The organism is Nocardia sp. CA-290969, assembly GCF_050936135.1.
Taxonomy (GTDB): Bacteria; Actinomycetota; Actinomycetes; order Mycobacteriales; family Mycobacteriaceae; genus Nocardia.
In genome coordinates, this window is the sequence record NZ_JBNJNJ010000001.1 from 3,377,883 (window position 1) to 3,435,553 (window position 57,671).

53 protein-coding genes and 2 pseudogenes (2 of these 55 cut by a window edge) are annotated in these 57,671 nt (G+C 64.0%); 27 read left to right on the forward strand and 28 right to left on the reverse strand.

Features of this window, described 5'->3' with window-relative positions; genetic code table 11:
* From ACQEVO_RS15250 to ACQEVO_RS15260, 3 genes are all read left to right on the forward strand, one after another.
* Nucleotides 1-523, forward strand: the 3' portion of a protein-coding gene (locus tag ACQEVO_RS15250; protein ID WP_432913462.1) for an HpcH/HpaI aldolase family protein. The gene continues 278 nt to the left of window position 1, outside the view; only the last 523 of its 801 coding nucleotides appear in the window; the start codon falls outside the window, past its left edge; the stop codon is at nt 521-523.
* Nucleotides 524-620: 97 nt separating this feature from the next.
* Entirely contained in the window at nt 621-2,084 is a 1,464-nt protein-coding gene (locus tag ACQEVO_RS15255) for an NAD-dependent succinate-semialdehyde dehydrogenase (protein WP_432913464.1), read from the forward strand.
* 256 nt (nt 2,085-2,340) lie between these two features.
* A complete protein-coding gene (locus ACQEVO_RS15260) occupies nt 2,341-3,723 on the forward strand; it encodes an alpha/beta hydrolase (RefSeq protein WP_432913466.1) in 1,383 nt (460 codons plus the stop codon).
* A gap of 594 nt (nt 3,724-4,317) precedes the next feature.
* Here the strand turns inward: ACQEVO_RS15260 and ACQEVO_RS15265 are convergent.
* The 8 genes from ACQEVO_RS15265 to ACQEVO_RS15300 all read right to left on the reverse strand — a co-directional run bounded on the left by ACQEVO_RS15265 (nt 4,318) and on the right by ACQEVO_RS15300 (nt 12,919).
* Nucleotides 4,318-5,565 (reverse strand): ABC transporter substrate-binding protein, encoded by a 1,248-nt coding sequence (locus ACQEVO_RS15265; protein WP_432913468.1) that lies wholly within the window; start codon nt 5,563-5,565, stop codon nt 4,318-4,320.
* On the reverse strand, nt 5,566-6,570 hold the full coding sequence (locus tag ACQEVO_RS15270) for a branched-chain amino acid ABC transporter permease (protein ID WP_432913470.1): 1,005 nt from the start codon (nt 6,568-6,570) through the stop codon (nt 5,566-5,568).
* 104 nt (nt 6,571-6,674) lie between these two features.
* On the reverse strand, nt 6,675-7,568 hold the full coding sequence (locus ACQEVO_RS15275) for a branched-chain amino acid ABC transporter permease (RefSeq protein WP_432913472.1): 894 nt from the start codon (nt 7,566-7,568) through the stop codon (nt 6,675-6,677).
* A 10-nt stretch (nt 7,569-7,578) separates the two neighbouring features.
* Nucleotides 7,579-8,295, reverse strand: coding sequence for an ABC transporter ATP-binding protein (locus tag ACQEVO_RS15280; RefSeq protein WP_432913474.1), 717 nt, complete (start codon nt 8,293-8,295; stop codon nt 7,579-7,581).
* Entirely contained in the window at nt 8,292-9,074 is a 783-nt protein-coding gene (locus ACQEVO_RS15285; protein ID WP_432913476.1) for an ABC transporter ATP-binding protein, read from the reverse strand. Before ACQEVO_RS15285 ends, ACQEVO_RS15280 begins: the two co-directional genes overlap by 4 nt.
* Before the next feature lie 70 nt (nt 9,075-9,144).
* Nucleotides 9,145-9,909, reverse strand: coding sequence for an enoyl-CoA hydratase/isomerase family protein (locus tag ACQEVO_RS15290; RefSeq protein WP_432913478.1), 765 nt, complete (start codon nt 9,907-9,909; stop codon nt 9,145-9,147).
* Between the two features lie 49 nt (nt 9,910-9,958).
* On the reverse strand, nt 9,959-10,831 hold the full coding sequence (locus ACQEVO_RS15295; protein ID WP_432913479.1) for an SMP-30/gluconolactonase/LRE family protein: 873 nt from the start codon (nt 10,829-10,831) through the stop codon (nt 9,959-9,961).
* A 582-nt stretch (nt 10,832-11,413) separates the two neighbouring features.
* The gene (locus ACQEVO_RS15300) at nt 11,414-12,919 is read right to left on the reverse strand and encodes an MFS transporter (protein ID WP_432913481.1); all 1,506 of its coding nucleotides are present in this window, start codon (nt 12,917-12,919) and stop codon (nt 11,414-11,416) included.
* Between the two features lie 1,201 nt (nt 12,920-14,120).
* Between ACQEVO_RS15300 and ACQEVO_RS15305 the strand changes: the two genes are divergently transcribed.
* The 3 genes and pseudogenes from ACQEVO_RS15305 to ACQEVO_RS15315 form a co-directional block, all read left to right on the forward strand.
* Nucleotides 14,121-15,971: a flavin-containing monooxygenase gene (locus ACQEVO_RS15305; RefSeq protein ID WP_432913483.1), complete on the forward strand. Its 1,851-nt coding sequence runs from the start codon at nt 14,121-14,123 to the stop codon at nt 15,969-15,971.
* Between the two features lie 51 nt (nt 15,972-16,022).
* Nucleotides 16,023-17,006, forward strand: a complete 984-nt coding sequence (locus ACQEVO_RS15310; protein WP_432913484.1) for an NAD(P)H-dependent flavin oxidoreductase — start codon at nt 16,023-16,025, stop codon at nt 17,004-17,006.
* A 3-nt stretch (nt 17,007-17,009) separates the two neighbouring features.
* Nucleotides 17,010-17,205, forward strand: a pseudogene (locus ACQEVO_RS15315) (acyl-CoA dehydrogenase family protein); the annotation flags it as partial.
* Between the two features lie 26 nt (nt 17,206-17,231).
* Here the strand turns inward: ACQEVO_RS15315 and ACQEVO_RS15320 are convergent.
* Nucleotides 17,232-17,351: pseudogene (locus ACQEVO_RS15320) on the reverse strand (IS21-like element helper ATPase IstB); the annotation flags it as partial.
* 47 nt (nt 17,352-17,398) lie between these two features.
* Here ACQEVO_RS15320 and ACQEVO_RS15325 point away from each other — a divergent pair.
* Together ACQEVO_RS15325 and ACQEVO_RS15330 are read left to right on the forward strand one after the other, a co-directional pair.
* Nucleotides 17,399-17,986: a nuclear transport factor 2 family protein gene (locus ACQEVO_RS15325; RefSeq protein WP_432913486.1), complete on the forward strand. Its 588-nt coding sequence runs from the start codon at nt 17,399-17,401 to the stop codon at nt 17,984-17,986.
* Between the two features lie 576 nt (nt 17,987-18,562).
* On the forward strand, nt 18,563-18,940 hold the full coding sequence (locus ACQEVO_RS15330; protein ID WP_432913488.1) for a DUF202 domain-containing protein: 378 nt from the start codon (nt 18,563-18,565) through the stop codon (nt 18,938-18,940).
* A gap of 217 nt (nt 18,941-19,157) precedes the next feature.
* Here the strand turns inward: ACQEVO_RS15330 and ACQEVO_RS15335 are convergent, their stop codons facing one another.
* The 11 genes from ACQEVO_RS15335 to ACQEVO_RS15385 form a co-directional block, all read right to left on the reverse strand.
* A complete protein-coding gene (locus tag ACQEVO_RS15335) occupies nt 19,158-19,850 on the reverse strand; it encodes an acetoacetate decarboxylase family protein (protein WP_432913490.1) in 693 nt (230 codons plus the stop codon).
* A 35-nt stretch (nt 19,851-19,885) separates the two neighbouring features.
* Nucleotides 19,886-21,250, reverse strand: coding sequence for an LLM class flavin-dependent oxidoreductase (locus ACQEVO_RS15340; RefSeq protein ID WP_432913492.1), 1,365 nt, complete (start codon nt 21,248-21,250; stop codon nt 19,886-19,888).
* Between the two features lie 72 nt (nt 21,251-21,322).
* The gene (locus ACQEVO_RS15345) at nt 21,323-22,327 is read right to left on the reverse strand and encodes an NADP-dependent oxidoreductase (protein WP_432913494.1); all 1,005 of its coding nucleotides are present in this window, start codon (nt 22,325-22,327) and stop codon (nt 21,323-21,325) included.
* Nucleotides 22,328-22,332: 5 nt separating this feature from the next.
* On the reverse strand, nt 22,333-23,964 hold the full coding sequence (locus ACQEVO_RS15350) for a long-chain fatty acid--CoA ligase (RefSeq protein ID WP_432913495.1): 1,632 nt from the start codon (nt 23,962-23,964) through the stop codon (nt 22,333-22,335).
* On the reverse strand, nt 23,964-24,524 hold the full coding sequence (locus ACQEVO_RS15355) for a flavin reductase family protein (protein WP_432913497.1): 561 nt from the start codon (nt 24,522-24,524) through the stop codon (nt 23,964-23,966). Before ACQEVO_RS15355 ends, ACQEVO_RS15350 begins: the two co-directional genes overlap by 1 nt.
* A 5-nt stretch (nt 24,525-24,529) precedes the next feature.
* Nucleotides 24,530-25,285 carry a 3-oxoacyl-ACP reductase FabG gene (fabG, locus tag ACQEVO_RS15360; protein WP_432913499.1) on the reverse strand — a complete coding sequence of 252 codons (756 nt, stop codon included), beginning with the start codon at nt 25,283-25,285 and terminating at the stop codon, nt 24,530-24,532.
* Nucleotides 25,286-25,494: 209 nt separating this feature from the next.
* Nucleotides 25,495-27,183: a class I adenylate-forming enzyme family protein gene (locus tag ACQEVO_RS15365; RefSeq protein ID WP_432913501.1), complete on the reverse strand. Its 1,689-nt coding sequence runs from the start codon at nt 27,181-27,183 to the stop codon at nt 25,495-25,497.
* Nucleotides 27,184-27,294: 111 nt separating this feature from the next.
* The gene (locus tag ACQEVO_RS15370; protein WP_432913503.1) at nt 27,295-28,473 is read right to left on the reverse strand and encodes a CaiB/BaiF CoA transferase family protein; all 1,179 of its coding nucleotides are present in this window, start codon (nt 28,471-28,473) and stop codon (nt 27,295-27,297) included.
* Nucleotides 28,470-29,708, reverse strand: a complete 1,239-nt coding sequence (locus tag ACQEVO_RS15375; RefSeq protein WP_432913505.1) for a CaiB/BaiF CoA transferase family protein — start codon at nt 29,706-29,708, stop codon at nt 28,470-28,472. Before ACQEVO_RS15375 ends, ACQEVO_RS15370 begins: the two co-directional genes overlap by 4 nt.
* 23 nt (nt 29,709-29,731) lie before the next feature.
* On the reverse strand, nt 29,732-30,643 hold the full coding sequence (locus tag ACQEVO_RS15380; protein WP_432913507.1) for an alpha/beta hydrolase: 912 nt from the start codon (nt 30,641-30,643) through the stop codon (nt 29,732-29,734).
* Nucleotides 30,644-30,823: 180 nt separating this feature from the next.
* On the reverse strand, nt 30,824-31,429 hold the full coding sequence (locus ACQEVO_RS15385; RefSeq protein ID WP_432913509.1) for a TetR/AcrR family transcriptional regulator: 606 nt from the start codon (nt 31,427-31,429) through the stop codon (nt 30,824-30,826).
* A 285-nt stretch (nt 31,430-31,714) separates the two neighbouring features.
* Here ACQEVO_RS15385 and ACQEVO_RS15390 point away from each other — a divergent pair, with 285 nt between their 5' ends.
* Nucleotides 31,715-32,128: a PaaI family thioesterase gene (locus ACQEVO_RS15390; RefSeq protein ID WP_432913511.1), complete on the forward strand. Its 414-nt coding sequence runs from the start codon at nt 31,715-31,717 to the stop codon at nt 32,126-32,128.
* Nucleotides 32,129-32,187: 59 nt separating this feature from the next.
* Here ACQEVO_RS15390 and ACQEVO_RS15395 read toward each other — a convergent pair whose 3' ends face one another.
* From ACQEVO_RS15395 to ACQEVO_RS15415, 5 genes are all read right to left on the reverse strand, one after another.
* Nucleotides 32,188-33,006 carry a mycofactocin-coupled SDR family oxidoreductase gene (locus ACQEVO_RS15395; protein ID WP_432913512.1) on the reverse strand — a complete coding sequence of 273 codons (819 nt, stop codon included), beginning with the start codon at nt 33,004-33,006 and terminating at the stop codon, nt 32,188-32,190.
* 88 nt (nt 33,007-33,094) lie between these two features.
* Nucleotides 33,095-33,844, reverse strand: a complete 750-nt coding sequence (locus tag ACQEVO_RS15400; RefSeq protein ID WP_432913514.1) for an SDR family NAD(P)-dependent oxidoreductase — start codon at nt 33,842-33,844, stop codon at nt 33,095-33,097.
* Complete coding sequence (locus tag ACQEVO_RS15405) at nt 33,841-34,179, reverse strand: NIPSNAP family protein (protein WP_432913516.1); 339 nt, start codon at nt 34,177-34,179, stop codon at nt 33,841-33,843. The genes ACQEVO_RS15400 and ACQEVO_RS15405 overlap by 4 nt, the downstream gene beginning before the upstream one ends.
* A gap of 49 nt (nt 34,180-34,228) precedes the next feature.
* Nucleotides 34,229-34,957: an SDR family NAD(P)-dependent oxidoreductase gene (locus tag ACQEVO_RS15410; protein ID WP_432922708.1), complete on the reverse strand. Its 729-nt coding sequence runs from the start codon at nt 34,955-34,957 to the stop codon at nt 34,229-34,231.
* A 56-nt stretch (nt 34,958-35,013) separates the two neighbouring features.
* Nucleotides 35,014-36,645, reverse strand: a complete 1,632-nt coding sequence (locus tag ACQEVO_RS15415) for a flavin-containing monooxygenase (RefSeq protein WP_432913518.1) — start codon at nt 36,643-36,645, stop codon at nt 35,014-35,016.
* A gap of 345 nt (nt 36,646-36,990) precedes the next feature.
* On the opposite strand from ACQEVO_RS15415, the gene ACQEVO_RS15420 reads away from it, so the two are divergent.
* The 6 genes from ACQEVO_RS15420 to ACQEVO_RS15445 all read left to right on the forward strand — a co-directional run bounded on the left by ACQEVO_RS15420 (nt 36,991) and on the right by ACQEVO_RS15445 (nt 41,921).
* Nucleotides 36,991-38,175: a thiolase C-terminal domain-containing protein gene (locus ACQEVO_RS15420; protein ID WP_432913520.1), complete on the forward strand. Its 1,185-nt coding sequence runs from the start codon at nt 36,991-36,993 to the stop codon at nt 38,173-38,175.
* Nucleotides 38,175-38,585 (forward strand): Zn-ribbon domain-containing OB-fold protein, encoded by a 411-nt coding sequence (locus ACQEVO_RS15425; protein ID WP_432913521.1) that lies wholly within the window; start codon nt 38,175-38,177, stop codon nt 38,583-38,585. The genes ACQEVO_RS15420 and ACQEVO_RS15425 overlap by 1 nt, the downstream gene beginning before the upstream one ends.
* A complete protein-coding gene (locus tag ACQEVO_RS15430) occupies nt 38,582-39,361 on the forward strand; it encodes an enoyl-CoA hydratase/isomerase family protein (protein WP_432913523.1) in 780 nt (259 codons plus the stop codon). The genes ACQEVO_RS15425 and ACQEVO_RS15430 overlap by 4 nt, the downstream gene beginning before the upstream one ends.
* A 63-nt stretch (nt 39,362-39,424) precedes the next feature.
* Entirely contained in the window at nt 39,425-39,874 is a 450-nt protein-coding gene (locus ACQEVO_RS15435; RefSeq protein WP_432913525.1) for a MaoC family dehydratase, read from the forward strand.
* A gap of 63 nt (nt 39,875-39,937) precedes the next feature.
* Nucleotides 39,938-40,738, forward strand: a complete 801-nt coding sequence (locus tag ACQEVO_RS15440) for a 3,4-dihydroxy-2-butanone-4-phosphate synthase (RefSeq protein ID WP_432913527.1) — start codon at nt 39,938-39,940, stop codon at nt 40,736-40,738.
* Between the two features lie 37 nt (nt 40,739-40,775).
* Nucleotides 40,776-41,921, forward strand: a complete 1,146-nt coding sequence (locus ACQEVO_RS15445) for an acyl-CoA dehydrogenase family protein (protein ID WP_432913529.1) — start codon at nt 40,776-40,778, stop codon at nt 41,919-41,921.
* 109 nt (nt 41,922-42,030) lie between these two features.
* Here the strand turns inward: ACQEVO_RS15445 and ACQEVO_RS15450 are convergent, their stop codons facing one another.
* Entirely contained in the window at nt 42,031-42,852 is an 822-nt protein-coding gene (locus tag ACQEVO_RS15450) for an SDR family NAD(P)-dependent oxidoreductase (protein WP_432913531.1), read from the reverse strand.
* A gap of 98 nt (nt 42,853-42,950) precedes the next feature.
* Between ACQEVO_RS15450 and ACQEVO_RS15455 the strand changes: the two genes are divergently transcribed.
* The 7 genes from ACQEVO_RS15455 to ACQEVO_RS15485 all read left to right on the forward strand — a co-directional run bounded on the left by ACQEVO_RS15455 (nt 42,951) and on the right by ACQEVO_RS15485 (nt 50,683).
* Complete coding sequence (locus ACQEVO_RS15455) at nt 42,951-43,565, forward strand: TetR family transcriptional regulator (protein ID WP_432913533.1); 615 nt, start codon at nt 42,951-42,953, stop codon at nt 43,563-43,565.
* Between the two features lie 406 nt (nt 43,566-43,971).
* Nucleotides 43,972-44,565, forward strand: a complete 594-nt coding sequence (locus ACQEVO_RS15460; protein ID WP_432913535.1) for a TetR/AcrR family transcriptional regulator — start codon at nt 43,972-43,974, stop codon at nt 44,563-44,565.
* Nucleotides 44,566-44,637: 72 nt separating this feature from the next.
* Nucleotides 44,638-45,546, forward strand: coding sequence for an SMP-30/gluconolactonase/LRE family protein (locus ACQEVO_RS15465; protein WP_432913537.1), 909 nt, complete (start codon nt 44,638-44,640; stop codon nt 45,544-45,546).
* Nucleotides 45,547-46,010: 464 nt separating this feature from the next.
* Nucleotides 46,011-47,351, forward strand: a complete 1,341-nt coding sequence (locus tag ACQEVO_RS15470; protein WP_432913539.1) for an NtaA/DmoA family FMN-dependent monooxygenase — start codon at nt 46,011-46,013, stop codon at nt 47,349-47,351.
* A 160-nt stretch (nt 47,352-47,511) separates the two neighbouring features.
* Nucleotides 47,512-49,128 carry an MFS transporter gene (locus ACQEVO_RS15475; RefSeq protein WP_432913541.1) on the forward strand — a complete coding sequence of 539 codons (1,617 nt, stop codon included), beginning with the start codon at nt 47,512-47,514 and terminating at the stop codon, nt 49,126-49,128.
* Between the two features lie 39 nt (nt 49,129-49,167).
* A complete protein-coding gene (locus tag ACQEVO_RS15480; protein WP_432911051.1) occupies nt 49,168-49,914 on the forward strand; it encodes an NADPH-dependent F420 reductase in 747 nt (248 codons plus the stop codon).
* A gap of 34 nt (nt 49,915-49,948) precedes the next feature.
* On the forward strand, nt 49,949-50,683 hold the full coding sequence (locus ACQEVO_RS15485; RefSeq protein WP_432913543.1) for an NADPH-dependent F420 reductase: 735 nt from the start codon (nt 49,949-49,951) through the stop codon (nt 50,681-50,683).
* 79 nt (nt 50,684-50,762) lie between these two features.
* Here ACQEVO_RS15485 and ACQEVO_RS15490 read toward each other — a convergent pair whose 3' ends face one another.
* Nucleotides 50,763-51,137, reverse strand: a complete 375-nt coding sequence (locus tag ACQEVO_RS15490) for a hypothetical protein (RefSeq protein WP_432913545.1) — start codon at nt 51,135-51,137, stop codon at nt 50,763-50,765.
* 521 nt (nt 51,138-51,658) lie between these two features.
* Here ACQEVO_RS15490 and ACQEVO_RS15495 point away from each other — a divergent pair.
* The 5 genes from ACQEVO_RS15495 (at nt 51,659) to ACQEVO_RS15515 (ending at nt 56,847) form a co-directional block, all read left to right on the forward strand.
* Nucleotides 51,659-52,717 (forward strand): IS110 family transposase, encoded by a 1,059-nt coding sequence (locus tag ACQEVO_RS15495; protein WP_432910213.1) that lies wholly within the window; start codon nt 51,659-51,661, stop codon nt 52,715-52,717.
* A gap of 893 nt (nt 52,718-53,610) precedes the next feature.
* Nucleotides 53,611-54,888 carry an IS256 family transposase gene (locus tag ACQEVO_RS15500; protein WP_432913547.1) on the forward strand — a complete coding sequence of 426 codons (1,278 nt, stop codon included), beginning with the start codon at nt 53,611-53,613 and terminating at the stop codon, nt 54,886-54,888.
* Nucleotides 54,885-55,316 (forward strand): HEAT repeat domain-containing protein, encoded by a 432-nt coding sequence (locus ACQEVO_RS15505; protein WP_432913549.1) that lies wholly within the window; start codon nt 54,885-54,887, stop codon nt 55,314-55,316. Before ACQEVO_RS15500 ends, ACQEVO_RS15505 begins: the two co-directional genes overlap by 4 nt.
* A gap of 317 nt (nt 55,317-55,633) precedes the next feature.
* Nucleotides 55,634-56,278 carry an RNA polymerase sigma factor gene (locus tag ACQEVO_RS15510; RefSeq protein WP_432913551.1) on the forward strand — a complete coding sequence of 215 codons (645 nt, stop codon included), beginning with the start codon at nt 55,634-55,636 and terminating at the stop codon, nt 56,276-56,278.
* The gene (locus ACQEVO_RS15515; protein WP_432913553.1) at nt 56,275-56,847 is read left to right on the forward strand and encodes a hypothetical protein; all 573 of its coding nucleotides are present in this window, start codon (nt 56,275-56,277) and stop codon (nt 56,845-56,847) included. The genes ACQEVO_RS15510 and ACQEVO_RS15515 overlap by 4 nt, the downstream gene beginning before the upstream one ends.
* Nucleotides 56,848-57,328: 481 nt before the next feature.
* On the opposite strand, the gene ACQEVO_RS15520 is transcribed toward ACQEVO_RS15515, so the two are convergent.
* Nucleotides 57,329-57,671, reverse strand: the end of a protein-coding gene (locus tag ACQEVO_RS15520) for a hypothetical protein (RefSeq protein WP_432913554.1). The gene runs 920 nt beyond the window's last position; the window shows 343 of its 1,263 coding nt (coding positions 921-1,263); its start codon lies off the right edge, out of view; its stop codon occupies nt 57,329-57,331.

Genomic DNA, 57,671 nt, shown 5'->3' on the forward strand with positions numbered 1-57,671 from the left:
GAACATCCTCGTGCCGATGATCTCTACGCCTGAGGAGGCGAAGGCAATCACCGCGATGACCCGGTACCCACCTGCGGGGGTGCGCGGTGTGGGCAGCGCACTCGCCCGATCGGCACGGTGGAATCGTGTCGAGGGATACTTGCGCGACGACGACGCTCACGTTTCCGTGTTCGTGCAGATCGAGACCGCCGAGGGTGTCGAGAACGCCCGCGCGATCGCCGAAACCGGCGTAGACGGTGTTTTCGTCGGACCGAGCGACCTCGCCGCCTCGATGGGACTGATCGGGCAGCAAACCCACCCGGAGGTCGTCGCCGCGGTGAAGCGTGCCTTCGCGGGCATTGCCGAGGCCGGAAAACCCTTCGGGGTCAATGCTTTCGACCCGGTCGCCGCGCGCGATTACGCCGCAGCCGGAGCCCGGTTCGTCCTCGTCGGAGCCGATGTGGCGCTGCTCGCGCGCGCCTCCGAGGAGCTGGCCGGAACCTACCTCGCGAGCACGGCTCAGGCTCCCCGTACTTCTTACTGAAAGGACCCGGACGGTGCGCCGTCCGCAGGCGGCAGCGTCCGCGCGCAGCGGCGCCCCGCGAGCCGTGTCCTAGACAACCGCTTCAGGAGTGAATGTCGTGACCGAACGTGAGACCACACTGCTTTCCGCCGCCCCCCACCAGTTGTTCATAGGTGGCGAGTGGATCGATGCCACCGGCGGCGGCACCTTCCCGGTGCGCGACCCGGCCACCGGCCGGACCGTGCGCGAAGTGGCCGACGCCACCGCCGACGACGCGGTCCGCGCGCTCGACGCCGCCGTCGCGGCACAGGAGCCGTGGGCGGCCACGTCGCCCCGCACGCGCAGCGACATCCTGCGCGCCGCCTGGGAACTCGTGCAACAGCACAGCGAAGATCTGGCCCTGCTGATGACGGTGGAAATGGGCAAGCCCGTCGCCGAGGCGCGCGGCGAAGTCGCCTACGGCGGCGAGTTCCTGCGCTGGTTCAGCGAAGAAGCCGTGCGCATCCACGGCAGATACGGGCTCAATCCCGAAGGGACTGGGCAGATGATCGTTTCTCAGAAGCCGGTGGGACCGTCGTTCTTCATCACGCCGTGGAACTTCCCGTTCGCGATGGCAACGCGCAAAATCGCTCCCGCACTCGCCGCCGGGTGCACGGTGGTGATCAAGCCCCCGCAGCTGACGCCGCTGACCACGCTCTACTTCACCCAGTTACTCGTGCAGGCAGGCCTGCCCAGCGGTGTCGTCAACGTCGTCACCTCCGCGTCGTCGCGCCGTGTCTCGGCGCCGATCATCGCCGATCCCCGGCTGCGCAAGCTGTCGTTCACCGGCTCCACCGAGGTCGGCCGCCAACTGATCGCCCAAGCCGCCGAGAACGTCCTGCGTGTATCGATGGAACTCGGTGGCAACGCGCCCTTTGTGGTGTTCGGGGACGCCGACCTGGACAAGGCCGTGAACGGAGCGCTCACGGCGAAGTTCCGCAATATCGGCCAGGCGTGCACAGCCGCGAACCGGTTCATCGTGCACGAGGACGTGGCCGACGAATTCGCGAAACGGATCACCGAGCGCGTCGAGGAGATGAAGCTGGGCCGCGGCACCGAGGAAGGCGTGACGATCGGCCCCCTCATCGACGACGACGCGGTGAACAAGACCGCCGAACTCGTCGCCGACGCGACGGCCCGCGGCGCGGTGCTACTGACCGGCGGCGCGAAGGTCGACGGCCCCGGTAGCTTCTATCAGCCGACGGTCCTCACCGGTATCGCCGACGGCAGCGCCGTCCTCCAGGAGGAGATCTTCGGCCCGGTCCTCGCGATCGCCACTTTCGCCACCGAGGAGGAAGCGATCCGCCTCGCCAACAACACCGAATACGGCCTCGTGTCCTATGTCTACACAAAGGATCTTGCACGCGGGCACCGCATGATCGACAAGCTGGAGACCGGCATGATGGGCCTGAATGCCGGCGTCGTCTCCAACGCCGCAGCACCGTTCGGTGGCGTAAAACAGTCGGGCCTGGGCCGGGAAGGCGGCTTCGAAGGCATTCACGAATTCCTCTCCACCAAATACACCCTGGTTCCGAACGAGTGATCACCTGTCGCGACTGCCCAGGCCGCCCCTCGGCGGCAACCTCGGGACCGACGCAGGCCACGGCCCTGAACGCCGCCTCCGACTCCTCCGCCCCGTGACGTAGCACCAACCTGGTCGTCGTCTCACTAGTTGGCCCGGCAGTGGTAACCCGCGACGTATGCATGCGTGTCCCGGCAGCGGAAACCGAAACCCCCTGCCGCCGGCACCACCGGCAACCCAAATCCCTCATAGTTCAGAGAAGGCAAGGTCTTTCCCGATGCGAGCCAAGAACAAGCTCCTCATCACAGCTGCGGCCGCCATCACAGCAGTCGCACTCGCCGGCAGTAGCGTCGGATGCGCTGAGACGGCGGATGATGCTGTCCGCAAGATCACCGGCACGCTGCCCGACGGATCCACCTATCTGTTCGAAGTGCCCGCCAACTGGAACGGCACCGTGCTGCTCTACTCCCATGGCTACAACCCCGGACCGTCCAACCCGGCCCGGGACGCCGGCTCGGCCGAGGTGGGCAGCGAACTGCTCGCGGACGGGTACGCCCTCGCCGGTGGGTCCTACCCCGGCGTCGGGTGGCAGACGCCCAACGCGCTGGGCGACCAGATCGCCACGCTCGACGAGTTCGCCGCACAGGTCACCTCGCCTCGACGCGTCATCGCCTGGGGCGAATCCATGGGCGGGGAGATCACCTCCTTGCTGGCCGAGCGATACCCGGACAAGATCAACGGTGCGATCGCGATGTGCCCCGGCGTCGCCGGCACAGTGCCGTGGTTCAACAGCTACCTCGACGGTGCGTTCACCCTGCGGACCCTGCTCGACCCCGCCGGAACCGTCCCGCTCATCGGCATCACCGATGTGGCCTCGGCCCAGAGCTACTGGAAACAGCTCGTCGAGAAGGCACAGCAGACGGCGGAAGGCCGGGCAAGGCTCGCGCTCGCGGCATCCTTCACCACCCTGCCGACATGGTCGCAGCCCGAAACGTCCGAGCCCGCAAGCACCGACCACGCGGCCCAGGAGCTCAACCAGTACTACAGTCTCAGCACCACGTTCACCTTGTTCCAGGCGGCGGTGCGCGCCGATATGGAATCCAAGGTGGGCGGGGCGTTCTCCTGGAACACCGGAGTGGACTACCGCGAGCTGTTCAGCGGTCTCGGCCACGGGGCCAAAGCCCAGGTCGACGCGCTCTACAAGCAGGCCGGGCTGAGTATCGAGGACGACCTGGACGCGCTCCGGACCGCCCCCAGGGTCGAACCCAGTGACCCGCAGGCGATCGCCAAGATGAACGAATACGCCCCGACCGGCTCCCCGCAGGTACCGATCCTGACCGTGCACACCACCGGGGACGACGCAGTGTTCACCAGCCTGGAATCAGGCTACGCGGAAAAGGTCCGCACCAACGGCGATACCGCGCTACTCAGGCAGACCTATGTGTCCGCCCCGGGACACTGCAGCTTCACCACGGACGAGGTGGTGGCATCGATCAAGACGATGGACCAGCGCCTGAGCACCGGCGCCTGGCCGAGCACGAGTCCTCAGGAGATGAATAAACGCGCGGCCGACAACGGCACCGACTCCTCGCACTTCGTGGCGTTCCAGCCGGACCCGCTGCCCCGGCCGGAGCTCAATCCGCCGTCCCGGACGCGGTAGGCCCCCGCGATCCGCGGATCGATCCGATCACCAGCTGCTCACCTACGCGGCGAAGGCTGAACTCGTTGCTGCGGTTGACAATGGGATGCACCGGCACAACACTCGACGCCGTCATTCGACGATCTGAATGAACAGCCCGATCGCTTACGAACGGGGCTGCTGCACGGATAGGTCAATAGAACGGCCCGGCTTTCGAAGCTGCACACCCCGAGCGACTTGCCAACGTGATCGTGCGCGACTGAAAGCTGCTACTCACCGAGTTCGGCGAGGCGTGCTTCCAGAGATCCGAGACGTTCGGCCGCGATCGGCGGGATGCCAGGAGGAACGCCACCTTGCCGTCCATGCGTCCCACGTCGCTCCTACCCCATCCCTGGTGCTCAGCTGAATTAGTAACGTACTTGTTTAGTACGATATACGTCAATGGATCCTCCCATCCTGAATCGTTGACACGGGGCACGGGACAGTACGGCCTCGACCCGTGTGTTACTCGCCCGGCCGAACGCTGACCACGTTTCTGCTCGGCCGATGAACGGCACGCCCGCGAGCACCGCCTCCATCGATCGACTCCTGCAAGCCGGACTCGCAGGGCCGTGATCAGCTCACCGGTATCGGCTCGGTGAGGTTGTTCGCGAAGGACGACGTGGACAGATCCCACTGCCCGACGGCATACGCCTCGAGCGCCGCGCCCGACGCTTTGGTGTGGAGCCGAACATAGGGCAGGTATCCGATCCCGTCGGGCGGATCGACCGGGAGGTTGTTCGCGCTCTCCGCAATGCCCACTCGGCTCAATTCGGCGGCGTTGGTGAACGTCGCCTCCGCCATCATCGCCGCGTTGTAGCCCAGCAGCGACGTGGTACTGACCTCCAGGCCATTTTCTGTCATGAGGTCGCGGTAGGCCTGCATGGCGGGAGTATCCGCATGTGGGTTCTCCAGGTACTGGCTCCGATAGACGGTCAGGCCCTTCGCCGCATCGGGTGCCGCCAAGAGGCTCACCTCGTTGCACAGCGAGTTGAAGTAGACCGTGGGCCGCCAACTGCTCTGCATCACGCCGTTCATCGCCTGAGTGCAGACGTTCGCCACCGACAGGTTCAGAAAGACCGTCGCGCCCGAGGCAGCCAGCGTCGTCATCTGAGATTTGACACTCGTATCCGTCGCCTCGTACGTCTCTTCGGCCACTACCTCGATGCCGAGCTCTTCGGCCTGCTCCTTGAACCCTTCGAGGGACTCGATTCCGGGATCGTCGTTCAACACCAGGACCGCAACCTGGGCATCCGGTTCCCGCTCCGCGAGGAACTTCGCCAGCACCTGCCCCTCGTCGGAATACGTCGACAGTGTCGCCGCGAAGGGATACTCGTGCGCGATAGCCTCGAGCGCTGTCAGATGCCAGGCCTGTGCGACGCAGTTCTTCTCCAAGTACGGTGCGACAACCATATTGGCCGCGCCGCCGAACAACCCGACCGTGGCATCGATATGATCCTGCTCCACCGCCTCCTGGATCGCACTCTGCGTCTTACTGGGGACAGCCTGGTCGTCATAGACCTTGACGTCGACCTTTTTCGGGCCGTCCACCGTCTGGACACCGCCCGCATCGTTGCGCATATCGAAATATGCCTTGATCGCGAGCGCGGACTGGCCGATGATCGCGTACGAGCCCGAGAGCGGGCCGGACGTCGCGACTTCGATCGTGTCCCCGGTTATCGGCTGCTTCGCTTCTGGTGGGCAGATGCTCGCGTTGATCTCGGCGGCGGCGCCAACACCATCGACCCGGCCCGTGGTGCAGCCCGCCACGAGCGTCAGCATCACTGCCCCCACGATGGGGGCCAACCTGGTTGCTTCGAACACTCAACTGCTCCTTGCTTTGTCACCATCCGAGTCGAATTCCTCGGTTTCTGCCGGCTCCTGCTCGGCGACGGCCGCGGAGTTCTCCGAAGTGCCCGTGCCGCTTCGAGTTCGGGGTCCCGATGCTGCGAACTGTGCAACGACCAGGTTCGTCGCCCGATCGATCAGGGCTCGGCATGCGCCGCTCGCCCCGCCGGGCAGGAAGATCACGACGAGCCACAGAATGACGGCATACAGAAGCGGCGACAGGACCGGCGCCAAACCGGCGTCGCTGATCCACCGCGGGGCGAATTCCAGGAACCCGCCACCGAACACCGCACCCAGGATCGAGGCGGAGCCGCCGAGCGCCATCCCGACGAAGTAGTCGATCGCGCGTACCAGGGTGAAGTCGCCCGGACTCACGAACTGCCGCTGCATTGCGAAGAGGCAGCCGGAAACCCCCGCCAGCGCCGAACTGATGGCAATAGTGGTCAACTTGATCGTGGCGGGGCGAATTCCGAATGCCTGCCCAACGGTCTCGTGGTCTCGAGAAGCCTGCAACGCTCGGCCCATTCGGCTGTTCTTCAGGTTCCGCACGAGCACGCAGCAGATCACCGTGACAACGAAGGACACCGAATACACCCATTGTGTGTCGTCGAAGCCCGTCCACGCCGGCGCGGTCACCGGCGTCGCCAACGCCATCCCCGCCGTGCCCCCGGTGTGTTCCCGGGCAGCCTGGATGATCACCGGGAAGATGATGGCCAGACCCAGCGAAGTCAATGTCACGTACAGGCCGCGCAGCCGGAGCGAGGGGAGCCCGACGATCAGGCCGACCACTCCGGTGACCACGATTGCGACGACGCTTGCCGAGAGCACGGTGAGCGAGTAGGTGCTGTTGAGGATCACCACGGTATACGCACCCAGCCCGACAAAGGCCGCCTGCCCCAGATTGATTTGCCCGGCCAGCCCGGTGAGGAGGTTCAAACTCAATACCGCCAGTGTCAATTGGAGCACATAGCTGAACTGCATGAGAGTGAACGATTCCGCCGTGAAGGGAAGCGCCGCACCTACAATTACCAAGGCGATTGCGAATGCTCGAATTACAGGGAAACTACCCATCAGTTTTCGAAACATCACAACCTCACTATTTCGGCGCGACCGAACAATCCGGTGGGGCGGATCAGGAGAATCGCAATCATGAGAGCGAATACCGGCAGCAAGGACAACTGGTTGTCGATGAACGGTATATAGCCGGGGCCGAGAGTCTCGATGAGGCCCATGATCATACCTCCTGCCATGGCACCGAACGGGCTGGTGAATCCGCCGAGGGCTGCGGCGGCGAAACCGAGGAACAGGGCGTTGTTCAGCATGGTGGTGCTCACCAAAGTGGTCGGCGCGATCAGCAGGCCGGCTATCGCCGCGAGGGCACCGGCCAAGGCCCAACCCAGCATGAGCATGTGGTTGCGTCGAACGCCGGACAGTCTTGCCGAGTCCGGGTTGTCCACCGACGCCCGCATACCCAGGCCGACCCGGGTGTGCTCGAACAGGAGATACATGAGGACCGCGACCACGGCCGCCACACAGGCCAAGGTCAGTGAGTCGTAGTCCAACCGGGCACCGCCGACCTGCACATATCCCCGGGGAAGGAACGAAGGCAATCGGACGACATCCACTGTGAAGAGGTACCCGGCGGCCGATTCGAGCGCCAGGAGCAACGCCAGGGTGACGATGACCACCCGCAGATGATCCCGATCCTTCTCCACCGGCCGAACGAAAACTCGCTCGAGGAATGCGCCGCCGAAGAATCCCAGGAAGGCCGCCACCACAAATGCCCCCCACAGGGGCAGTCCCGCATGGTCGGGGCTCCACAACCACCACGCGGTCATGGCACAGAACATCCCCATACTGCCGAGGGCAATATTCAGCGTCCCTGTACTGATGAAGACGAGAACAATGGCCAGTGCCATCATCGAGTAGATGGCACCGTTGGCAGCGCCGTCCAAAAGTCGTTGTACGAAAATATCCACAGCGCTGGCCCTAAACCTGTAAGTAGGCGTTTTCGACGGCCTTGTCGGCGAGCAATTCCTCCGAGGAACCTTCGGCGACAATCCGCCCGTTTTCCATCACATATCCGTTCGTGGCGATTCCGAGGGCAAGATTCGCATTCTGCTCGACCACGAGGATGGCGACACCCTCCTCCCGATTTATCTGCGCGAGTTGCTCGAAGACCATCGCGGTGATATTCGGTGCGAGGCCCATCGACGGTTCGTCCAGCAGGAGGAGCGCGGGTTGCGACATCATCGCGCGGGCGATCGCGAGCATCTGCTGCTCGCCGCCGCTCAAGCTCCCGGCCCGTTGGCTCTTGCGTTCCCGCAACCGGGGAAATACAGTCAGCCACTTCTCCATGCCGATGTTGCCCTTCGACCGGTGCACACTCATCGCGCCTACACGGAGGTTCTCCTCGACCGTCAGGTTCGGGAATGTTCCGCGCCCCTCGGGAACCTGGACGACACCACGACGGACGATGGATTCCGGGCTCTTCCCGTTGAGGCGCACACCACCCAGCGTGATCTCGCCGTGGGCCGGGATGAGCCCGGAAATCGCACGAAGCAGAGTCGACTTTCCGGCACCGTTGGCCCCTAGGAGCGTAGTGATTCCGCCGGGCTCCACCTCGAGCGATACCCCTCGTAGCACCTGCAGCGGACCGTACCCGGCGTCGACGTTGTCGAGGACGAGTCCTGACACGGCGCTCATCCCGCGACTCCCAGGTATGCGGCGATGACACGCGGATCCGCTGCCACCTCGCGCGGTGTTCCGTTGGCCATGGTCTCTCCGAAATTCAGGGCTACTACTCGGTCGCTCAGATTCATCACCAGCCGCATATGGTGTTCGACCACGAGGAGCGTGAGGTGGTGGGATGTTTTGAGCCTTTTCAACAGTTCGACGAGTTCGTCGACCTCGGAATGGGTCAGCCCGGCGGCCGGCTCGTCCAGCAGCATCAGGCGCGGACGAACCGCCAACGCTCTGGCCAGCTCGATTCGTTTGAGTGTTCCGAATGGCAGACCGTCCACATCTCTGTCCGCGAACTCTTCGATCTCGAGAAGCTGCAGAATTTCGAGGCACTCGGAACGCGATTCCCGCTCACGCCGGCGAGTACTCCTCGGCTGCAGCGCACCGCGCAGAAAACCGTCCTCCGGATGAGCTCGGTAGGCTCCTACCAGAACGTTGTCCATTACCGTCATACCGTTGAAAAGCGCCACATTCTGAAAGGTCCGCGCGATGCCCAGTGATGCGCGCTGGTCCGGCCGCAAATCGTTCAGCGGCCGGCCATCGAGCCGGACGGCTCCTGAATCCGACTGGTACACACCGGAGATGACATTGAACAGTGTGGTCTTCCCGGCACCATTCGGCCCGATCAGTGCGCAGACCTCGCCCGCTCGAACGGAAAACGACACCGCGGACAGGGCATGTACTCCCCCGAATCTCACTCCGATATCACGGACTTCGAGGAGAGGCCCTTCTTGCTCATTCATTCGAGAGATTTCCCATCGTGATGCCCATCCATCTTCTGCAGATTCGGGAGGCTCGGCCGATACCTGGAGCTCAGTCGGTGGTCATCAGCCTCGCGGTCGAATCCGCAGGGGCACCGAAGGGTAGGCTCCTTTCATAGTCCAGCTTCCGCTGCCGTAGATCTCCATCGTGGTCCACACCGTTCACCAGCCGCTTGAACATGAGGTTCGAGGACCGGGAATTACCTACGATCCGGCCTGCCACCGTCTCGACCGTGGCATCGAGACTCTCGAATGGCACGGAGTATTCGACCAGTCCGATAGCGGCTGCCTCTGCGCCGGTGAGCCGGCGGGCGGTGAACGAGAGCTCCTTCGCGCGAGCTCGTCCGACCCGTTCCGGCAAGCGCACCGACATCCCCCAGACAGGTGTCAGCCCCCACTCTGCATGTGTATCGGCGAAGACCGCATTGTCGGCTGCTACCAGGATGTCGCAGGCAAGGGCGAGCTCCAGGGCTCCGGTCAAACAGTAACCTTGGATCTTCGCAATGACCGGATACGGAAACTGCTCCAACAGATCGAGTGTCTCCGCTTCGAAGAGACGTTCTTCCTCCGTGACATCCCCGACTCGAAGAGCATCGAGATCATGTCCCGCACTGAACGCCTTCCCGGCACCGGCCAACACAACGCACGAGATCGCGTCGTCCGACTTCAGAACCGAGAGATATGACCGCAACTCGGTGAAAGTATCGAACGAGAGCGCATTCAGTTTTCTCGGCCTGTCCAGTGTCAATGTGGCGACAGGACCATCGATGGTGAGATCGATCAGGGGCTGTCCCGCAGTGGAGATCGTGGAATTCACAAAAAGTCCTGTCTGCGATCCAGTCCGACAGACCGGATCGTCCGAGTGTTTATCGGGGATCGTGCTCGCTCGCGAAACCAGCGCGCCCGACACGAGCGGTGGCGATATAGCCCGCAGAGGAACTGTTGCGGAAACTTTCCTCGTCGGTCGCATTACAAGTCAGATACAGCGTCGAACAGTGCGGACCGCCGAATGCGCAGGCAACGGCCCACGCTCCCGCGACAGGGATCTTGTCGGTGATCTCCCCGCCTTCCTCGACGCGGTAGAAGCCCGCGTCCGCGGTCACAGTCATGGCATTGCCGAACCACACCCCTCGGTCGGTGTCATAGGCGATGCCGTCGGGTTGGTAGGTATCGGGAAGCTGCGCCCAGAGGTGCGGCCTCGTCAGTGAACCATCCGCTGCGATGTCGAATGCCGTGATGCGGTGTGTGAGTGTCTCTGCGACCAACAGGCGGTTGTCGTCGGTCAGCGCCATCCCGTTGGGAAACCCCACGTCTCCCTCGACTCTGCTGACAACCCGATTCGGATCGATATGTGCGAGGGAGGTCGGTTTCGGGTCGTCGCCCGCCGAAAACCCGAAATTGCCCACGTATGCATGTCCCGACGGTGTGACCAGCATGTCATTGGCCGGTCCTCCGGCAATGTCGCTGAGGTCCGCGTACTCCGACAGCGCGCCCGCTGTATCGATACGCAGCACCTTCGCATCGAGCCGGGATACCACCAGAATCGATCCGTCTGCCAGAAACCCGAGACCCGACGGTGAACCTGCTACCTCGGCAACCGTCTCGGCCGCACCGGACTCGTCGAAACGCAGAACGCGCTCGGCGAAGAAGTCACTCGCCCACAGCCGGCCTGCATGCCAGCGGGGCGCTTCGAGGAACTGGTGTCCGGTCGCGAACACCTCCAGCGCATGCTCTCTCATACAGACCCTTTCGTGCGTCATACCGGCCGCCGGTCACGGTTACAGGCGACATGGGTAGCGGTCGGTGGCCATCGACACGATTTCGGACTCGGCCCGGGGCACTCTGACGGCGGCACTCTCGGCCTTGTTCCGGAGTGGGCGCGCAAGATTCGATCCGATTTTCGAACTCGTGTATTCCGACGATGAAATGCGCGACGGGGGCATGGAGCGCCCTCCCTATTGTTGAGATCAGAGCTCGTGTTCGTCCGAGGGTTGTCCAGAAGCCGAATCCAGAAGAACTCCGGAGGCTGTCGGGGGCCGGTTTGTCGACCGCTGGTAGTATCGTACGATTACAGTACGGTTAATGCAAGACCCCGCCCTCCGGGCGAAAAAGCCGGAGCCCGGACGAGCAGAATCAGCGCTTTACCTCAGGTCGTACGTGGCTGGATACAGTACTACCGCCTGGTGACAGAACGACGGGAGCCGGGTAACGGGAAACTGTTACGCCCGGATCTGTGGGAGCCCAGGGGGGAGATTCCCCTGGGCCACCCGACCTGGGCGCCAGCGCCGACAGTGCCGTTCATCATTCACCGTCTCCTCGTTCTACTGATTCGCCGCGACCTTGGCCATATCCTCTTCGCCGGCACGCATTTCCAGAACATCGCGGCGTCGGCCGTGAGGGAGGAGGAGTACGGAGAGGAGACCGAGCACTGCCAAGACTGCGGTTGCCCCGAACACGATGGTGTACCCCTGGGATTCGAAGAACGCGCCCCCGCTCTCTGGAATGAGGTAATCGGCCAGAACCACGAATGTCAGCTGAGTGACGAGCCCAGTACCGAGGTTGCCGATCACAACCACGAACGTTGCGGAGATGCCCTGGCTTTCTGGCGGCGATGCCTGCAACACCAGATTCGGGTAGCCACCGTATGCAACACCCATAGCGAGGCCGTAGATCACCAGCCACACGACGATCTCCCACAAATTGCTGTGCCGGAAGGCCAGGCCGAGGGTACTTACGGCCAACAAGCCGAAGGCGACGATCATAGGTGTCCGGATACCCCAGTGGCGCGCCCGCGCGCCGACGGTCAGGCCCCCAACGATCAAGCCCAGCCCCATCGGTCCGAGGAAGAACGCCACACCGTACGCATCGATACCGAAGCCGATCTCTCCACCGATCGTGCTGGGCGTCTGCAGAAGGGTAGGCACGATCGCAGGTATCGTAGCGAAAACAGCGAAGACGAAGAACGCCGTCAGCACCGTAGTCCACATGGGCTTGCTGCGTAGTAGCGCGTGATCGATGAGGGGATAGCTGAAGCGCTTGTCCCACCACAACCATGCCGCGAAGCACGCGACGCCCACCACGAACAGGCCGATGGTGCGCATTGAACTCCAGCCCCACTGCGAGCCCTGCCCGAGGGCGTACAATACGGCTCCGCTGCCGATGCCGATCAGGAGCGCTCCCGGCCAGTCGAGCTTCGAATGGAGGCGGAGTGGAGATTCAGGCACCGTCAGGAGCAGCACGACAGCACAAACCGCCTGATAGATCACCATGAACCAAAAGACGGACGACACACCGAAGGAGTCCACCAACCACCCGGAGAGGAACGGGGCCAACCCGAAACCGAGGCCCACGCCTGCGAAGGTTAGAGCGGTGGCGAAGGCGACCATTCGCTTCGGGAAGACGTCTCGGATGAGCGAATAGGCTAGCGCGGGAACCCCGTAGAGCAGACCGGACAAGGCTCGACCCGCCAAGAGAACGGCGTAGTTCGGTGCCAGAGCAGACATGACGGCGCCAACAGTCGCCAGCACAATTGCAGCGATCAGAATGAGCCGCTTCCCCCGCATGTCGGCCAACTTCCCAAGGAAGCACAGGGCGACTACCGTAGCAAGGGTAGGCAGAGTCAGCACCCACGCGGTTTGGGTGGTCTGGTATTGCACAGCGATCCCGGGAAGCGCAGTCGACACGAGCAGGTACGATGCTGCGGTCAATTCGCTGACCAAGACCACGGCGGCCAGGCCGGCATACTGCCGGGCAGTCACAGCGTTTTCGGGTGTTTCATCCAAGTCCAGCCGCACTGGCTTGCCCTTCGAGGTAGTTGGTTGCGTCATAACGATCCGCCTTCTGGGTGTGCTGTCGTGTGTTCAGATGGCTATCTCAGCCATGTTTGACTACCTCCCCGTTCTTCGCTCAGGTTTATCGCAGTCAAGAGAAGAGAGAATGACTTCGTCTGCTAGAGAAGGCTATTGAGCTCCGACGCGCGACCGGCCCAGCAGACAGTCGCATTGAAGTTGCAACGTGTCAAGAGCCACATTCCGTTCTTACGACCTGCGCCCTGCTCCTGTCACCCCCGGAAGGCTTGCATTAAACGTACTATATCAGTACGATACTGTGACGACCAGGGAATTGACGAACATCCCGCGTAGGCCCACCTCTTGCGGGATCCTGCACCTTTCCGAATCCCGCTTCCCTGCAACGCCTTTCATGACACATCCGAGACGATAACGCGCGCCCGTCAACCACCCGACGGCGCTACACCCATCGCGAATAGTCGTCGAGAGTACGCGATAGCGTTCACATACGTTCAGGACGTCGAGGTAACCGTGATTGCCGTAGTCGACAATTCGATCAAATATTCGGCCTTCAGCCTGGGGCCAAGGCCACCGACCGAACGAGTTGCCGGTGATGGTGTGAGCTGATGCTCTCGCCCCCGCGAAGTTCGTCATCGCCGGCATCTCTTGTCTACGATTCGCGCTTGGTCGATACCGAATCGATGCATGCAGGGTTACCCCGCCCAGACCTGGACTCCGCATTACCGGGAAGCGCTCGCGGTAGACCCGCACGATATGGCAACGGTTGTGGGCGCACGCTAGCTCCTTTCCGCGTGACCTTGACACACCCGGTACACAACTCGGAGGCCGCTATGGATCGGTCGGCAACAGCCACTGGGCTACCGGCCCTGGCCGGCGCCGTAGTGCGGGAGTTTCGACGTCCAAACAAAAAGTGGTGTATCGTACGCCGATGGTACGATATGATTCCGGTCACCAACCGGAGTTTCAGGGTATCGATATGACACGAATGGAATGGAAGGTCGCCTTCATCACCGGTGACGGGGTGCACGGGGACGGTCTGTGGCGCGAGAGGGCCACGACTCGCTCAGCGCACCTGAGCACGCACCAAGTACATCACTGGAAGCCGGTCGTCGAACTCACCGTTGAGATGTTCCCGCCGCGGCGATCGGCGCGGCATCGCGAACACCGAACAACTCGCCCGCCAGACCAAATCATTCCATTCTCGAGGTAAAGGCAGTCAATGAATCAGAACACGCCGCAGATGAGCCGGGCCGGGCTCGAAGAGCTCGAACAGAAGTACCTCGAGGAGCGCGACAAGCGCACCGTGGTTCAAACCGGCTACACGACGATCAAGGACGAATCCGAATGGGCGGCCGACCCCTTTGCGCCGGATCCGTCTCCTCGCGAGCCAGTCCGAAAGGACCTCGACCATTTGGTGATCGGGGCTGGGATCGCCGGCGTGACAATGGCGGCGAACCTGCAGGGGGCTGGATTCGACGACTACTTGGTCGTAGAGAAGGGGGCCGACTACGGCGGGACCTGGTACTGGAATAGGTACCCGGGAATCCATTGCGACACTGAGTCCTACATCTACTTCCCCATGCTCGAGACGGTTGATTATGTGCCATCGCAGAAGTACACGCCCGGCCACGAAATCCGGGGCTACATCCGCAAGCTGGCTGAGCATTTCGGTCTAGAGGCGAAGACCCTGTTCCAAACCCGGGTAATCGACGTGCATTGGAACGACGAGGCTGCTCGATGGATTGTCCAGACAGACCGAGGCGACGAGATCCGTTCGCGACACCTGATGCTGGCTTCGGGCGGCCTTCTTCACCGCCCGCACCTGCCCGCCATCCCGGGCGTGGAAACCTTCAAGGGGCGCTCCTTCCACGCGAGTAGGTGGGACTACGAGTACACCGGCGGGAACCCAACAGGGAACCTGACCAAACTCGTAGACAAACGAGTTGCCATCATCGGCACCGGCGCCACCGCGGTCCAAGCTGTGCCCAAGCTCGCCGAGAGCGCAGGCAAGCTGTATGTCTTTCAGCGCACCCCGTCTGTTGTCGATGAACGCAATCAGCAGCACACCGACCATGAGACCTGGCAGACCGTTGCTCGCCACCCGGAATGGCAGGCCGAGCGCAGGCACAACTTCGAGGCGCAGATCTTCGCCATCCCCACTGACGAGAACATGGTCAACGACAACTGGGCCCGGATCTTCCGCAACCCGCCCCCCGAGGTCGGACCGGATGGTTCCGTGGATATGGAGGAGTACTCCAAGATCGTCCAGGCAATCGACGTCGAGGAGATGGAGCGGGTCCGTCGACGAGTCGAGGAGACCGTGGAGGACCCCAAGACCGCAGAGGCGCTCAAACCCTACTTCCACAGATTCTGCAAGCGACCCACCTTCAACGACGAATTCTACCCGGCCTTCAATCGTCCGAACGTCGAGCTGGTCGACACCGAAGGGCGCGGTGTCGAGCGCATCTCTGAGCACGCGCTGCACTTCGGTAATCGCGACTTCGAGGTAGATGTCATCATCTACGCAACCGGTTTCGATTCCATGACGACGCCAACCCGCGCAGGCGGTTTCGACGTAGTCGGACGATCAGGCGTATCACTCGACGACTACTGGGCCAACGGGGTTCGGACCATGCACGGCACCTGCGTGCACAATTTTCCCAACATGTACATCATCGGCAACGGCCGGCACTCCTCCGCCGGCCCCAATTACACGCAGCTCGCCGAAACCCACATTGAGCACGTCGTTGGAATCCTCGAGAAGCTCAAAGAGCGCGGAGCCGACGTCTTCGAGGTCAGAGAGAAAGGCGAAGAGTACTGGGCGTCGGTCGTCGCGCAACGGTCACAGTACGACGAAGAGTTCCAGAAGTCGTGTACCCCGAACTACTGGAACAACGACGGCAAGCTTCGTGAAGGTCTCCGTCCACAGGCCGCCGATGTCTATGCGGGATCGACTCGGCACTACGGCGACGAACTGCGCGAGTGGCGTGAAACCGCCGATCTCGAGGAGTACTGCACCATCCGTACTGCTGAAAGTGCATCTGAAAACTCGGTGAGCATCAGTGTGTGACGGCCGGACACCGGCGAACTCCTGGTAAGTCACCAAATTAGGTATGGACCCATGATCAGCACCGCATTCACCAAGACCTTCGGCGTCCGACATCCCATCGTCCAGGGCGGCATGCAATGGGTGGGCCGGGCCGGACTTGTCGCTGCAGTCGCGAACGCGGGTGCTCTGGGGATGATCACCGCGCTCACTCAGCCCACTCCGGAGGATCTCGCGAAAGAGATCGCCCGGGCTCGTGAGCTCACCGACGAGCCATTCGGCGTCAATCTGACCATCCTGCCGGCCATCACGCCGCCGCCCTATGACGAATATCGGCAAGTGATCATCGAATCCGGCGTCAAGATCGTCGAGACCGCGGGCTCGAACCCGGTGCCGCACCTTCCCGACTTTCACGCGGCCGGGGTGAAAGTGCTCCACAAATGCACCAGCGTTCGGCATGCTTTGAAGGCGCAAGACATTGGTGTCGACGGCATCAGCATCGATGGGTTCGAGTGCGCAGGGCACCCCGGTGAAGATGACGTTCCCGGCCTGGTCCTGATCGCGGCGGCGGCCGAGCACATCACCATCCCTATGATCGCTTCGGGTGGCTTCGGCGACGGGCGCGGGCTCGTCGCAGCGCTCGCCCTCGGTGCAGATGGAATCAACATGGGGACCCGCTTCATGTGCACAGAAGAGTCCCCGATTCACCGAAATATCAAGGAGTCCATCGTCGCTGCGAGCGAAACCGATACCGAGCTGATCTTCCGACCGCTGCGTAACACCGCACGTGTCGCCAGTAACGGTGTCAGCAGAGAGGTTGTCGACCTTCTCGCCAAAGGTGCGCAGTTCGACGATGTTCGGGAACTCGTTGCCGGCGCACGTGGCCGCCTCGTGTACGAGAACGGAGATCCAGAAGCCGGCATCTGGACGGTGGGTACCGTGCAGGGAATCATCCACGACATTCCTACCGTCGGCGATCTCGTCGAGCGAATGGTTTCCGACGCCGAGGCATTGATCGCAGAACGACTCGCCGGACTACTGACCCTTGTCGATGCCTGAGAGATCACGAAACACACACTGTTCGTCGCCGACCACGAAGCCTACCGGGAAACAGTCCGAACAATCCTAGCGCGGGAAGTGGAGCCGCACTACGATCGCTGGGAGCGAGCGGCTCGTCGATCGCAGCGCCTGGCGAGCAGCTGCGAAAGCAGGCGTCATTGGCCTGTCGGTGCCGGAAGAGTACGGGGGCTCGGGTGTCCCGACTTCCCCACCTGTGTGCGGCGTTCACTGTAGCGGTTGTCGGCTCCCGTTGGTGGCTCGACGGAGCTTCTCCGAACGTGCGTTGTGATCACGGAGGAGGTAGGAGTCGCCGTCGAGGTTGAGCACGACCGAACGGTGCAGGAGCCAGCAATTGACCGCCTCGTCACGCAAGGATAACGTACTCTTATGGTATGAAATACCCAACCCGCAAGGGATGGGATACAGCCCAGGCTGTCGGCGCTCGAACGGCGAACGATATCCAGCGATCTCCAGCGCAGCCGGCTTGCACGATTCCGCACCCCACAACACAAGGAGTAGCCGCGTCGATGTTAACGGCCCAGTCCCAGTTCGAGGTCACCAACCTGTACGCCCGCTACTGCCACGCTGTCGACGGGAGGGATTCGCATGCCCTCGCGGCATGCTTCACGCCCGACGCCGAGCTGAGGGGCGAGCGGCTGGAACCGGCCGGCTTCGTACCCACGTCCCGCACAGTCGGGCGCGAGAACATCGTCGCAATGTTCCTCGAGAGGTCCGCGGGACGGACCGGATACGTACACGACACGTTCAACGTCCTGGTCGAGCACCATGGCACGACCGAGTTGTCCGGACGTGCGTACTTCCGGATCCTCACACCCGATGCCGAGATCGAGTGCATGGGCCACTACCAGGACGTGCTGTGTCTGGACGACGGGCACTGGCGCTTCAAATACCGGTGTATTCGTTTTACCTGGGGGACGCTCGGACGTCACGGAGAACGGGCGATCAGCATGGAGGAGTGAACCGGTCGGATACAAGACATCCCGGTAACAATCATCCACATTTCAGCCGGTTTGCTACCCACGCCTGCTCTACAGACGCTCGGCCGGCCGAGGCAGGACGGTCGGCTCCCATGCGGCGCTCGAACGATAACGACACACCCGCCAACCCGTGTCCCGGGTCGGAGATTCGCGCCGCCAGGTACATCCGCCGACACTTCGCGACACAACGGACGACAGAGAATTCGACGGTTGAAATGTCGCAATACGAGAACAGGTTCGATTACCTCGGCAAGGTCGGTATCTGGTCCAACTCCTTCCGGACACGGGACATCGAGCGAAGCCGTCGCTACGGCCGCGAACTCGAGCCACTCGGTTGACCACACGGCCCATGCGCGGAAACTGATGGGACCGGATGCGCTGCTGGTGCCGGAGTTGAAGGTCGTTCGCGAGCAAGCCCCCCGTGCGTGCACGCCGGATCGCGTGTGCCGGGCTCGAGCTGTACCTGGGTCTGCCGAACTACACGTGTAATCTCTTGACGCTCGGGTTCACGGAGGCGGACGTCGCCGACGGGGCAGCGACCGGTTGGTCGATGCGACAGTGGCCTGGCGTTCCAACGAATACATCGCGGAGAGGGCGCGGCAGCACCTCGATGCCGGGGCCGACCACGTCCGCATCCAGGTGCTGCGCAAGACGGGAGAGCCGCCCGCCGAGGCTTGGCGAGCCCTGGCCGATGCTGTCCTGCAGAGCAAAGGCCCAATGAGCGCGCCCCGGGGAGATATCGGCGAAAGCGACAACGGCGAGCAGACAGACCACAGTGAGACGCCGATCGACTATCGATTCACCCTCGCCAACGAGCGAACCTACCTGTCGTGGATCCGAACCGCGCTCGGGTTACTGGCCGGCGGAGTCGCGGCGCACACCATGGTCGTGGAGCATTGGGAAACCGAAATCCGCGCCATCCTGGCCATCAGCTGACTGGCACTCTCGCTGATGGTGGCATCATATGCGTACCTGCACCGGCGGCGGATCCGGTCGGCCATGGACGCGGGCCGGGCCCTGCCGGACACCGTGCTCGTCCCGATTCTGTCCGCTGGCACTGCGTCAGTCGAGATCCTGGCCTGCGTCGCCGTACTGTTGTACTGAAGTCGTGACAACGCCGCGCCATGAGGGTTCCGACAAAACATCCAGCTTGTCACCACTCGGCCAGGACCCCGGCCATGGCCAGGCTGCTGTTGCCTCCTGTCCGGTACTCGGCGTAGACGACGTCACCGACGGGCAGTAGCGACCAGTCGTCGATCGCAGTCCCCTGGTACAGCTTCACGCCGGCCGATGCGTCCCAGGCATCGGCTCCGCCCAGGTCGTAGGCGTTCTGGGCTTTCAGCAACTGTGTTTTCAGCAGATTCCCGCAGTGGTCTCGGAGCTCGGAGGTGTAGCACGCCGCGACGCCCGGCCTTGCTTCCTTCTGACGGGATTTGGTCTGCAACAAGACCTCGGCGTTCTGGGCGCCCGAGTGCCCGAAGATCGAGCAATGGAACGTGCTGCCATGCCATCCCGCGTCCACCGTGCCGAGCCCATAGGGCAGGCCCCAGATCTCCCTGGCCGCGATAGTTCCCATGAAGTCGGTCTTGAGACCACTGGCGATATACCGGACCGGCGTCTGGTCGTGGCGCGCGTAGACACCGATGTAGGCACCGATGTACGGCCCGAAGGACGAGGTCTTGTGATGGGATACCCGCAGCCATCCGCGACTGTCCGGATCGGGCTTCAGCGCATCCGGCAGCAGTCGGGCCACCAACTCGGGGTCAGTTCGGAAGTCGATCAGGAAATCCCATTCCCGGGCGTACTCGTACGGCCCTTCGTGATACCGCTTTCCGATTTCGTTCATGCCGAATACTCCTCCATTGATCGTCGAACTGTGCCTCAGCGATTGCGCTGGTGCGCGGCGGGATGGGGCACCGTGAGCCGAGCGTTGCCGGTACCGGAAATCTTCTCGCGCAGCGTTCCGGGCGCGTACTCGCGCTTCATCAGGCCACGCTCCTGCAGTACCGGCACCACATGGTCGATGAATTCGGCGTAGGTCCCGGGCGTGATGATCGAAATCATGTTGATGCCGTCGACTCCCACGGCCGCCCACTCGGTAAGCTCGTCGGCGATCGACTCGGGCGTGCCGACCACGCGGTACTTCGCATTGAAGAAGGCCGACAGATCACGGACCGTCGGAACGGACCCCTCCGGTTGTTTGTCGATGAACAGCTTCAGCGGCCCCTGCACCCCGGACGCCTGCTCGAGCAGCTCACGCAACGGGGTATCGGGGTCGACATTTGCGAAATCGATGCCCATGAACCCGCCGCGATAGGCCATCGCCGCAGTCGGATCCAGGTATTCGTCGAGTTCGGCGCACTTGCGTTCGGCCTCCTCCGTTGTCGAGCCGACGACGAAAGTGAGTCCCTGGAAGAACTTCAGGTCCTCGGCACGCCGTCCCGCTTCGGTCGCACGCCGGCGCATATCGTCGATGACACGTGCGGCATCGGCCGGGGTGTCGGCCATGAGGAAGATCCCCTCGCCGTGGCGCGCCCCGAAATTCCGTCCGACCTCCGAACCGCCGGCTTGGAACAGCATCGGCGTCCGTTGCGGTGACGGGGCCAGTTGCAAGGGGCCCTCACAGCGGAAGTACTTGCCCTCGTGGTTGATCTTGTGCACCTTGGCGGGATCGGCGTAGACCCCCTTCTCCACGTCCATGACGACAGCGTCTTCATCCCACGAGCCCTCCCAGAGCTTGTAGACGACCTCGAGATACTCCTCGGCGATGGCATATCGTTCGTCGTGTTCGACGAGACCGTCGAGGCCGACGTTGCGATGCGCATTGGCCGAGGCGTTGGTGACGACGTTCCATCCGATACGCCCACCCGACAGATGATCCAAGGTCGCCATGGACCGTGCGAACGAGTACGGGGGGTGCTGGATCGGCGCGCTCGTCACGATGAAACCGAGATGCTCCGTCGCGTGTGCCATCGCCGGCAGCACCATGAGCGGATCACCGATCGGGAACATGAGGCCGCGTTCGGGATAGATGGCCCAGTCACCGCCGAAGTCGCCGCCCAGTCCGGCACCGTCGGCCAGGAAGATCGCATCGAACAGGCCGCGCTCGGCCAGCTGCGCGAGTTCGATCCATGTGGCCAGTTCGTTGTGGCGGACCGTCTTGTTGTCGGGATGCCGCCACATGCCCTGGTTGACATGAGAGACGGTGTTCATGGTGAAGATGTTGAACATCAGTTGCTTATTCATTGCCCGCCTGATTTCTGTTTCGCGTCCTACGTATTCTGATTCGAGCCGTGCCGGCTCGTGTCGCCGAATCGGCTACAACTCCACGAGCACTTTCCCGGTGTGGTCACCGCGCAGTAATCCGAAAAACGCTTCCGGAGCGGACTCGAGTCCCTGGAATTTCACTTCCCGGACCTCGAGCTTCCCGTCCCGGAGCCATTGCCCGACATCGCGCGAGAAATCACCCGCGGTGGCCACATGGTCATTGACGTACAGGCCCGCGATTCTCAGACGCTTTCGGACGATGTCGAACAAATTTCCCGGAATCGTCCGGGTGGCGGGATCGTCGTAGGAGGAAATCGTTCCGCACATCACCACGCGACCGAAGTCGTTCAGGTGGCTGAGCGCGGCCGCGAAGTGATCGCCACCGACATTGTCGAAATAGACATCGATACCGCCATCGGCCGCCGCGCGACCGAGACTGTCCATGATCGGAGTGGCCCGATAGTCTATGACCGCATCGAAGCCGAGTTCATCTCGGACGTAACTCACCTTCTGCGGCGAGCCCGCGCTGCCGATCACCCGCCCTGCGCCCAGCAGCTTTGCCATCTGTCCCGCGAGGCTGCCCACTGTTCCCGCCGCGGACGAAACGAAAAGGGATTCGCCACGCCCGAGACCGGCAACCGAGACCAGGCCGGCGTACGCGGTCAATCCCGGCATACCCAGCACTCCGAGGTGATATGACAGCGGGTGATCGGAGGGCTCGAGGCGCCGCACGGCCTTTCCGGGCAGCAGTGCGTACTCCCGCCAACCCGCCATGTGTATGACGTGCGAGCCGGTTTCGATACCGGGCACCCGCGACGCGATCACCTCCCCGACCGCACCCCCTTCGAGTGGGGCTCCGACGGCAAACGGTTCGATGTAGGACGCTTCATCGTCCATGCGCGGTCGCATGTAGGGATCCAGCGAAAAGACGAGATTGCGGATCAGTACCTCACCGTCGGCGGGCTCGCTGACGGTGACCTCGTCGATGCGCAGCACCGAGGAGTCCACATGCGCTTCCGGTCGGCGAGCGAGCGTGACCTGTTTCGATATCGGCACGGCCGCTACCCCTCCACCATGAACGCGTCGCGATATTGCGCGCGCAGCTGCGTCTTCGAGAACTTCCCGACACTGGTCTTCGGGATCGCGTCTACCACCACGATTCGTTCCGGCAGTTGCCATTTGGGGAATCGGTGAGCCAGATGCGCCATCAGTTGATCCGTATCGACAGCTGCCCCGGCGGCCGGCACAACGCAGGCCAGCGGACGCTCGGTCCAGCGCGGATGTGGCACGCCGACCACGGCTGCTTCGGCAACGGTGGCGTGGTTCATCAACTCGTTCTCGAGGTCGACCGAGGAGATCCATTCCCCGCCGGACTTGATCAGATCTTTGGTGCGATCGACGAGTCGTATCCAGCCCCGGCCGTCCATGGTGGCGACGTCGCCGGTCCGGAGCCAGCCATCCGGGGTGAACCCCTCGTCGTCGCCACTGCCCTGGTAGTAGCCCCCGGCGATCCACGGTCCGGCCACCTGCAGTTCGCCGGTGGTGGCGCCGTCGTGCGGCACCGGGTTCATGGTGTCCGGTTCGACGAGACGCGCCTCCACACCGAGCGTCGCTCGCCCCACCCCGGCTCGCAGGTCTGCTTGTACCTGTTCGTCGAGTTCGGTATGCGATCGGTCCAACCGTCCCACCGCGGCAAGAGGACTGGTCTCGGTCATCCCCCAGGCCTGTTGCAGCGGCAGACCGACCTGTTTCCGATAGGACTCCGACAGCGCGACCGGCACGGCGGCTCCACCGCAAGCGATGAGACGAAGCGAACTGGTGTCCCGGTCGCGCAGGTGCGGCAACGCTGCCGTCCAGAGGGTCGGCACCCCCGCGGTCATCGTGACCTCGTGGTTCACCAGCAGGTCGGCCACCCGGGGACCGCTCAGATCGGACCCGGGCAATATGATGTCCGCGCCCTGCGCGACCGCGGCGTGCGGGATACCCCAGGCGTTGGCATGGAACATCGGCACCAGCGGAAGTACACGGTCGGCTTCGTTGATGCCCAGTGTCCCGACGGCACTCGCCGCCATCGTATGCAGGTAGACACTCCGATGGCTGTAGACAACGCCCTTGGGATCTCCCGTCGTGCCACTCGTGTAACACATCGCCGCCGCCGAGTTCTCGTCGGTGACGCGCATATCCCCCTCCGGCGAGGCAGCGAGAAGATCGTCGTATCGGTGCACCTGTGCACTGATACCGTCGAGAACATCGTCGGCTCCCGGCGCATCTTCCATCACGATGACATGGCGCACGGTGGGGCACCGTGAGAGGAGCGGACCGAGTACCGGTACCAGTGACCGGTCGACGAAGATGGCTTCGTCCTCGGCATGGTTGATGACGAAGACCACCTGTTCCGGTGACAGACGGATATTGATGCAGTGCAGGACTCTGCCTGTGCCCGGTACCCCGAAATACAGTTGCAGATGCCGTGCCGAGTTCCAGGCGAACGAGCCGATCCGGGCGTCCGGTGCGATCCCGAGAAGTTCGAGCGCGCCGGCAAGCCTTCTCGTTCCGGCGCTCCAATCCCGGTAGCTGGTCACCACTTCCCGCGTCGGTTCGACCGATACGATCGACTTGTGTCCGAACCAGTCCTCGGCGCGTCGGAACAGGCGGTCGATCGTCAGCGGATAATCCTGCATGAGCCCGTCCATCAGGCAACTCCCTCGTTCGTCCCGGCGGCGGTCGGGATCCCGGGGACCTCCGGTGCGGTCTCCGCCGTTTGCGACGACGGGGTGAAGCTTCCGTATTCGCCGCGAAAGAACAGTAGTGGCGGCCGATTCGGTGCGGCGTCCATCGCCACTACCCGACCGAAGACCAGATAGTGGTCGCCGGCCTCCTGGACGTCGTACAATTCACAATCGAGCCATGCGGCCGCACCATCGATGATCGGCGAGCCCGAATCAGCGGGCCGCCAGGACACACCGGCGAATTTCTCGGATCCCTTTTTCGCGAATTGCTTGCACAGGTCCTCTTGCCCAGCACTCAGGATATTGATGGAGAAGCGCTGCTGTTCACGAATTTCCGGCCAGCTCGAGGATGCCTTGTCCGGGTAGAAGGCCACCAATGGCGGATCGAGTGACACCGAGGAAAAGGACCCGATGGTCAACGCGGCAGGCCGCCGGCCGGGTATCGCCGCGCTGACCACGACGACGCCTGTCGGGTAATGGCCCAGCACCTGCCGGAAGCGGCCGGCAGTGATCGTGTCGGTCATCGTCATCACCCCTGCGGCCCACCGGACACGTAGATGACCTGTCCGGAGACGAATCCGGCATCCTGGCTCGCCAGGAACGACACCGTATGGGCCACATCCTCGGGTTCGCCGACCCGTCCGACGGGAATGGCCTTTTCGCCGGCGGCGATGAGGTCGGCGAAATCCATCCCCATTCGCGCGGCGGTCGCCGCGGTCATATCGGTCCGGATGAACCCGGGCGCGATGGCGTTGGCGGTGACACCGAACTTACCCAGTTCGATTGCCAAGGTCTTCGTGAAGCCTTGTAGACCGGCCTTCGCCGCCGAGTAGTTCACCTGGCCCCGGTTTCCCAACGCGGCGGTGCTCGACATGTTGACGATCCGGCCGAACTTCGCTTCGACCATGTCCGCCTGCACCGCCCTGGTCATGAGGAATGCGCCCCGCAGGTGCACAGACATCACGGCGTTCCAGTCCTCGACCGTCATCTTGAACATCAAGTTGTCGCGGATGATCCCGGCATTGTTGACGAGCACGACAGGCGCTCCGAGTTCGGAGCGGACCCGGTCCACAGCCGCCCGCACCTGCTGCTCGTCGGCCACGTCGGCCCCGACCGCGACGGCGCGTCCGCCCTCGGCAGCAATCTGCTCCACCGTTGCTTCGCTCGCGGTCTCATCCAGATCGACCACGGCGACCGCATAGCCGTCCGAGGCCAGCCGCAGCGCCACAGCGGCTCCGATGCCGCGAGCGGCCCCGGTCACGATCGCAGTACGGGTACTACTCACAACTATCTCCAGTCACGTTGTCGGTTGAACGCCCGGGTCTCGATGGGCAGGGCTGAATCGGCCCTCGGAACGGGCCACAGGCGAAGGACTTCGAAGAAGTTCGAACCTCGATATTACGTACTATACTAGTACGATACTTGGCCACCCGTCACCCGTCAACATCTTTTGAGCGGAACAAATTCGAATCAGACAGGCGCCCCAGCGTCTACTCAGGCAGGATCGGAAATCAAGGACTCTCGTAATACGCGCTTGAGCGATTTTCCGGTCGCGTTCCGAGGAATGGGCACATCGCGGATGTATCGCGAGGGAATCTTGAATTTCGCGAGCCGCTCTCGGCAATGCGCATCGATCTCGGCATCGGTGATCGATGCACCTGGGTAGACGTCGATCACCGCAACGACCTCCTCACCGAGCGACGGGTGGGGCAGGCCCACCACCGCGATGTCCATGATCGGCTCGAGTTCGGCCACAACCTGCTCCACTTCGGCTGCCTGAATATTCTCTCCACCTCGGATGATCACATCCTTGATCCGTCCCGCGATGAACAGGTATCCGTCCCGGTCGACATAGCCGAGATCTCCTGTGCAGAATCCGCCGTTGGTGAATGCAGCGCGAGTAGCCTCCGGGTCGCGCCAATAGCCCTGGGCAACCGTAGGTCCACTGACCCAGATCTGCCCGATCTGCCCCGCCGGCACGTGCTTGCCGTCGTCGTCCACGATCCGCACGGCATTCACCGGATAGGGGTAGCCGACGGACTCGGGCCTCTCGAACAGATCACTCCCCACGCTCAGCGCGATACTCGCGGTCGTCTCCGTGAGGCCGTAGCCGGTCAGCAACGTCGCCTGCCGCCCCACCCCGTTCTCGACGGCCCGGACGAGAGTGGCGGGCACCGCGGTCGCTCCTGACGAGACCATCCGCAGCGAACTGAGATCCGCGTTGCCGTTCTGCTTCTCCTCGACGAGCAGTTGTCCGAGCATCGTCGGTACCCCGCCCAGCGAAGTGATGCGTTCTTCGCCGATGATCCGGACCGCTTCCGCGGCGTTCCAGCGTGGCATGACGACATTCTCGACGCCCGCGAGCAACGAGGTGTACATAGCGCCCAGTCCCGCCACATGGAACCACGGGAGCACCTGCAACACGGCAGCTCGGTCCCCAGCCGCTGCCGGGGGACCGAACAGAAGCTGCACCGCCGCAGCGGTGATGCTCGAATTACACACTGCCACACAGTGATTACCGTGCGTGTGGACAACACCCCGCGGGCGGCCCGTGGTACCGGAGGTGTACACGATCGTGGCCGGGTGATCCGAAGCAACGGCAGCTTCGGGTAGATCACGATGATGACGCCCGGCTACCACGTCCTCCCAGATCCGGATCACCTCGCGAGCACGCGCCCCGACTGGGCCGATGGCAACCACCCTGCCCCGGAATTCGTCCGGAATCCGGTCGTACAGCTCCGCGGCGGTGACCACGAGGGTCGGGTCACAATCGGACAACGCATAGTGCACCTCGGCCGCGGTCCAGGACGTGTTGAGTGGCACGAAAACCGCACCGATGGCTTGCGAGGCCCAGAACGCCACGGAGAGCTCGATGCCGTTGCGGGCGAGCATCGCGACTCGTTCGCCGGGGCCCACACCCTGGGCTCGGAACCAGTGCGCGGCGGCAACGATATCCCCCCACAGCTCGGCATAGGTGACCGATCGCTGCTCGACCTTGATCGCCACCGAATCGCCGAACGAAGAGAGGTTCGCGGCGAGTTCACGCAGGGAACCGGCCACGTTCCCGTAGTTCGTTTGCGTCCGACCGCCGCGCTTCTCCGTCACGAGTTCGAAGGCCGGGTCGGATTCGACCAGCCGGCTCAACATCTCCCGGGTCACCATCGCGCGCCCCTTACCGACCATGCTTGTATCACAAGGGCAATCGTGCGGCAACGATCCGCTGCTGCGCGAGAAGCCCCGTCGACACGCATCCTCACGTCAACAACTCCTCTCCATGCGTACCAATTCGGTACGTTATTTCACCGCTGTTTCCCGGCTCGCGACAACGGCACCCTCGGCCATCAATTCGTCGATCCGGCTATCCGAGAAGCCCTGTTCACGGAGCACCTCGCGAGTATGCGCTCCGGGCAGTGGTGGTCTGGCATCGATCGCGCCCGGTGTGCGGCTCAGCCGTGGCGCCGGAGACGGTTGGACCACGTCATCCACCCGGGTAAAGGTGTTGCGGGCGACATTGTGCGGGTGGTGCGGTGCCTCCTCCAGACTCAGGCCCGGCGCGAAACACGCATCTGTTCCTTCGAGGAGGTCACACCATTGCTCCCGCGTCCGCATTCGGAAGAGGTCGGCCAGCCGCGTCGACTGGACCGTCCAGCTGTCCTCATCGCTCTGCCGATCCCAGACCGGGTCGGTGAGGTCCAGAGCCGACCGTAGCTGCGCATAGAACTCGGGTTCAGCGGCGGCATTCGTGATGAACTGCCCGTCACTGCATTCGTACACGTGGTAGTAGGGAGCGCCGCCGTCGATCACATTCCGCCCCCGGCCGAGATGCCACTTTCCGTCGGCGCGAAGTCCATGGTACGGGGCGCTGAGGGCGGCCACACCGTCCACCATGGCCGCATCCACCACCTGACCGACGCCGGTCCGGTCGGCCACCCGCAACGCGCACAGGACACCGAAGAGGAGAAACATGGTTCCGCCGGCGAAATCTCCGACGTAACTGACCGCTGGAACCGGCGGGCCCGCAGGGTCCGATCCCATTCCGTCGAGGGCACCGCTCAGGGCGACATAGTTGATGTCGTGGCCCGCCGCCGAGGCCAATGGGCCGTCCTGGCCCCAGCCTGTGATGCGTCCGTACACCAGCTTCGGGTTCCTGCGCAGGCACTCGTCCGGCCCCACGCCGAGACGTTCCATCACACCGGGCCGGAAACCTTCGATCAGGACGTCGGCGCGTTCGGTCAGCTTCAGCAGCAGATCTCTCCCCTTGTCCGTCTTCAGGTCGATCGCTACCGAGCGTTTACCGCGATGGGTCGGGGCCACTCGATCCGACGCACCACGCTGCGGTGCACCAGGACGATCCACCCGGATCACATCGGCTCCCATATCGGCCAGCAACATTCCGGCGAGCGGTCCCGGACCGATACTTCGCACCTCGAGGACGGTCACGCCGGACAACGCCCGCGTCTCGGACCGGGTCATCGCCACTCCCCTGCCGTGCCGGACTCGACCAGGTGGTCAATGTGCGGGTGGCTGTATCCCAACGATTCCAGCACCTCCCGGGTATGCTCGCCCAGCATCGGCGCAGGTACGGCAGGACCCGCGTCGAAGGCCCCGAACCGGATCGGGTAGCCCGGCTGCCGCACATTTCCCAGCTGTCGATGCTCCACGGTCGTCACATATCCATTCGCCTGGGCTTGCTCGTCGGCCAGCACATCGGCGAATCCGTTGACCGGGGCGAAGAACAGGCCCGCGGACCGTAGCTCCCGAAGCCAGACGTCCCGCGGCTTCGACCGGAACACGCTGTCGAGGATCGGATACAGGTGCTCGAGATGGTCGTGTCGCGATTCGACCGTGTCGAATCGCGGATCATCGATCAATTCTTCGCATCCGAGTGCTCGGCAGAAGTTCGCCCAGTGTTCCTGCTCCGGGTGATTGGTGCCCATCACCCATCTGTCGTCTCCGCACCTGTAGAGGTTTCGCAAAGGGGACCGGGTGGTCCGGCTGCCGTCCAGCGAGACTTCGAAGCCGCGAGCTCCGGTGAACCCGAGGTTGGCGTACATCAGCCAGGTACCTGCTCCGTAGAGGGAGGTGTGCACTTCTTGGCCGATGCCGTGCAACTCGCGTGCCGCGAGAGCCGTGACGGCCGCGTGGCTGCCGACGATGGCGGCCAGTTGATCCATCACCATCACATTCAGCGGCTGCGGATGGCCGGCGCCGGCAGCGAGCATCATTCCCGACATCGCCTGACCTACGTTGTCGAAAGCACCACTGTCCGCGAGCGGCCCTCGATCGCCGAAGCCCGTGACGTTGACATGGATGATCCGTGCGTTGACACCGGCGAGAGTCGCGTAGTCGATTCCGAGTTCTCTCCGCGTCGGACCGCGCAAGTTGGTGAGGAAAATATCGGCATCGGCGACCAGTCGGTGGATGATCTCCTGCGCCTCGGGAGAGCTCGAATCGAGGCTGATGCCACACTTTCCACGATTCGAGAGTACGAACATCACGGTCCATCCGGCCGTGTCGATCTCCCGGGTGTCGGTCATCGGCGCGAACGCGGCGAACTTGCGTTCCGGATCGCCGCGCAGGCTTTCGACCTTGACGACATCGGCACCGAGGTCGGCGAGGATCGCACCCACCGCGGGCCCGGCGTGCCAGACACCTACTTCTACTACCCGGACTCCGGACAGCGGCCTCTTCGAGCCGTCGTTCATCATGTATCTCCGACGCTCGTCGCGTATCAATACTTGGCCAGTACGGTACGGACGTAAGCGCCCAGCTTTGCGACCGCTTCATCCGCTTCCGGCACGTGTCCGGCCCCCAATTGGAAGACGTGCTGCATCTCCGGAAAGACTTCGAATTCGACCGGGATCCCCGCTTCGATGGCCTTGTCGCGTACTCGGGTGGAGTCGTCGAGGAGGGCCTCGTGACCGCCGGCCTGGATGAACAGCGGGCACAGACCGGAGTAGTCGTTCAGCACCGGCGAGGCGATCGGGTCGCCGGTGGCGCCCGGGGCGTACAGGGATCCGAGTGCGCGCATTCCCTCAGCACTCGCCAGCAGGTCGACACCGGCATTGGTGACCATCGAGGCTCCGGTTGCTTCGAGGTCGACCCACGGAGACATCAACGCGGCGGTCGCCGGCATCGGCAGGTCCGAGTCCCGGATTCTCAGCAGCGTGGCCAGCACCAGACCGCCGCCGGCGGAGTCGCCGACGAACGCGATCTTCTCCGGTGCGATACCGCGCTCGAGCAGTGCACGGTAGGCGGCAAGGACATCGTCGAGACCGGCTGGAAAAGGATGCTCGGGTGCGCGGCGATACTTCGGGATCAACGCGGCAACGCCGGCGGCCTTCGCAACATGCCCCGCCAGGTTGCGATACCCCACGGGGGTGCCGTACACGTATCCGCCGCCGTGCACATAGACGATCGCGGCGTCTTCCACGACATCGGAACCCTCGGGCCGCACCCACACGCCGGGAACCGTGTCCGTCGAGGCATCGTGAAAGGCGACCCCGCGAGCAGGGCCGGTCATGGCCTGCAAACCCTCCGCGACCACCCGCTGATCATCGAGCGAGAGACCCGCCACCGCGACCATGCGCTCACCGTGCCGCTTCAGACTCTCGACGAACTCGACAGCTTCGGGACTGACCATGGGAACAACCTCCCTGCGTTGGGACACTGCGGCCGCCTACACCAGGCGCAGGTGTGACGACGATCATTTCGTACTAGTTGCGTACGTTACGGTCGGTCGTAGTAGTTGTCAACCATTGAACGCGGATTATGCGTGGGGTCAGTAGGGTCGAACAGAATGCGCCGAAGCCTCGGCAGAAAGTCAGGACGACCCGTTTTCCGACAGCGCCCGAAGAACCCAGTCGGTGAGTTCACCCACGTACGTTTCTTCTTGCGAGGTCAATCTCGCCCGCTTCGACGGCGGGGTGTGAATCGCCCGCATCACGATGGGACCGCCGATCGTTTCCAGCAGGAACTTCACCGGCGGGGCGTCGGTGATCTCCCCCCGCTCGATGGCACGCGAGGTGATCCCCTCGAACTCTACCTGGGCGGGATGCAGCAGATCGGCACGAGAAATGACCTGCAGTTCTTCTTGAAACGGCAACTCGACCTGTAGCCGGAGCCAGGCACGGCCGGAATCGGTCATCATGAAATCGAAGAACCGGCGGATATAGTCCTCGATATCCGCACGCAGCGACCCGTGGTCGACGGCGGTCTGGTCCACGAGTTGGGTGGTCGCGGCGCGGAGGAGTTCGATACGCGAATCCCACCGCCGATACAGCGCGGGCTTGCCCACCCCGGCTTCCGAGGCCACCGCGTCGAAGGTGAACCTCTCCCAGCCACGGCAGGCGAAGACGCGCACCGCGGCCTCGAGAATCCGCCGGTCGTAACCGGCACCCCGCGGCCTGCCGACTGCTGCCTGCGTCATCGTCCGGTCCCCTCGGTTCGGCTTCCCACATTCACCCTCACGGCGATCGTACCTTAACGTACGGCTACGGTACGGTTAGCATCGACGGGCGGGCGGTCCGTGAGCGGAATCAGCCGAATTCGTCCCGCCGCATCCTTCGTTCGCAATGTATCCGTACGTCGCCCAGTCGATAGGACCACCCGAATCATGGCCGACTTCCCGCCCAGCCACCCCCTCGACCGCCGGTCTCCATCAGCGAACGACACGGAAGGGGAATGGGTTTCGTGGGCGAATTCCCAACCGATCATGAGTGTGATCGGGTTGACATGTCTGTCGGTCGCGCCCGAGCAATCGGAATTCGCACTGGAAGACAGCGGTTTGCCACTCAACGCCAACTCCGCCGTCAACGGGGGCATTATTGCCGCCGCAGCCGACCAGATCATGGCCGTTGTCGCCGCCCGGGCGTCGGCACCGGACTATGTACCGGTGACCGGCTCCCTGCATATTCAGTTCCATTCACCCGCCCACCTTCCGCTGACAATTCGGGGACTGCTTCTGCCCAGCGGATTCCGGACCAAGTACGTGGAAGTGGTCGTCGAGGACAGCGCCGGGCGCAGATGTGCGACAGCACATGCGACCATGATCAGTGGACGAGCGGCGCGCCGATACGCGGCCGCGGAAGTGGGCAGCCAAGCCGGCGTCCGCGCGCCGGCCGATTGATCGAAATTCGGCGCACAAGAAGCGTTCCGCGTCCGGTATCCCTGCGACGCGGCGGCCGATCAGTGCAAGGTGATTCCGGCGTCGACGGTCATGGCGTGACCGGTGACGAACCGCGCTCGTTCGGACACGAGGTGGAGCACGGTATCGGTGATATCGCTGGGTTCGAGCAAATCGACGGCGAGCATGTTCGTGAACAGGCTGGCGGGGCGAGGGTTTCGTTCGATCGCCGCGGCGAAGATTTCCTGAACGCTCGGATTCGTGGCCATGTCGGTATTCACACCGGTGGGATGGATACTGTTGACCCGGATGTTGTCCTTGGCCAGTTCGGCCGCAAAGGCTTTGGCCATCCCGGTCACGGCATACTTGCTCGCCACGTAATCGACCATGAACGGTTGAACACGAACCCCTGCGGCCGAACTCACCAGAACAATCGATCCGCCGGATCGTTTCTGCAGATGGGGCGCGCCGACCATCACCGTGTTCCACGCACCGATCAGGTTGGTGTCGACGGTATCTCGGAACGCCTTCGGGGTGATTCGGTCCCATTCCGACACTACGGCTATTCCCGCATTCGCGATGACGATATCCAGGCCGCCCAGCTCCTCGACCGCGACATCGACGGACGACTTCATCCCGTCGAAATCTCGCACATCGGCGACGACGGGCAGCACTCGTCCGCCGAGCTTCTCGACCAGGCGCACCGTCTCGTCGAGGTCATCCGTCGTTGCCGAACGGTACTTGACACTGGCCGGTAACGGACCGCACAAGTCGAGGGCGATGATCGATGCTCCCTCGGCCGCGAGCCGCTCAGCATGCGCACGCCCCTGACCGCGCGCCGCACCGGTGATCAAGGCGACTTTGCCTTGCAATTCGGGCATGATGATTCTCCTTTGTATGTCGTTTCGGCCAGGCGAAACCCACCGGGCGGAACGAATTTTCCGATCGCGAACCGTTTCGCGACGACGTCTACTGCGCGGTCAACCCACCGTCGATGTAGAGCTCGGCCCCGGTGACGAAGCCGGCTTCCGGACCCGCAAGGAACGCCACAGCATCGGCCACTTCCGCCGGCGTGCCCAACCTGCCCATCGGGGTCCTGGCGACGGTCACCTCCCGAAATGCGGGATCGTCCAGCCGTTCCAGCATTCTCGGTGTGCCGATGTAGCCGGGATGCAGGGAGTTCACCCGCAGACCGGCACTCGCCCAGTAGACGGCTGCACTCTTCGTCATGCCACGGATCGCCCCTTTGGCGGCGTGATACGCAAAGCTGTGGGGCACACCGACAGTCCCGAGGATCGAGCAGACATTGACGATCACACCGCCCCCGCTCCGCTCGATCAGCGCACCCGCGTGCTTCATGCCGAGCCAGGTACCGGTCTGAGCGATTCCGATCACCGTGTTCCAGCCTGCCACCGATTCGTCGACCACCGATTCCGGCGTCGCCACCGCCGCGTTGTTGACGAGTCCGTACAGACCACCGCACCGAGATTCGATTTCCGCGACCGCCTCGGACCACGCCTGCTCTGTCGTCACATCGAGCCGGTGAACAATAGGTTCGCAGTCCACGCGCGCAGCAACTCGCTCGCACGCGGTCTCGTCGACATCACTGATGATCACCTGCGCGCCTTCGCCGGCGAGGCGCCGGACGATCTCGGTACCGATGGCTCCGGTCGCACCGGTGACAAGGATGCTCTTGCCCTCGAACCGCGGCATCGTCATCCCACCCATTCGGGGTCGAGTGCAGCGTGGCCGGCGAACGGGACCAATCGCGTTGTCCGGCTACTCCCGGTCACCACGAGCCTGCGGACCTCGGGAAGCATTTTCTGCTGCCAGTGCTCGCTTTCATACACCGCGGCGTAGAGGCGAACCCGTTCTTCCTCGTTGTCGAACAATCGCATCCAGACAAACCTGGTGTGATCGTCGTCGGCCCAGAAGAGCCCGAGAATCCGCATCCCGCAGCTCTGCTGGTAGGGGACGGCGTGTTCGACCATGAACTCTTCCCATTGGTCCCACATTCCCGGATTCACCTGGTACTCGTAATGTTCGATGAACATTTCTCAGAAACCTCTCGCTATGCGGCGGCGCCGAATATCCCGGCTCGGATCATCCCGCCTGACGTCCGCCATCCACCGTGATCGTGGTGCCGGTGATGTGATCGGCGGCCGCGCTCATGAGGAAGGCGACCGATTCCGCGATATCCTGCGGCGCGGCCAATCTGCCGATCGGCACCGCCGCCGCGCGGTCGTCCGGGTCGAGATCGAGTCCCTCGAAGAGCGCGTCCATCATCTGCCCGGCAACCGGGCCCGGGCAGATCGCGTTGACGCGGACGCCGCGGTCCGCCCATTCCAGGGCAGCCGTCCGGGTCAAACCCAGTACCGCATGTTTCGATGCGACGTAGGCAGCCAGACCGGGCTGTCCGGTGAGCCCGCCGACACTGGATGTATTCACTACTGCCGCACCACGCTTCAGCAACGGCCCGATGTGTTTGAGCCCGAGAAACACCCCACGTACATTCACCGCAAGGACCCGTTCGAAAACTTCGGCAGGATACTCGGTCAACGGCGCTATCGCCCCGATGATCCCGGCATTGTTGAAGAATCGCTCGACCGACCCACGACCGAACTCTCGAGCGACGTTGCTGTAGTGAACGACTCCGGACTCGGACGATACGTCGCATTCGACAACGGCGATCTCCCGGTACATCCCCCGGAGGGCGTCTTCCACCGCACGCAGCTTCGGCAGGTCCACATCCACGAGCAGTACCCGGGTTTGTGGAGACGCCATCCCGGAGGCGACGGCGTATCCGATATCGCCTCCCGCGCCGGTGATCACCAACGTCTCAGTGTCATCGAACAACCCGGCAAGCCGTGGACCAGCGGCGCCGCGGTTCACTCCAGCTCCATACCCTTGTATCCGGCGGCGGCGACGCGGGCCGCCCATTCCCGCCATTTGTCCAGGCCGCCGTAGTAGGTGAGAATCCTGCCGTCGGACCCCGGGATATTGCCGCGCTGATACCAGGACCCCTTCGCGAGCAGGACCGGCTTCGCCGTTTCGTAGACGTGGTCGGTCCATTCGGCCGCGGCTTCGTCCGTCGCTTCGACGCGCGCATAACCGTGCCGTTTGACGTAGGTGATCAGGTCGGCGATCCAGTCCCCGTGCACCTCGCTGAAGGCCGGGAGATTGCCACCCAGACTGTGCACGCCGGCCACGAAGGTCAGGTTCGGGAAACCGGGCACCCCCATGCCGAGGAGGGTCCGTGGGCCGTCCGACCAAGCGTCCATCAGAGCTCGACCGCCCTTACCCCGGATGTCGATCTTCTTCAACGCACCCAGCCACGCCTCGAATCCGGTGGCAAAAATGATGACGTCGAATTCGAATTCGCGGTCGGTTGTGGCCACACCGGTCTCGGTGAAACGCACAACCGGGGTCTCCTTCAAACTGACCAGCTCGACGTGGTCGTTGTTATAGGTCTCGTAATACCCCGTTCCCTTCGGCGGGCGGTGCATACCTATCCCGTGGTCCTTCGGGATCAGCTTGTCGGCCAGATCCGGGTCGTCGATGGTGGCGCGAATCTTCGATTCGATGAATTCGGTGAAATCCTTATTGGCGGCTGGGTCGGAGAGCGTATCGGCAAATGCCGACGACAGAATGCGCAGCCCGCCGGAATTGTAGAGTTCTTCGTATTTCTTCAGCCGCTCTTCTTCGGAGACCTCGAATGTGAGACGCAACTCGGGCTCGTGCAAGAAGCCACCGATGTGGTTGAGCCGCTGCTGGTGCACCGCCGCGAAGTTCTTCCGATACTCCTCCTGCTCTTCAGGGGTGAACGGCCGGTTGTGCAGTGGTGTGACCCAGTGGCCGGTGCGCTGGAAGACGGTCAAGGACTGCGCCTCTTGCGCCACTTCCTGCACCAGCTGAACACCCGAGGAACCGGTGCCGAAGAGGGCGACCCGCTTGCCGGCGAGGTCGATCCCTTCCGCAGGCCACTCTCCCGAATGCACCATCACACCATGGAAATCGTCCCGCCCGTCGAACTCGGGAACATAGGGCTCGGAGAGCATCCCCGTCGCCAGCACGAGAAAGCGGGCCGCTGTCTCCTGCCCGTCCGCGTACCCCACGACCCAGACGTTGTTCTCGGCATCGAATCGTGCCCGGACGACGGTGGTATTCAGTTGGATCTTGTCACGCAGCCCGAACCGGTCCACGACGAAATTGAAGTAGCGTTCCACCTCCGGCTGGCCGGCATAGTGCTCACTCCATCGCCATTCATCCGCCAGGATTTCGGAGAAGAAGTATCCGTACGAATAGGAATCGGAATCGAAGCGAGCGCCCGGATAACGGTTCCAGAACCAGGTACCACCCACGCCGGAGCCGCGCTCCACCAGACGCACGGAATGCCCTTGTTCGGCCAGCCGGTAAAGGGCATATATCCCCGAAACACCGGCGCCGACAACGAGGGCATCGAGCACCTCCCCCGAGTCCGGCTCCCGGTCGGCACGGTGCCGCGAAACTTCATTGTTCATGGGGTCCTCGCATGTCTTTTTCTGCTGCAGATTTGCATAAACCGGCCAAGGCTCGACATTCGTCCTGATTGCGTTGCGGCCCGAAAAGGGTTGCGCTCGGATGAGCGACCGGTGCGCCGAGACTTCCACTCGAACCCCGATGTGTCAAGCGTCATATTCGAACCCATCGATCCACCCTCATAGCTGCCGCTATCGAGGCTTGCGCGAAACGTACTAAAACAGTACGATACTCCAAGAGGCCCGGTCAGGCCAGAGCTTTCGCAGAATCGATCAGCGCGGTGCTGGACCCCGGCGCATCGATGTCTCCATACGAACGCGAACCACGAAAGAGAGGATGGCGTTCCCGTGCCCCGTCGCACTTTCATCGCAGGTATCCACGAGTTCCCATTACGAGTCGCACCCGGACACTCACCACATCAGATCAAAGGCGAGTGTGCAGCCGAGGCACTGGCCGATGCGGGACTCCCGTGGTCTGCGGTCGACGGTCTCTACGACGCGGGTGAGTCCGAGACCTCTCTCGCTGGGCTCGGCGTGGCCGAGTACCTGGGAATAAGACCCAAGGTGATCGACACGACGAACGTAGGCGGGGCCTCCTACGAATTTCATATCGGTCATGCGAAGCGGGATATCGAGGCCGGCCTCGTCGACGTCGCGCTTGTCACCTACGGCTCCACGCTCCGCAGCGAATCGAGGTCGGGCGGTATCCCCACCAGCATCGGAGCTCAGGAAACGCCCGCAGAGCGGATCGAACGCCCCCAGGGCCTGTCACTGGTCGGTAGCTACGCGATGGTCGCCTCGCGCCATATGCACGACTACGGCACCACACCGGAACAGTTGGCATCCGTCGCCGTATCCGCGCGCCGGCACGCCCTGCGAAACCCACTCGCAACCGATGGGCTCGAGGCGATGTCGATGAGAGCCCGGGGGCCGCTGACCATCGACGATGTGGTTTCGTCTCGTCCCATCGCCGATCCCTTGCGGCTACTCGACTGCTGTTTGATGACAGACGGCGGTGGCGCGGTGGTCCTCGTGTCGGAGGACATACTCGCCAACTGCCGCCACCCCGGTGTCGAGGTGCTCGGTACCGGCGAAGCTATTTCCTTTGCCGAGGCCGGCACCGATCTGACCAGCTCGGCCACGGCGGAGTCCGGTCGTCGCGCCTTCACTCAGGCAGGAGTACGTCCGGGAGATATCGATGTCGCAATGCTCTACGACTCGTTCAGCATCACTGTCTTGATCCAGTTGGAGGACCTCGGATTCTGCCCCAAGGGAGCCGGTGGTGAGTACGCGGCCGGCGGTGTCCTGGACTTCGACTCCGCGGGCGGGCCGGCCGTCAATACCGATGGCGGCGGGCTCTCGTCGACCCATCCCGGGATGCGCGGGCTCTTCTTGCTCATCGAGGCCACCAGGCAGCTGCGTGGTTCATCGACATCCCAGGTGCCCGGCGCCGAACTCGCTGTCTGCAACGGAATCGGCGGGTTTCTCGGATCACGACATGCATCCGGAACCGTAGTCCTGGGGAGGGCGTAATGACCGGCCTATACTTTTCCGCCGAGATGGACGGGTCGGAGCTTTCACGCTGCGCCGACTGCGGCCACATTTTCACCTATCCGCGCCGGCACTGCTCGAAATGCGGATCACTGTCGATCACGAGCTCACCGATCAACGGGCCGGGAACCGTGTACGCGGTCACTGTCGTACGTGCACACCCGGATCCCGAATTCAACGCACTGGCGCCGTATGCCGTCGCCTATGTCGATCTCGACCAGGGCGGTCGGGTTCTGACCCGCCTCACCACCCCGGACGCGGACTCCGTCCGGATCGGCGACCGCGTCGAAATGCGCTCGCCCGATGCTGTGGGCCCGGCAACGAACGACCGGACGCCCGAAGGCCGAGCGTCCGCGCCATCGGATGGCGAGTCGGTGGAGGTCGTTCGATGACCTCACTCGAGTCGAGTATTCGTGTCCAGCGCGAGGCGGGAACTGTCACTGTGACCTTCGATCGCCCGGCAACCAGGAACGGCCTCCGATCGCAAGAATGGGTCCATCTGAAAGAGACCCTTCATGAGATCGATAAGAACACCGACGACCGCGTGGTCGTGTTGACGGGAGCCGATGGGAACTTCTCATCGGGGGCCGAACTGGGCGACTCATCGGAGGATCTCTTTCCTCTTGCCCCGATGCAGATCGTCAACGATGCCTGCTTGGCGATCCGACGGCTCAACAAGCCCGTGATCGCGGCGGTCTCCGGGTACGCGGTGGGCGCGGGCTTCAACCTGGTCTTGTCGTGCGACTTGGCCGTGGCCGATTCCACCGCACAGTTCTCACAGATCTTCATCAAACGTGGAATGTCCCCTGATTTCGGAGGTTCGTGGCATCTGCCGCAGGCGCTCAGTCTGCATCGCGCCAAAGAAATCGCCTTTTTCGGCGAGATGCTGACAGCGACGGAGGCCCGCGAGCTGGGCCTGATCAACCATGTCGTCGAACCGGAGGATCTCGCCGCGTTCGTTGACACATGGGCGGCGAAGCTGAAAGCACTGCCGCCGATCGCCCTGGCACGCACCAAACATCTGCTGAACAGTTCGCTCGAAAGTAGCTTCGGAGCGGCCTTGGACCGGGAAGCAGTCTTCCAGGAACACAACTTCACGACCCTGGACACCCACGAAGCCATCTCGGCCTTTCTCGAGAAGCGGGCACCCCGTTACACAGGCCGCTGACATACGGCAGCGAACGACAAGCCGGGCGCCGCGGTCCGACTCATATGACAGGAAGTGATCAATATGAAAGTCTTCGACGGGATCGAAGAGCTGCGCGAAGCGTCGGGAACGCATCTGGGATTCAGCGATTGGATATCGATCGAGCAGCAAGAGATCGATGCGTTCGCCGAAATAACCGGCGACCGACAGTGGATTCACGTGGACGAGGAAGCGGCTGCACGCGGGCCCTTCGGCACCACCATTGCGCACGGATATCTCACCGTATCCCTGATCCCACGGCTGATGGCAGAGATCTTCTCGATCGAGGGGCTCTCGCTCGGCATCAACTATGGATTGAACAAGGTCCGATTCCCCTCCGTCGTTCCGGCGGGGAGCAAGGTCCGCGCCGGCGCAGAGATCGTATCGGTGGATCGGACCCGGCAGGGCCATTCCGCCTTGATCAGGGTGACGATCGAGCGTGCCGGGTCGGATAAGCCGGTATGTGTCGCCGACACGGTCACACTCTTCGCGTGAGGACACGGCGCACCCGATGACCAGAATTCGATCGATATCGCACGGAAGAACGGAGGGCATGTCGTGAGCGATGGGATGCACCGGGTCGAGTGTGCAGCCGCCGACCTCGCCGCCGGCAAAACCGTTGTCCTCGTCGGGTACGGAAGCCAGGGCTCTGACGGCTACCTCGTCGTCGCAGCAGAGAAGGCCACTACTCACGACGTGGCCTTCATGGTTCGTCATACGGCCGGGTTCGTCTGCGCCGCAGTCACAGACGAGATATGTGCGCGCGCCGGTCTTCCCTTGCTGTCCGGCACCTTTCCCGCCTCCGGACACGATTTCACCGTGTCGGTCGATGCCGCGTCGGGCGTAACCACGGGAATCTCCGCCGCTGACCGGGCAGCGACTGTTCGCCGGCTCGCCGACCCCGCGAGCGACCCCACCGACTTCACCCGTCCCGGCCATGTCGTTCCTGTTCTCGTTCACAGCAACGGAGTGCTCGGGCGGCGCAGAGCCGCGGAGGCGGCCGTCGACCTGTTGCGTGCCGCCGGACTGCACGAGGCCGGCGCGCTGGCGGCGCTCGTGTCGGATACCGAACCCACCGGCATAGCGGGACCGGCGCAGTCGCGCGCGTTCGCCGCGGAGCACCGGATGAATTGGGTCTCGATCGCAGATATCGTGAATTACCGGCGGAGCGCCGAACCGCTTGCTCGCCAGACATTTCGGGTGGTGCACGACACCCCGTACGGCGCCATCGAAGAAATCGGCTACCCCAGCGATACCAGCGACGTCGACCTCAGGGCCTACCGGGCCGCCGAGGTCGCGCGGATTCTCCGGCTCGCGAACGTCACCGAACGTACCGCAACGAATCGCCACCCGGCCTGACCCGCAGTACCCACTCGCACAGGAGAGGCAGCATTCCTTGAACAGGTCTCTATACGGTGGGGACCACCACGCTTTCGCTGACGCGGCTCGCAGATTCGTCGACCGTTCGATACTTCCCCGGCACGACGAGATCATCGAGCAGAAATACATACCTCGTGATGTGTGGCGAGAGGCAGGCAGGCATGGCTTCCTCGGCCTCGAGGTCCCCGAGAGCTACGGCGGTGGCGGCGCCGAGGACTTCCGGTTCAACGCGATTCTGACCGAAGAGCTCTCGCGGGTCAGCGTCGCGATGGCATCGGCCTTCGGAATCCACTCCGACATCGTTGCCCCCTATCTCGTTCACCTCACGACCGAAGAGCAGAAACGACGATGGCTCCCGGGCTTCTGCTCGGGAGAGATCGTCACGGCGATCGCGATGTCGGAACCCGCAGCCGGCTCCGACCTCGGTGGCATCACGACAACAGCGCGCGCCGAAGGATCGGACTGGATCCTCAACGGATCGAAAACGTTCATCACCAACGGATACAACGCCGACCTGGTCGTGGTCGCAGCCAAAACCGATCCGGACAAACGCGCAAAAGGTATCACGTTGCTCGCCGTCGAAGCCGGCATGCCCGGCTTCGACCGAGGCCGCAGGCTCGACAAAGTCGGTCAGCCGGAAGCGGATACCGCGGAACTGTTCTTCACCGACGTCCGCGTTCCCGCGGAAAACGTCATCGGAGAAGTCGACCGCGGGTTCATACATATGATGGAGATGCTGCCTCAGGAACGGCTCAACGCAGCGGTCAGCAACCTCGCACACGCTCGATACATCTTCGACGAAACACTCGAATACGCCGCCCAGAGGAAAGCATTCGGCGAGCGGATCGGCTCCTTCCAGTACAACAAATTCATCCTCGCGGAAATGGCGACCGAACTCGACGTGACCCAGGCATTCCTGGATTCGGCTGTCGCCGCACACACCGAGGGATCGCTGACCGATATCGACGCCGCCAAAGCGAAATGGTGGACCGCCGACGTCCAGAATCGCGTACTCGACAGGTGTGTCCAACTCCATGGCGGGTACGGGTACATGAACGAGTACCGGGTTGCCCGCGCATGGAAGGATGCCCGCGTGACTCGGATCTGGGCGGGCTCCAACGAGATCATGAAGGAGATGATCGGCCGCAGCCTCGGCTTCTGAATCCGAGCCGGGAGGAAACACACCGCATGGTTCGGTACCGCCGCGAATCCACCGGAAGACGATCACGTCCACGAAATTTCCGGTCGCCCGCTGCCCGGTCGGCGAACGGTCACCCTTGGCCCGCCTCGGCCTCGGCGGATACTTCGGCCCACTCCTGCCACCCCTTGACCCGGTCGGCGTAGAGCTGGGGGACGATCTGGAGGGGGAAGGTACCGAAGAAGATCCGGGAGGGAGGAGTGTCGGCGTCGACGACCTTCAGCAGCGCGGTGCCGACGCCCGCCGGGTCGGGGTTCGGGATGGTAGCGAAGCCGGCGTGGACCGTCTCCCGGAAGCTGTCGTAGGCCGGCAACGGTGCGGAATGGGCTGAGGACGCGTTGAACTCGGTGCCGAAGGGCCCGGGCTCGACGATAGTGACCTTGATACCGAAGGGCGCCACTTCCTGGGCCAAGGAGTCCGAAAGTCCCTCGACTGCAGCCTTGGCGGCGGTATAGCCGCCGGTGGTCGGATAGGCGGCGAGGGCGAGCAGGCTGGTCACGTTGATAATGTGGCCGCCGCCCTGAGAGCGAAGATAGGGCAGTGCTGCCTGGACGACCCAGAGTGTGCCGAACACGTTCGTCTCGAACTGGGCGCGGACATCGTCTTCGGTCAGCTCTTCGACCATGCCGAACAGGCCGTAGCCGGCGTTGTTGACGACGACGTCCAGGCGGCCGAAGTGTTCGTGGGCACGCCTGACGGAGTCGGTCACGGCGGCTTTGTCCGTGACGTCCAGTGGCAGCGGCAAAATCGCGTCGCCATGGGCGGTAACCAAGTCTGCCAGTGCGTCGGTGTCGCGGGCAGTCGCGGCGACCTTGTCGCCCCGCGTAAGCGCGGCCTCGGTGAACCGGCGGCCCAAGCCGCGGGAGGAACCAGTGATGAACCAGATCTTGCTCATGGGAAGCACTCCTCGATGGGGATACAAAGACAACAGAGGGAACTGTATACCAATATGGAACTGCGTACCACTTGTGACCCCTGTACTACACTCACCGAATGGCCGAGACATCCAGGACCGCGCGCTCCACGCTGCGGGAGCGGACACGAGCCGCGATGCGCGAAGAGGTCATCGAGATAGCGTTCCAGCTCTTCGCCGAGCAGGGCTTCGACAAGACGACGGTCGAGCAGATCGCCACTGAGGCCGGCTTGTCGCGCACCACTTTCTTCCGATACTTCGGCTCCAAGGAGGAGCTCATCCTCGGCAAGATGAGCGAGTTCGGTCCTCGGATCGTCGCTGCGCTCGCCGCCCGCCCCGCCGATGAGCGCCCCTGGGAAGCGCTACGCCGGTCCTTCGATGTGATCACCGAACCGGCGGCCGACGATCCCCGGTCCTTCGTGAACCTGATGCGGCTGCTCAATGACGCCTGCGCCCTGATGACCCGCCAATGGGAGAAAACACAGGGCTGGCACAGCCTCCTGGTGCCGGAGATCGCCCACCGACTCGGCGGCGACTCGGAATCCCCGGGCGAACTTCGCGCACACGCCCTCGTAGGCTCGGCAATGTCCTGCCTGGACGCCGCAACCGATGCCTGGACGACCGGCGGCGGAGCCACACCGTTGTCCGAACTACTCGACGAGGCGATGGGCGTCCTGGTCGAACCGGCAGTGTAGGCACAAAGCCGCACCTGCCGATACCGGGCACTGGCACCGACACGGCTTCTCGTCCAATTACCAGCGCGCCCGGGGGCTTCGAAAGTCCCGAGCCCGCTCGACTGGGTCCCCGGACAGACCGGGAGTGCCACGTACCGCGTGCACGAGTCGCCGCCGCGAGCAGCTGGGTTGTTTGCCGGGTTCAGGCGGGGGCTCGTTCGTCCGGGGGATGCCGGAACCTGGCACGCCTCGTTCCTGAGTACCACCAGGTCCGGCGGACAGAAAACAACCCTGCCCGGGCCCACGGTAAGAACCTCGGTAACCCGCCCACAACTTGACCGGATGCAACCTCCGCTTTATGCTCGAATTCATACGGAGGTCGCATCCGTTTTGATTGAGCGCAGTATCGCCGGAGGTAGGAGGGCACATGAACGCCAGTGAACAGCGGGAGCGCAAGCCCCGCGCGGACGTGCAGCGCAACCGTGCCGCCCTTCTGGAGACCGCGCAGCGTCACTTCCTCCGGCACGGGGTCGGCACCTCGCTCGAGGCGGTGGCCAAGGAGGCGGGCGTCGGACCCGGCACCCTGTACCGGCACTTCCCCACCCGGGAGGCGCTGCTGGCGGCCGTGCTGCAGACACGCTCCGAAGAGTTGGTGACCCGCCGAGCGCAGATCGAGCAGTTGGACGATGCCGGTGAGGCGTTGGAGCAGTGGCTGCGTGCGATGGAGGAATACTTCAGCGCCTTCAGCGGGCTCCCGGACCCCCTCATGACCGCAGCCCAGGCACAGGATCCGGACAATCCGCTCACGATCCCCTGCGACATATTCACCAACGCCACCGACAAGTACGTGGAAGCCGCGCAGAACGCCGGGCTCGTACGCGCGTCGGTACGTGGGTTCGACCTGTTCCTCGCAGCCTGTTCCATTGCCTGGATCAAGGGCAACGGCGCCGACGAAGACTCGCTCGACCGCCTCCGCACGCTCCTGGCGAGCGGCTACCGCAAACAGGCCGAGAAGGCGTAAATCGCTGGGCGCCCTGGTCACTCAGTCCTCATTCCCAGCGCCCGGAATCACAGTTTCATCAAGGAGAGTTCAATGAGTCGTTCCCCGAAGATCCTGCCCGCTGGAGATCGCCGTGTTGTGGCGCAGGGCGGTCTCGGCTACCTCGAGGGCGCACGCTGGCACCGTGGCGCACTGTGGTTTTCGGACATGAGCCGACGCAAGATCTGTCGCCTTGTGCCTGACGGACCGGTCGAGGATATCGCCGAGGTGCCCGGGCGGCCCTCCGGCCTGGGTTTCGATCCGGAGGGGACGCCGATGGTCGTTTCCATCGACGACGGCCGGCTCCTGCGCGTGGGCAGCAGCGGACTGGAGGAGCTCGCCGACCTGGCGCCGGTCGCGTTCCATCCCAACGATATGGCTGTGGACCGAGAGGGCCGCGCCTATATCGGTCCACAGGGCTATGTTTTCGGAACCGAGCCGATCGGTGTGGGTTTGATCATCCGCCATCCCGATGGCCGGATCGACACCGGCGGCGAGGATCTCATATTCCCCAACGGCATCGCCATCTCCGGTGACGGGCGCACCCTGGTCGTCGCGGAATCGTTCCGGGCGCCACAGGCAAGACTCACCGCGTTCACCGTGACCGACGACGGAACACTGACCGACCAGCGCGTGTTCGCCGAATTCGGGTCACCGGACACCGAGACCATCGATGGCATCGGCATCGACAGCGAGGGCGCGGTATGGGCAGCCTTCCCATGGATCGGTGAATTCCGGCGTGTCCGCGAAGGCGGCGAGGTCACCGACGTCATCCGGATCGAGCCGGACGCCGCGTATCCCGACGGCGGTACTTTCGCAGTCGATGCGGTACTCGGTGGACCGCAGATGCGCACCCTCTACCTACTCATCTCCGATACAAGCCCCGAACGCCTCGGTAACGGCTTCGATGCCACAGGCCGCATCGAAGCCATCGAGGTCGAAGTGGCAGGAATCCGGGACTGACGGCAACTCTTGCGGCGGCGCACTGTCTCCACGACAGCGTCCCCGAGTGTTTCGCACCCTCCCGGCGACTGCCATCCTGCAGGACGTGGTACAGGTGAATCGCGCCCCGCCCGCCGCCGACCGGCCCCGCGGGATGTCACACGCACCCCCAAGACATCACACACCGAACACGACCACGAAGAGCGCGCGGTCTCCCACACTGTGACCAAGCGGTCTTGCCGTGCCGCCGTATGCAAGCAGCCTGCCGGTACCCGCGCAGTGCGTCCTACACCCGGCCCTTATGACGGCTGCTTCCCTGAGGCATACCGCATTGCGCCCCGCCGCCCCCACACGCGCGGCATCCGTCCCGCGCTCCTCCTGCTGGTAGATTCCACCATTTTGACAAATCGGAGGCTTCCTCCGTATTGTCGCAAGCGAACGGAGGTTTCCTCCGTTTTTCTTTCACCTCGTTTGGAGGCGCAACTATGACAAGCCGGCAGATGGTCCTGGGCATGCAGTTCAGCGGCGGTTACGGGGCCGAGCCCGGGGCTTGGCGGCTGCCGGGCGCCAACTTGAACAGCTACACCGACATGGACCAATTCGTCCGTTATGCGCAGGCAGCCGAACGCGGCAAGATTCAGCTGCTGTTCATTGCCGACACCCCGGTCCTGGACATGGACCTCACCCACCACGCACCGCGCCAGGCGATCGACCCGATGCTGCTGCTGACCGTCCTCGCGCGCCAGACCGAGCGGGTCGGCCTGGTCACCACCGCCTCCACCACTTTCAGCGAGCCCTACAACCTTGCCCGTCAGTTCAAGGCATTGGACGTGATCAGCCACGGCCGGGCCGGCTGGAACGCGGTGACCACCTCCGACCCCACTGCCGCGGCGAACTTCGGCAGCCCGGTCCCGCCGCGTGCGGAGAAGTACGAACGTGCCCACGAGGTCATCCAGATCGTGCAGGCGTTGTGGGGCAGCTGGGAGAAGGACGCCTTGCTGCTCGACGTCGAGAACAAGCGGTACGCCGACATGGAGAAGATCCAGCCGATCAACCTACGGGGCCGCCACGTCGCCGCTCGCGGCCCGCTGCCCATCCCGCCCTCCGAACAGGGTCAGCCGGTCATCTTCCAGGCGGGCGGCGGCAATTACGGCCTCGAGATCGCGGGCCGTTACGCCAGCGGCGTCTACGCCAACCCGTACAGCATCGAGGATGCCCGCGCCCAGCGCCAGGCCCTGCGGGACGCCGCCGAGCGCGCCGGACGCGACCCGGGCGAGGTCAAGATGCTCGCCGGCTTCATGCCGACCATCGCCTCCTCCCGCGCATCCGCTCTGGAGCGGCGCCGCTTCCTGGACGAGGTCGTCGATCTGGGGCAGCGCGTCCGCTACCTCGGCGCCATGCTCGGCCTCCCGCTCGGCCCCGAGCAACTCGACGAGCCACTCACCGCGCAGCAGCTGGCCGCCGCCGTGCCCAGCCCGCGCGACCCGCGATCCGTCCGCGCCCTGGAAGTCGCCCGGGAAGGCTGGACTCTGCGCGATGTGCTCGCCCACGGTGTGATCGATTACCACCCGGTGGTCGCAGGCACCGCCACCGACGTGGCCGACCACATGCAGGAGTGGTTCGAGGCCGGGGCTTGCGACGGTTTCTCGATCGCTCTCGACGGCTTCCACGACGGCTTCGACGCCTTCGTCGACCAAGTCGTCCCGATCCTGCAGAAACGCGGATTGTTCCACGAGGACTACGAAGGCTCCACCCTGCGCGAGAACCTCGGCGCCCATGAGCAATACGGCCTCGACCCGCGCCTCACCGAGCCGGCCCGGACATGACCACCCCACCGGCCGGGCCGGCGCGGACGACCCGCGGCCCCTCCCCTACCCGCCAGCGCTCCTTCTGCATGTACAAGCACGCAGGCCGCCTGACCACAGGCCGCCGCAGAACGCATCTCCCACGGCCTTCATCGGCGCCGGCAGCAAGGACACCCCCACCATGAAACGCTCATTCGACCACCTGCCCACCGTCACCCCCGGCAGCGACAAGGCGCAGCACGGCCGACCATTCGCGCCGTCCCGGGAGGACCCCCGCATGGTTCAAGCCCCGCCCGCCACCGACCATGGCACCTTCCGCAACGACGAGCCGCCCCAGAGTGCCGCCCCGGTGTCCGCATCGGCCATATCGGCCTCCCCCACCGCCAGAACTCCCACAGGGAGCGGGCTCGTCCCCGTCCTAGCCTTCAGCGGCATCGTCGTCGCCGTCATGCAGACCCTGCTCGTCCCTGTTATCGCCGACCTCCCGCGACTGCTGGACACCACGACATCCAACGCCGCCTGGGTGATCACCGCGACACTGCTGTCCAGCGCCGTCGCCACCCCGGTCATCGGGCGCCTCGGCGACCTCTACGGCAAGCGCCGCTTGGTCCTCGTCAGCCTCGGGCTGATGGTGCTGGGCTCGCTGATCTCCGGGTTCACCTCGGACCTCATGCCGATGATCGTCGGCCGCGCTGTGCAGGGCTTCGCGTTGGGCGCCATCCCGCTCGGCATCGGCATCATGCGGGACGAATTGCCGCCCGAGCGGCACGGATCGGCGATGGCGCTGATGAGCAGTTCTCTCGGTGTCGGGGGTGCGCTCGCCATACCGCTGGCCGCGCTCGTCGCCCAGAACGTCGACTGGCACTGGCTGTTCTTCGGCGCCGCCGCCCTCGGAGCGGTGGCCATGGCCGCGATCTACGCCGTCGTCCCCGAAAGCACGCAGCGCGCCCCCGGCCGCTTCGACGTGATCGGCGCGCTCGGGCTCACCCTCGGCCTCGTCGCCCTGCTGCTGCCCATCTCCAAGGGCGCCGACTGGGGCTGGGGAAGCGCCACCACGCTGGGACTCTTCGCCGCCGGCATCGTGACCTTTCTACTGTGGGGCCTCTTCGAACTGCGCATCGAGCACCCGCTGTTGAACCTGCGCGCTGCCTCGCGCCGCCAGGTCCTGCTGACCAACCTGGCCGCGATCACCGCCGGCCTCGCGTTCTTCGCGGTGACACTCGTCCTGCCGCAGCTGCTACAGCTGCCCGAGTCCACCGGGTACGGGCTGGGGATGTCGATGGTCGTCACCGGCATCTGCGCGGCTCATATGGGCCTCGCGATGATGATTGCCTCCCCACTCGCCGCCCGGATGTCGGCCGCGCGCGGGCCGAAGGTCGCGCTGATGACGGGGCTCGTACTGCTCGCTGTCGCGTATCTGGCGGGCACAGCGCTGCTGGGCGCCGTGTGGCAGATCGTGATCGTCGCCGTCCTCGCGGGCAGTGGCGTCGGCATCGCCTACGCGGCGATGCCCGCGCTCATCCTCGGCGCCGTCGACCCTTCGGAATCGGGCGCGGCCAACGGGCTGAACTCGCTGATGCGCGCCATCGGCACAGCGATGTCCAGCGCCGTCGTCGGCGTCGTCCTCGCTAGCACGGCGCAGCGCATAGGGAGCACCGAGGTACCCACGCTGGACGGCTTCCGCACCTCGTTCCTGATCGCGGCAGGGGCGGCGCTGCTGGGCCTCGCCCTCGCGGCATTCCTGCCTGGACATACGCGAGATTACGCGGGGATACGTCCGAGTTCGGGGCCGTCGTAACCGATGAACGAAAACGATGAACAACTCGAGGAGTTCTGTATGAAGATCGGCATTCTCGGTGTCGGCCATATCGGTAAGACACTCAGTCGAAAGTTGGGCGCGGCCGGACACGATGTCAAGGTGGCCAACTCGCGCGGGCCCGAAACGATCGACCCCACGGTCCTTGCCACAGGAGCACGTGCGGTGCCCGCGGCCGAGGCCGTGCAAGGTGTGGACGTCGTCATCCTCTCCATCCCACTGAACCGCATTCCCGACATCGCGCCGCTGCTCACCAATGTACCCACCGAGACGGTTGTCATCGACACCTCGAACTACTATCCGGCGCGCGATTCCGAGATCGCGGCTATCGAAGCCGGCCGGGTCGAAAGCCTCTGGGCCGCAGAACAGCTCGGCCGGTCGATCGTCAAGGCATGGAACGCCATCGGCTCCGACTCCTTCGCCCTGAAGGGCACACCTGCGGGGACCCCGGGCCGAATCGCCATCCCGGTGGCGGCCGATGACGACAGCGAACGCGCGGTCGGGATGGCGCTGGTCGAGGACACCGGATTCGATGGATTCGATGCCGGACCGCTGGCGCAATCCTGGCGCCAGCAGCCCGGGGCGCCGGCTTATTGCACGGATCTCACCCGCGACGAGATGCCGGCCGCTTTGGCGAGCGCCGAGGCAGCACGGTTGCCGAAGCGGCGTGATCTCGCAGTCGCCGCCATCGTCGAAAGGCTCGGCGACGGGACAACGAACCCCGGCTCGGAGTACGGCGTCCGCCTCAGCCGCGCGCTGTACATGTAGCTATCCGGACACGATAGAAGGGAAGAAACACGATATGAGGATTTCCGTTATCGGCGCCGGAGCCATCGGCGGCAATATCGCACGCCGGCTCAGCGAGGCCGGACACGAGGTACTGATCGCGGACGCCCGCGGGCCGGATGCCGTCGCCACCGACGTCCGCGCGGCAGGCGCTCGCGCAGTCGACCTGGAAGCCGCGACCCACGACAGCGAGGTCATCATCCTGTCGATCCCGTTCGCGAAGCAGCCCGAGCTCGCCGGCGTCCTCGCCGGGGTCTCCGGCGATACCGTCATCGTCGATACGTCGAACTACTATCCCGTCATGAACGGCCACGTCGAGGCGGTGGACAACGGGCAGGTCGAGAGCGTGTGGAGTGCCGAGCAGCTCGGCAAACCGATTGTGAAGGCGTGGAACGCCGCACTCGCGGGCACGCAACAGACCAAGGGAGTACCCGCCGGAACACCCGGCCGCATCGCCATCCCCGTTGCCGCCGATTCGGAACGAGCACGCCGGATCGCCATGCAACTCGTCGACGACACCGGCTTCGATCCCGTCGATGCCGGTGTTCTGGCCGAATCGTGGCGGCAACAGCCGGGGACGCCTGCCTACTGCACGGAACTGGATGCCGCGGAGTTGCGGCGGGCCCTGGTAGCGGCCGACAAGGACGAAGCTCCCCGCACTCGTGACCGGCTCGGGGAGCAATTCGCGAGCCTCACCGCGGCACCCTCGCTGGACGAGACCGTCGCGATCAATCGCGCCGCACACCACTGACCCCGCGACTACGGGCCGCCGACCACCTCTCTCCGGGTAGGAGATCGGCGGCCCGTGGCTGTGCTGCCATCCAGCGCGGTTATCTGGCCCGTCGACCATTGGCAACCGAGCGCTGGTCGGTCAACGGTGTGTCCGCCAGGACCTGAACGACGACGTGGTCCGCACCGGCTCGAGATGTTCGGTGAGCGCAGCGGCCCGCGTCGTCGGCAGAACCCATGCCGACCAGTGCGCGGGCCAACCGGTCCGATCCGCCGGTGACCAGGTCGGAGTCGTCGAAACCTTGGCGTAGCCACGAGTTCCGGTAGTTGGGCAGCGTCGAGTACATCGCGAGGTGGGCGTGCGCACACCAAAGTCGATCGCCGGTATCGCCGCCGATCGCCACGGCTTGTTCGGTGACGAGCCAGCGATCGGCGCCGAGGATCGAGCGGGTGGCCTGTGTCTGTTCGGGCGTCACCAGCCAGCCGCCCGATTCCGCCGCTGTCGGTATCCGGACGTGGATATTGGCGATGCCGGTGCCGACCGGCTACAGGACACACCGCCATCACGCATCACCGATCGATGAATAAAGGCAAGAAATGCAACCACCTGCCCACCGGCGGCGCACGACCAGCTCACGGAGGCAGCCGTATCCTCCACTCGCTGCAGGGTCCGCAGTCTCGGCGCGAGATCGCGTACAAACAGTTTCAGAAACGGGACTGTGGATTTAAGGGCTCCTCTCTGGTCAAGCCTCGGCCAGCAGAGAGGTACCAACTTGTTGAATTGGGGCCGGAGTTCGTGGTCTGCAGCCATGATCTTCAAGGCTGCGGTCGGGTTCGCTCGGGAAACACCTGTCACCTCCGGGGTTGACTTTCTAACGGCATGCGTCCCGGCCGTGGCCGCCGACAGGGAGTGGCTCGAGAGAGGTCTGCACCGCCCGAAGTTGGTTTGCCCTCCTCGTTGGAACCCCGCTCGTTCGTAGGTCCTCCTGGAGGTGTCATGCCGAAAACCATTCCCACCGATCAGGTCGTGATCGCTGTCGACCCGCACAAAGCATCGTGGACGGCAGTCGTTGTCGATCAACAGTGCCGGCCGCTCGGTTCTGTTCGTGTCGAGGTCAACCGCACCGGCTATCGGCAGCTGCGCCGATTCGCCCAAACCTGGCCCCACGCGATCTGGGCGATCGAAGGAGCTCGTGGGCTCGGGGCGCCCCTGGCGCAGAAGCTGGCCATCGACGGTATCGAAACCCTCGATGTTCCAGCCAAACTCGCCCACCGGGTCAGAATGCTCTCGACCGGCCACGGCCGCAAAACAGACGAAGCCGACGCCCTGTCGGTCGGCATCGCCGCACTCAACAGCACCGGACTGCAGTCCATGCGCACCGACCCGACCGCCCAGGTGCTGCGCACGCTCACCGAATACCGCGACGACCTGATCCGCACCCGCACCCAGACCGCCAACCGACTGCACCGCCTGCTGGTCCAACTGGTACCCGCGGGGCTGCCGAAACGGCTCACCGCCGAGGCCGCGGCGCAGCTGCTGCGGTCGGTGCGTCCGCGTGAACACTACGGCCGGACTCTCCGCCAGGTTGCTGTCGACCTGGTCGCCGAACTTCGCAGGCTCGATCGCCGCATCGACAACGCCACCGACTCACTCCACGCCGTCGTCACCGAATCACGCACCCAGCTCACCACCATCCATGGTGTCGGCACCGTGGTAGCCGCGAAGATCCTCGCGCACACCGGCGACATCCGCCGCTTCCGATCCGCTGCCGCGTTCGCCTCCTATGGCGGTGTCGCTCCGATCGAAGTGTCCTCCGGAGACGCTCGCCGACACCGGCTCTCCCGCGCCGGCGACCGTCAGCTCAACTACGCCCTGCATGTCATCGCGATCACCCAGATCCGACGCGATACCGTCGGACGCGCTTATTACCAGCGCAAACGTGCCGCCGGGAAAGGTCACAAGGAAGCCCTGCGATGCCTGAAACGCCAGCTCGCCGACGTCGTCTACCGGGTCATGCTCCGAGATGCCGGTACCTCTCTGCTGGCCGAGGCTTGACCAGAGAGGAGCCAACTTCTCAACCCGGACAACGGGTTCCGTCCCCACACCATCGGGCTTATGAAACGCAGCCTAGTCGACCGAAGAGTCGCTGGCTGTTCACCGCGCTGCATGACGCCACCTTCTGAGCGGAGTGGCAGGAAGCGAGGAAATGCCCCAACGACGGCGCCTCCAAAGCCAGGGGAACACCGCAATACGGCGAAGGCGATTCGCTACGCCAACCTGCCGATTTCTCAGCATCCGCTCAGATTAGCCCGAATCGAACCCCCACAAGCCCCTACCTGCAGTTTTACTTCCATCCGACTCAACGCTTCCCTCTACCCACACACATAACCGCAGGTAGAACGCGTGACACGAAAGAGTGGTTGTGTCCGGAGGGGGATACAGCGGCTATCCACAGAGATCGACCTGCGGAAACGCTGACGCATCTGGCAATCCTCTGGAAGGAAGTCACGCCGGGACTTCTCGACACCGGCTGATGTTCGCTCACATCGCTCGCGTCCGAGGACGACATGGTCCCAGCGGCCGATGTACTGTTCGTCGCAGTCGCCTGACAGGTTGATTGCCGCTCGGCTGTTTCCGAAACCTCGCCCGATATCGTCCTCGTCCAGGTAGAACGAGTGTGGTGACCTGCGTCGAAAGACGCTGTACTCGGGAGGTAGTCCGTTGGCTGAAGAGATTGAACTGACCGCAATCGATCCGTTGGACTCGGTCCTCGCATCCGCATCTGAAGTTGTTCCGCAGGCAGTCGACCCGTTGACAGAGACGCTCCCGGCCGGAGCAATGATCAGAACCTGTGGATGACCGGGGAGGATGTACCTTCCTGGATGATCTGAAAGCCAAGGATCTGATCAGTCCGGCGCGCCAACGCCGGGCGGGAAGGTACGTCCCGGATGTTCAAGGTAATCGACGGCGGCGCCAGCTCCAATGGGGACGGCGTGGCGGGCGGCGAGTCGTGTTCGCCGATCGACGAGATCGTGCGTGAGGGTGCTCGGCGGATGCTGGCCGCGGCGTTGCAGGCCGAGGTCGCCGCCTATGTCGAGCAGTTCGCCGACCAGGTCGACGAGAATGGGCGGCGGCTGGTGGTGCGCAACGGCTATCACACTGAACGGGCTGTGCTCACCGCAGCGGGTGCGGTCGAGGTGCGTGCGCCGCGGGTCAACGATAAGCGCACCGATCCGGAAACCGGTGCGCGCCTGCGCTTCTCCTCAGCGATTCTGCCCGCTTGGTGCCGGAAATCGCCGCAGATCAGCGAGGTGCTGCCGCTGCTGTACCTGCACGGCCTGTCCTCGGGCGACTTCGCTCCGGCGCTAGAGCAGTTCCTGGGCACCGGCGCGGGTCTGTCGGCCGCGTCGATCACCAGGTTGACCACGCAGTGGCAGGACGAGGCCCGCGCCTTCGGGCGCCGCGACCTGGCGGCAGTGGACTATGTGTACCTGTGGGTCGACGGCATCCACCTGAGAATCCGGCTGGAGCAGGAGAAACTGTGCCTGCTGGTGGTGATCGGGGTGCGCGCCGACGGCCGCAAGGAGCTCGTCGCGCTGACAGACGGGTTCCGCGAGTCGAGCGAGTCGTGGGCCGACCTGCTGCGCGACTGCCGCCGTCGCGGCATGCGTGCCCCGGTCCTGGCGGTCGGCGACGGCGCGATGGGGTTCTGGAAGGCGCTGCGCGAGGTCTTCCCCGAGACGAAGGAACAGCGTTGTTGGTGGCATAAGCAGGGCAATGTCCTTGCCGCGCTGCCGAAGTCGGCCCATCCCGGCGCGGTGGCGGCGATGAAGGAGATCTACAACGCCGAGGACGCCGACTCGGCCCGCCTCGCGATCACGGCGTTCGAGCGGGACTACGGCGCGAAGTTCCCGAAGGCCGTCGCCAAGATCGTCGAGGACGCCGACGTGCTGCTGGAGTTCTACAACTACCCGGCCGAGCACTGGATCCATCTGAGAACGACGAATCCGATCGAATCTACCTTCGCCACTGTGCGATTGCGGAGCAAGGTCACCAAGGGGCCGGGCTCTCGTGCGGCAGGGCTCGCCATGGTGTTCAAGCTCATTCAGGCCGCCGAGCAGCGGTGGCGCAAGGTCAACGCGCCTGGGTTGGTCGCCCTCGTCCGCGCTGGGGCAACCTTCCGCAACGGGAAACTCATCGAGCGCAACGACGAGGTGGCCGCGTGAACCCGCTACAGGCCGCCCTGGCGGGCATCACCCACGACAACCCCCGCCACCGCGACCTCGCTGTCGAATATCTCGCCGACCTCCTGGGCCGCGCCGTGCTCAACGAAGCCGACGCCGAAACAGCCGTCAGCCGCCTCGTCGCACTTCTCACCACCGAGACCGACCCCTCCGTGCAGGAAGCCGCTCTCAACGCCATCTCCGAGGCCTTCGGCCCTTATTGCTTCAGCCTGCAGCTGTTCGAGCCGTTACGCGCCCTGCTGGGCGCGATGCCGCCGACCCTGCTCGACTACGCCCTCATGATCCTCGCGTGCACCCACGATCCGGACGCCCGGCCGACAATCGAAACCTTCCTTGACCACCCCAACGCCGCCGTCCGTGCCTCTGCCGCCGAAGCCCTCACCGAACTCCCCGGACGCACCATCCCGTAAGCCGCCATCCACAACTATTGACAATTGCTCTTGCGGTTCTCCGAGATATGGTGTGCCATGGCCGGTCTCCCGGTACTATGGGCCGCAGTTGCGCCGTTGGTTATGGCAGTCCTCTACCTGCTGTTCGGGTGTTTGCGCGAATGCCAACGGCACTTCAGCACCCGGATGATCGTGCGCGAATCACCCGCCGGCACCGTGGTCCGGAGCACCGTCCGTCGTGGCAGATCGGAAACCGTGTTCGTCGTCGAGGTCGGGCATGAGCAGGCTCGACCTGCAGAGGTCACCTCCTTGACCCCGGTGCCGGAGAACTCAGCACAATGACCGGTCAACCATCCTCCGGCGAAGAGGAATTCGACGATCTGTTCCGTCGGCATGCGCCCGCAGTCTTCCGGTTCGCGCTCAAGTCTTTCCACGGTGACCGCCATCAAGCCGACGAGGTCGTCCAGCAGGTGTTCCTGGCAGTATGGCGGCAGTTCGACCGAGACTTCGCCGGATCCTCCGCCGACCGGGCCGTCCGGCTGATCATGAGAATTGCGCACCACCGCGTGATCGATGTCTGGCGACGACAACACACCGGCATGGGGCTGGGCACTTCTCTCGATGACTCGTTCCAACTGGACGAGAGAGCGGCGACGAGTGAGCCGGGGCCGGCCGAACAAGTTCTCAGTGCCGATGCGCTGAAACGTTTCTGGTATGCGCTGTCGCTGACATTGACCGCGACCGAATATCAGGTGGCTGTAATGGCGTGGGAGATAGGGTTGCGCGACGCAGACATTGCCGGAGTCCTCGGCTGCATGGTGGGGACGGTGTTCTCGCACAAGAGCCGGGCACGCAAGAAGATTCAGCAGGTAGTCGACGATGAAGATCTCCGCATGTACTTCTCGCCCCGGATGTTGCCCCCGTCGGCTGTTCCAGGGCAGGGCGCACCGGACGCGGGCAGTGGAGAGGGGATGACAGCATGAGCACAGAAGAAAATCCCGGAATTCGAGCTGTCACTGCCGGCCGCGCGTTCCAGGAGCTGGACCGCTACCTCGCCGAGACCGACGACGACTACCACTACGACGTCGAGATCGGCCTGACACAGCTCAAGCGTTCGCTGGATTTCGCGGTGCAGCCGAGCCGAGCCACACACATCGACGCCAGCATTATGGTGACCGACTGGCTGATCACCAGTGATGTCACTCCCGAACACGCGTACCGAGACAACGAATCCGACGCCATGGGGTGGCGGCTGAGCTGGATGCCCGATCGGCCACTGACCCGCGAGCAGGCACTGGCCGGGATGATGCTGGATGTGCTGGTCAGCGACCCGGAATTCATGCGCACCAAGACCGCGGAGGCGAAGGCTCACGCCGACATCCTGGGCATTCGCTTCGAGCAGGCGGTGATTTTGCTGGCGCAGCGGATTGAGGAGAGACTGCGCATCGGCATCGGCGAGGCTGATCGGACCGTTGACACGGGCGGGGGTGCCGAGCATACTGCGGTGGTTTCGCCTGAGTCCGCGACCGGGTCCGGGAGCGTTGCCAGGTAGCCTGGCGCCACCTGTGCAGGGTGCGCGCCTCGCGGGGGTGTGCAGGCCGTGAAGCTTGGCCTCAAAGTCGTCGCACAGGTCGTCGAGCTCGTGGGGTTCCAGTAGTTTCGGCGAAAAACAACACATATGGCTTGACCAGCAGCGATATCAGTTTGATGTGCCGAGACGGCAGCAGCTGAGCATCAGGTCCGTGGCGGGGCGGAGCTGGGTAGGACGGACCTCACCGGCGCAGACCCGAGCGAGGCGGAACTCACCGAAGTCATCTACGACGAGAGCACACAATGGCCGGAGGGGTTCGTCCCCCACCGTATGCATAACACCCTTGAGCGCGGCATCCCGTATGTGAGCCGCCGTAACTATCGGCAACGACAGCAAGGCGAACTTCGGTGACCGTGTGGTCGCTACACTCAGGCCAACCCCAGCAGCGATACGAATCCCTGACAGTTTTGTCTGACCGCCGAAAGCGACAGGTATGTGACCCTTACCGGTCCTCGGCGCTCACAGAGACCACAGGGGGGAGAGACCGGCTGGCTGCCGCGCCTGCACCTAGTGAGGCCAACATGTCGCGCCAGTGCGACCGCCAGACTGCACGGGTGGCGTCATCGGACAGGGCTGTATCGACCTTGACTTTCTCTTGGCCCTTCTCCTTGAAGGGCCAAGGAGGTTCGTCGCCAGCGGCTAAGCAGATGCGGGCGAGAATGGCCCGCCGCACAATGTCTCGTAGCCGGTCGACGGCGTAGCCCAGCTGGATGAGTTCGTTCTCCTCCCCCGCTACGCTCGCCACGCACTCCATTGCCTTCAGATCCTTGCGCAGCGTTCTAAGT

Bases quoted from the DNA above. Each gene is read 5' to 3' on its own strand.
- ACQEVO_RS15425 (WP_432913521.1), top strand. From the start codon at position 38,175: ATGACCGGCCTATACTTTTCCGCCGAGATGGACGGGTCGGAGCTTTCA.
- ACQEVO_RS15380 (WP_432913507.1), bottom strand. From the start codon at position 30,643: ATGGTCAGTCCCGAAGCTGTCGAGTTCGTCGAGAGTCTGAAGCGGCAC.
- ACQEVO_RS15500 (WP_432913547.1), top strand. From the start codon at position 53,611: ATGTTCAAGGTAATCGACGGCGGCGCCAGCTCCAATGGGGACGGCGTG.
- ACQEVO_RS15510 (WP_432913551.1), top strand. From the start codon at position 55,634: ATGACCGGTCAACCATCCTCCGGCGAAGAGGAATTCGACGATCTGTTC.
- ACQEVO_RS15395 (WP_432913512.1), bottom strand. From the start codon at position 33,006: ATGCCCGAATTGCAAGGCAAAGTCGCCTTGATCACCGGTGCGGCGCGC.
- ACQEVO_RS15340 (WP_432913492.1), bottom strand. From the start codon at position 21,250: ATGAATAAGCAACTGATGTTCAACATCTTCACCATGAACACCGTCTCT.
- ACQEVO_RS15470 (WP_432913539.1), top strand. From the start codon at position 46,011: ATGACAAGCCGGCAGATGGTCCTGGGCATGCAGTTCAGCGGCGGTTAC.
- ACQEVO_RS15285 (WP_432913476.1), bottom strand. From the start codon at position 9,074: ATGAATGAGCAAGAAGGGCCTCTCCTCGAAGTCCGTGATATCGGAGTG.
- ACQEVO_RS15280 (WP_432913474.1), bottom strand. From the start codon at position 8,295: ATGAGCGCCGTGTCAGGACTCGTCCTCGACAACGTCGACGCCGGGTAC.
- ACQEVO_RS15475 (WP_432913541.1), top strand. From the start codon at position 47,512: ATGAAACGCTCATTCGACCACCTGCCCACCGTCACCCCCGGCAGCGAC.
- ACQEVO_RS15515 (WP_432913553.1), top strand. From the start codon at position 56,275: ATGAGCACAGAAGAAAATCCCGGAATTCGAGCTGTCACTGCCGGCCGC.
- ACQEVO_RS15325 (WP_432913486.1), top strand. From the start codon at position 17,399: ATGAAATACCCAACCCGCAAGGGATGGGATACAGCCCAGGCTGTCGGC.
- ACQEVO_RS15435 (WP_432913525.1), top strand. From the start codon at position 39,425: ATGAAAGTCTTCGACGGGATCGAAGAGCTGCGCGAAGCGTCGGGAACG.
- ACQEVO_RS15370 (WP_432913503.1), bottom strand. From the start codon at position 28,473: ATGACCCGGTCCGAGACGCGGGCGTTGTCCGGCGTGACCGTCCTCGAG.
- ACQEVO_RS15310 (WP_432913484.1), top strand. From the start codon at position 16,023: ATGATCAGCACCGCATTCACCAAGACCTTCGGCGTCCGACATCCCATC.
- ACQEVO_RS15305 (WP_432913483.1), top strand. From the start codon at position 14,121: ATGAATCAGAACACGCCGCAGATGAGCCGGGCCGGGCTCGAAGAGCTC.
- ACQEVO_RS15385 (WP_432913509.1), bottom strand. From the start codon at position 31,429: ATGACGCAGGCAGCAGTCGGCAGGCCGCGGGGTGCCGGTTACGACCGG.
- ACQEVO_RS15335 (WP_432913490.1), bottom strand. From the start codon at position 19,850: ATGAACGAAATCGGAAAGCGGTATCACGAAGGGCCGTACGAGTACGCC.
- ACQEVO_RS15465 (WP_432913537.1), top strand. From the start codon at position 44,638: ATGAGTCGTTCCCCGAAGATCCTGCCCGCTGGAGATCGCCGTGTTGTG.
- ACQEVO_RS15260 (WP_432913466.1), top strand. From the start codon at position 2,341: ATGCGAGCCAAGAACAAGCTCCTCATCACAGCTGCGGCCGCCATCACA.
- ACQEVO_RS15430 (WP_432913523.1), top strand. From the start codon at position 38,582: ATGACCTCACTCGAGTCGAGTATTCGTGTCCAGCGCGAGGCGGGAACT.
- ACQEVO_RS15375 (WP_432913505.1), bottom strand. From the start codon at position 29,708: ATGATGAACGACGGCTCGAAGAGGCCGCTGTCCGGAGTCCGGGTAGTA.
- ACQEVO_RS15390 (WP_432913511.1), top strand. From the start codon at position 31,715: ATGAGTGTGATCGGGTTGACATGTCTGTCGGTCGCGCCCGAGCAATCG.
- ACQEVO_RS15355 (WP_432913497.1), bottom strand. From the start codon at position 24,524: ATGACCGACACGATCACTGCCGGCCGCTTCCGGCAGGTGCTGGGCCAT.
- ACQEVO_RS15270 (WP_432913470.1), bottom strand. From the start codon at position 6,570: ATGCAGTTCAGCTATGTGCTCCAATTGACACTGGCGGTATTGAGTTTG.
- ACQEVO_RS15455 (WP_432913533.1), top strand. From the start codon at position 42,951: ATGGCCGAGACATCCAGGACCGCGCGCTCCACGCTGCGGGAGCGGACA.
- ACQEVO_RS15450 (WP_432913531.1), bottom strand. From the start codon at position 42,852: ATGAGCAAGATCTGGTTCATCACTGGTTCCTCCCGCGGCTTGGGCCGC.
- ACQEVO_RS15480 (WP_432911051.1), top strand. From the start codon at position 49,168: ATGAAGATCGGCATTCTCGGTGTCGGCCATATCGGTAAGACACTCAGT.
- ACQEVO_RS15485 (WP_432913543.1), top strand. From the start codon at position 49,949: ATGAGGATTTCCGTTATCGGCGCCGGAGCCATCGGCGGCAATATCGCA.
- ACQEVO_RS15400 (WP_432913514.1), bottom strand. From the start codon at position 33,844: ATGACGATGCCGCGGTTCGAGGGCAAGAGCATCCTTGTCACCGGTGCG.
- ACQEVO_RS15415 (WP_432913518.1), bottom strand. From the start codon at position 36,645: ATGAACAATGAAGTTTCGCGGCACCGTGCCGACCGGGAGCCGGACTCG.
- ACQEVO_RS15365 (WP_432913501.1), bottom strand. From the start codon at position 27,183: ATGGTCGGTAAGGGGCGCGCGATGGTGACCCGGGAGATGTTGAGCCGG.
- ACQEVO_RS15405 (WP_432913516.1), bottom strand. From the start codon at position 34,179: ATGTTCATCGAACATTACGAGTACCAGGTGAATCCGGGAATGTGGGAC.
- ACQEVO_RS15350 (WP_432913495.1), bottom strand. From the start codon at position 23,964: ATGGACGGGCTCATGCAGGATTATCCGCTGACGATCGACCGCCTGTTC.
- ACQEVO_RS15295 (WP_432913479.1), bottom strand. From the start codon at position 10,831: ATGAGAGAGCATGCGCTGGAGGTGTTCGCGACCGGACACCAGTTCCTC.
- ACQEVO_RS15460 (WP_432913535.1), top strand. From the start codon at position 43,972: ATGAACGCCAGTGAACAGCGGGAGCGCAAGCCCCGCGCGGACGTGCAG.
- ACQEVO_RS15495 (WP_432910213.1), top strand. From the start codon at position 51,659: ATGCCGAAAACCATTCCCACCGATCAGGTCGTGATCGCTGTCGACCCG.
- ACQEVO_RS15300 (WP_432913481.1), bottom strand. From the start codon at position 12,919: ATGACGCAACCAACTACCTCGAAGGGCAAGCCAGTGCGGCTGGACTTG.